This window comes from Streptodolium elevatio (genome assembly GCF_053592165.1).
Window position 1 is genome coordinate 1 of the sequence record NZ_JBSFVE010000002.1, and the last position, 49,223, is coordinate 49,223.

At 71.2% G+C, this 49,223-nt stretch carries 48 protein-coding genes; 26 read left to right on the forward strand and 22 right to left on the reverse strand.

Annotated features, from left to right (window positions below; translation table 11 throughout):
* On the forward strand, positions 1–590 hold a 590-nt coding region (locus tag ACWD12_RS04070; RefSeq protein ID WP_450098213.1), incomplete at its 5' end, for a TetR/AcrR family transcriptional regulator.
* Positions 591–655: 65 nt separating this feature from the next.
* On the opposite strand, the gene ACWD12_RS04075 is transcribed toward ACWD12_RS04070, so the two are convergent.
* The 6 genes from ACWD12_RS04075 to ACWD12_RS04100 form a co-directional block, all read right to left on the reverse strand.
* Positions 656–1,102 carry a nuclear transport factor 2 family protein gene (locus ACWD12_RS04075; RefSeq protein WP_450098214.1) on the reverse strand — a complete coding sequence of 149 codons (447 nt, stop codon included), beginning with the start codon at positions 1,100–1,102 and terminating at the stop codon, positions 656–658.
* Complete coding sequence (locus ACWD12_RS04080; protein WP_450098215.1) at positions 1,099–2,079, reverse strand: NAD-dependent epimerase/dehydratase family protein; 981 nt, start codon at positions 2,077–2,079, stop codon at positions 1,099–1,101. Before ACWD12_RS04080 ends, ACWD12_RS04075 begins: the two co-directional genes overlap by 4 nt.
* Before the next feature lie 254 nt (positions 2,080–2,333).
* The gene (locus tag ACWD12_RS04085) at positions 2,334–2,717 is read right to left on the reverse strand and encodes a YrdB family protein (RefSeq protein WP_450098216.1); all 384 of its coding nucleotides are present in this window, start codon (positions 2,715–2,717) and stop codon (positions 2,334–2,336) included.
* Between the two features lie 196 nt (positions 2,718–2,913).
* Positions 2,914–4,176 carry an NAD(P)/FAD-dependent oxidoreductase gene (locus ACWD12_RS04090; RefSeq protein ID WP_450098217.1) on the reverse strand — a complete coding sequence of 421 codons (1,263 nt, stop codon included), beginning with the start codon at positions 4,174–4,176 and terminating at the stop codon, positions 2,914–2,916.
* A gap of 87 nt (positions 4,177–4,263) precedes the next feature.
* Positions 4,264–5,208: an RNA polymerase sigma factor SigJ gene (gene sigJ / locus ACWD12_RS04095; RefSeq protein ID WP_358356595.1), complete on the reverse strand. Its 945-nt coding sequence runs from the start codon at positions 5,206–5,208 to the stop codon at positions 4,264–4,266.
* Between the two features lie 67 nt (positions 5,209–5,275).
* Entirely contained in the window at positions 5,276–5,926 is a 651-nt protein-coding gene (locus ACWD12_RS04100; protein ID WP_450098218.1) for a hypothetical protein, read from the reverse strand.
* A 146-nt stretch (positions 5,927–6,072) separates the two neighbouring features.
* Between ACWD12_RS04100 and ACWD12_RS04105 the strand changes: the two genes are divergently transcribed.
* On the forward strand, positions 6,073–6,738 hold the full coding sequence (locus tag ACWD12_RS04105; protein WP_358356592.1) for an HAD family hydrolase: 666 nt from the start codon (positions 6,073–6,075) through the stop codon (positions 6,736–6,738).
* Positions 6,739–6,827: 89 nt separating this feature from the next.
* Here ACWD12_RS04105 and ACWD12_RS04110 read toward each other — a convergent pair whose 3' ends face one another.
* Entirely contained in the window at positions 6,828–7,811 is a 984-nt protein-coding gene (locus ACWD12_RS04110) for an iron-containing redox enzyme family protein (protein ID WP_450098219.1), read from the reverse strand.
* Positions 7,808–8,950, reverse strand: coding sequence for a carboxylate-amine ligase (locus ACWD12_RS04115; RefSeq protein WP_450098220.1), 1,143 nt, complete (start codon positions 8,948–8,950; stop codon positions 7,808–7,810). The genes ACWD12_RS04110 and ACWD12_RS04115 overlap by 4 nt, the downstream gene beginning before the upstream one ends.
* Before the next feature lie 345 nt (positions 8,951–9,295).
* On the opposite strand from ACWD12_RS04115, the gene ACWD12_RS04120 reads away from it, so the two are divergent.
* Both ACWD12_RS04120 and ACWD12_RS04125 read left to right on the forward strand, forming a co-directional pair.
* Positions 9,296–9,955 carry a HemK2/MTQ2 family protein methyltransferase gene (locus ACWD12_RS04120; RefSeq protein ID WP_450098221.1) on the forward strand — a complete coding sequence of 220 codons (660 nt, stop codon included), beginning with the start codon at positions 9,296–9,298 and terminating at the stop codon, positions 9,953–9,955.
* A gap of 34 nt (positions 9,956–9,989) precedes the next feature.
* Positions 9,990–10,220: a CDGSH iron-sulfur domain-containing protein gene (locus ACWD12_RS04125; RefSeq protein WP_450098222.1), complete on the forward strand. Its 231-nt coding sequence runs from the start codon at positions 9,990–9,992 to the stop codon at positions 10,218–10,220.
* Between the two features lie 220 nt (positions 10,221–10,440).
* On the opposite strand, the gene ACWD12_RS04130 is transcribed toward ACWD12_RS04125, so the two are convergent.
* The 8 genes from ACWD12_RS04130 to ACWD12_RS04165 all read right to left on the reverse strand — a co-directional run bounded on the left by ACWD12_RS04130 (position 10,441) and on the right by ACWD12_RS04165 (position 18,200).
* Positions 10,441–10,953, reverse strand: a complete 513-nt coding sequence (locus ACWD12_RS04130) for a flavin reductase family protein (RefSeq protein ID WP_450098223.1) — start codon at positions 10,951–10,953, stop codon at positions 10,441–10,443.
* Positions 10,954–11,134: 181 nt separating this feature from the next.
* A complete protein-coding gene (locus ACWD12_RS04135; RefSeq protein WP_450098224.1) occupies positions 11,135–11,611 on the reverse strand; it encodes a DUF3618 domain-containing protein in 477 nt (158 codons plus the stop codon).
* Entirely contained in the window at positions 11,608–12,060 is a 453-nt protein-coding gene (locus tag ACWD12_RS04140; RefSeq protein ID WP_358356582.1) for a phage holin family protein, read from the reverse strand. Before ACWD12_RS04140 ends, ACWD12_RS04135 begins: the two co-directional genes overlap by 4 nt.
* Before the next feature lie 63 nt (positions 12,061–12,123).
* Complete coding sequence (locus ACWD12_RS04145) at positions 12,124–13,146, reverse strand: YihY/virulence factor BrkB family protein (protein ID WP_450098225.1); 1,023 nt, start codon at positions 13,144–13,146, stop codon at positions 12,124–12,126.
* A 168-nt stretch (positions 13,147–13,314) separates the two neighbouring features.
* Entirely contained in the window at positions 13,315–14,394 is a 1,080-nt protein-coding gene (locus ACWD12_RS04150; RefSeq protein ID WP_450098226.1) for an Ldh family oxidoreductase, read from the reverse strand.
* Positions 14,395–14,476: 82 nt separating this feature from the next.
* Positions 14,477–16,162, reverse strand: a complete 1,686-nt coding sequence (locus tag ACWD12_RS04155; RefSeq protein WP_450098227.1) for an AMP-binding protein — start codon at positions 16,160–16,162, stop codon at positions 14,477–14,479.
* Between the two features lie 9 nt (positions 16,163–16,171).
* Positions 16,172–17,686, reverse strand: a complete 1,515-nt coding sequence (locus ACWD12_RS04160; RefSeq protein ID WP_450098228.1) for an aldehyde dehydrogenase family protein — start codon at positions 17,684–17,686, stop codon at positions 16,172–16,174.
* A 310-nt stretch (positions 17,687–17,996) separates the two neighbouring features.
* A complete protein-coding gene (locus ACWD12_RS04165) occupies positions 17,997–18,200 on the reverse strand; it encodes a hypothetical protein (protein WP_450098229.1) in 204 nt (67 codons plus the stop codon).
* A 601-nt stretch (positions 18,201–18,801) separates the two neighbouring features.
* On the opposite strand from ACWD12_RS04165, the gene ACWD12_RS04170 reads away from it, so the two are divergent.
* The 5 genes from ACWD12_RS04170 to ACWD12_RS04190 all read left to right on the forward strand — a co-directional run bounded on the left by ACWD12_RS04170 (position 18,802) and on the right by ACWD12_RS04190 (position 24,031).
* Complete coding sequence (locus ACWD12_RS04170) at positions 18,802–20,535, forward strand: ABC transporter ATP-binding protein (protein ID WP_450098230.1); 1,734 nt, start codon at positions 18,802–18,804, stop codon at positions 20,533–20,535.
* Positions 20,532–22,421: an ABC transporter ATP-binding protein gene (locus ACWD12_RS04175; protein ID WP_450098231.1), complete on the forward strand. Its 1,890-nt coding sequence runs from the start codon at positions 20,532–20,534 to the stop codon at positions 22,419–22,421. The genes ACWD12_RS04170 and ACWD12_RS04175 overlap by 4 nt, the downstream gene beginning before the upstream one ends.
* Positions 22,422–22,500: 79 nt before the next feature.
* Positions 22,501–22,647 (forward strand): hypothetical protein, encoded by a 147-nt coding sequence (locus ACWD12_RS04180; protein WP_450098770.1) that lies wholly within the window; start codon positions 22,501–22,503, stop codon positions 22,645–22,647.
* Positions 22,648–22,655: 8 nt separating this feature from the next.
* A complete protein-coding gene (locus ACWD12_RS04185) occupies positions 22,656–22,835 on the forward strand; it encodes a hypothetical protein (protein WP_450098232.1) in 180 nt (59 codons plus the stop codon).
* A gap of 89 nt (positions 22,836–22,924) precedes the next feature.
* Complete coding sequence (locus ACWD12_RS04190; protein ID WP_450098739.1) at positions 22,925–24,031, forward strand: aldose epimerase family protein; 1,107 nt, start codon at positions 22,925–22,927, stop codon at positions 24,029–24,031.
* Here the strand turns inward: ACWD12_RS04190 and ACWD12_RS04195 are convergent.
* Positions 24,006–24,323, reverse strand: coding sequence for a hypothetical protein (locus ACWD12_RS04195; protein WP_450098771.1), 318 nt, complete (start codon positions 24,321–24,323; stop codon positions 24,006–24,008). The two genes, ACWD12_RS04190 and ACWD12_RS04195, sit on opposite strands and share 26 nt — an antisense overlap.
* A 271-nt stretch (positions 24,324–24,594) precedes the next feature.
* Here ACWD12_RS04195 and ACWD12_RS04200 point away from each other — a divergent pair, with 271 nt between their 5' ends.
* The gene (locus tag ACWD12_RS04200; protein WP_450098233.1) at positions 24,595–25,377 is read left to right on the forward strand and encodes an MHYT domain-containing protein; all 783 of its coding nucleotides are present in this window, start codon (positions 24,595–24,597) and stop codon (positions 25,375–25,377) included.
* A gap of 86 nt (positions 25,378–25,463) precedes the next feature.
* On the opposite strand, the gene ACWD12_RS04205 is transcribed toward ACWD12_RS04200, so the two are convergent.
* On the reverse strand, positions 25,464–26,240 hold the full coding sequence (locus ACWD12_RS04205) for an SDR family NAD(P)-dependent oxidoreductase (RefSeq protein WP_450098234.1): 777 nt from the start codon (positions 26,238–26,240) through the stop codon (positions 25,464–25,466).
* A gap of 176 nt (positions 26,241–26,416) precedes the next feature.
* Between ACWD12_RS04205 and ACWD12_RS04210 the strand changes: the two genes are divergently transcribed.
* The 3 genes from ACWD12_RS04210 (at position 26,417) to ACWD12_RS04220 (ending at position 28,970) form a co-directional block, all read left to right on the forward strand.
* The gene (locus tag ACWD12_RS04210) at positions 26,417–27,283 is read left to right on the forward strand and encodes a helix-turn-helix transcriptional regulator (protein WP_450098235.1); all 867 of its coding nucleotides are present in this window, start codon (positions 26,417–26,419) and stop codon (positions 27,281–27,283) included.
* Positions 27,284–27,456: 173 nt separating this feature from the next.
* Complete coding sequence (locus ACWD12_RS04215) at positions 27,457–27,816, forward strand: MmcQ/YjbR family DNA-binding protein (RefSeq protein ID WP_450098236.1); 360 nt, start codon at positions 27,457–27,459, stop codon at positions 27,814–27,816.
* 203 nt (positions 27,817–28,019) lie between these two features.
* Positions 28,020–28,970, forward strand: coding sequence for an FkbM family methyltransferase (locus ACWD12_RS04220; protein WP_450098237.1), 951 nt, complete (start codon positions 28,020–28,022; stop codon positions 28,968–28,970).
* A gap of 102 nt (positions 28,971–29,072) precedes the next feature.
* Here the strand turns inward: ACWD12_RS04220 and ACWD12_RS04225 are convergent, their stop codons facing one another.
* Positions 29,073–29,417 (reverse strand): DUF6355 family natural product biosynthesis protein, encoded by a 345-nt coding sequence (locus ACWD12_RS04225; RefSeq protein ID WP_358356553.1) that lies wholly within the window; start codon positions 29,415–29,417, stop codon positions 29,073–29,075.
* Between the two features lie 455 nt (positions 29,418–29,872).
* On the opposite strand from ACWD12_RS04225, the gene ACWD12_RS04230 reads away from it, so the two are divergent.
* The 10 genes from ACWD12_RS04230 (at position 29,873) to ACWD12_RS04275 (ending at position 43,581) form a co-directional block, all read left to right on the forward strand.
* On the forward strand, positions 29,873–31,252 hold the full coding sequence (locus tag ACWD12_RS04230) for a choice-of-anchor A family protein (protein ID WP_450098238.1): 1,380 nt from the start codon (positions 29,873–29,875) through the stop codon (positions 31,250–31,252).
* A 126-nt stretch (positions 31,253–31,378) separates the two neighbouring features.
* On the forward strand, positions 31,379–32,908 hold the full coding sequence (locus tag ACWD12_RS04235; RefSeq protein WP_450098239.1) for a PAS domain-containing protein: 1,530 nt from the start codon (positions 31,379–31,381) through the stop codon (positions 32,906–32,908).
* Positions 32,909–33,549: 641 nt separating this feature from the next.
* Positions 33,550–33,948 (forward strand): CAP domain-containing protein, encoded by a 399-nt coding sequence (locus ACWD12_RS04240; protein ID WP_450098240.1) that lies wholly within the window; start codon positions 33,550–33,552, stop codon positions 33,946–33,948.
* A gap of 546 nt (positions 33,949–34,494) precedes the next feature.
* Positions 34,495–35,310 (forward strand): SDR family NAD(P)-dependent oxidoreductase, encoded by an 816-nt coding sequence (locus ACWD12_RS04245; RefSeq protein WP_450098241.1) that lies wholly within the window; start codon positions 34,495–34,497, stop codon positions 35,308–35,310.
* A 103-nt stretch (positions 35,311–35,413) separates the two neighbouring features.
* A complete protein-coding gene (locus ACWD12_RS04250) occupies positions 35,414–37,288 on the forward strand; it encodes a flavin-containing monooxygenase (RefSeq protein ID WP_450098242.1) in 1,875 nt (624 codons plus the stop codon).
* 77 nt (positions 37,289–37,365) lie between these two features.
* Positions 37,366–38,982, forward strand: coding sequence for an MFS transporter (locus ACWD12_RS04255; RefSeq protein ID WP_450098243.1), 1,617 nt, complete (start codon positions 37,366–37,368; stop codon positions 38,980–38,982).
* A gap of 5 nt (positions 38,983–38,987) precedes the next feature.
* Positions 38,988–39,560, forward strand: coding sequence for a TetR/AcrR family transcriptional regulator (locus tag ACWD12_RS04260; protein ID WP_450098244.1), 573 nt, complete (start codon positions 38,988–38,990; stop codon positions 39,558–39,560).
* A 119-nt stretch (positions 39,561–39,679) separates the two neighbouring features.
* Positions 39,680–40,285, forward strand: a complete 606-nt coding sequence (locus ACWD12_RS04265; protein ID WP_450098245.1) for a (2Fe-2S)-binding protein — start codon at positions 39,680–39,682, stop codon at positions 40,283–40,285.
* A gap of 6 nt (positions 40,286–40,291) precedes the next feature.
* Entirely contained in the window at positions 40,292–41,308 is a 1,017-nt protein-coding gene (locus ACWD12_RS04270) for an FAD binding domain-containing protein (protein ID WP_450098246.1), read from the forward strand.
* A complete protein-coding gene (locus tag ACWD12_RS04275; RefSeq protein ID WP_450098247.1) occupies positions 41,305–43,581 on the forward strand; it encodes a xanthine dehydrogenase family protein molybdopterin-binding subunit in 2,277 nt (758 codons plus the stop codon). The genes ACWD12_RS04270 and ACWD12_RS04275 overlap by 4 nt, the downstream gene beginning before the upstream one ends.
* Positions 43,582–43,701: 120 nt before the next feature.
* Here the strand turns inward: ACWD12_RS04275 and ACWD12_RS04280 are convergent, their stop codons facing one another.
* Together ACWD12_RS04280 and ACWD12_RS04285 are read right to left on the reverse strand one after the other, a co-directional pair.
* Positions 43,702–44,715: an NADP-dependent oxidoreductase gene (locus ACWD12_RS04280; RefSeq protein ID WP_450098248.1), complete on the reverse strand. Its 1,014-nt coding sequence runs from the start codon at positions 44,713–44,715 to the stop codon at positions 43,702–43,704.
* Positions 44,716–44,739: 24 nt separating this feature from the next.
* Entirely contained in the window at positions 44,740–45,192 is a 453-nt protein-coding gene (locus ACWD12_RS04285) for a MaoC family dehydratase (RefSeq protein WP_358356607.1), read from the reverse strand.
* Between the two features lie 354 nt (positions 45,193–45,546).
* Here ACWD12_RS04285 and ACWD12_RS04290 point away from each other — a divergent pair, with 354 nt between their 5' ends.
* On the forward strand, positions 45,547–45,999 hold the full coding sequence (locus tag ACWD12_RS04290) for a glycosyltransferase (RefSeq protein ID WP_450098249.1): 453 nt from the start codon (positions 45,547–45,549) through the stop codon (positions 45,997–45,999).
* A 463-nt stretch (positions 46,000–46,462) separates the two neighbouring features.
* On the opposite strand, the gene ACWD12_RS04295 is transcribed toward ACWD12_RS04290, so the two are convergent.
* Complete coding sequence (locus tag ACWD12_RS04295) at positions 46,463–47,659, reverse strand: PP2C family protein-serine/threonine phosphatase (protein ID WP_450098250.1); 1,197 nt, start codon at positions 47,657–47,659, stop codon at positions 46,463–46,465.
* Between the two features lie 64 nt (positions 47,660–47,723).
* On the opposite strand from ACWD12_RS04295, the gene ACWD12_RS04300 reads away from it, so the two are divergent.
* Positions 47,724–48,290 (forward strand): MarR family winged helix-turn-helix transcriptional regulator, encoded by a 567-nt coding sequence (locus ACWD12_RS04300; protein ID WP_450098251.1) that lies wholly within the window; start codon positions 47,724–47,726, stop codon positions 48,288–48,290.
* 213 nt (positions 48,291–48,503) lie between these two features.
* A partial coding sequence (locus tag ACWD12_RS04305; protein WP_450098252.1) for a HAMP domain-containing protein occupies positions 48,504–49,223 on the forward strand: 720 nt, incomplete at its 3' end.

Consider the following 49,223-nt stretch of genomic DNA (forward strand, 5'->3'; position numbering starts at 1 on the left):
ACACCGAGTCGTTCAGCGTGCGCAAGCTCGCCGCGACCCTCGGGACCGATTCCTCCAGCCTCTACCGGCACTTCCGCAGCAAGACCGAGCTAATGCGGGCGGTCGCCGACCGCATCCTCCTGGCCGCGATGGACGGCTACCGTCCCGAGGGCGACTGGAAGCAGCGCATCACGTCCCTGGCCCTGCGGGTGCGGGAGGCCTTCGGACGGCAGCCCCAGCTCGCCGCGATCTGGGGACGGTACGCGTCGGGCGGCGCCGGTTCCCGGCTGGTCGCCGAAGAGGTGTTGCAGGCCCTGCGCGCGTCGGGGCTGCCCGACGAGAAAGTCCCGGCGTACTACCACCGGCTCGCGGTCCTGGTCGCCGCGCTGGTCGCCTCCGAAGCCGGAGTCAGCGCCATCACCCCCGAAGAGTACGAACAGGGCATGGAGCTGTTCCGTGTCACGGTACTCGGCGCCGACCCCGAACACTTCCCCGCGCTGGCCCACTTCGGACGCGAAGTCCGCCCTCTCGGGGCGGACCGCCACGCCGCGTTCGAAGAGATCCTCGCCGCCCACCTCACCCACATCGAGGCAGCAATTCCCCCGGCTTAGCGGGCCCGCGCGCACGCCCGCTCCCGCGATCAGGGCAGCGGATCAAGCGTGGCGAGGCGGCCCCGTTACGTCAGTTCGGGGTACGGGCCCTGGCGCCAGTCGCCCGAGACGGCGCGGCGCACGATGCGCCAATCGCCGTCCACGAGCGCGACCTCGTCGTGGTAGCGCACCCCGACTACCAGGTTCTGCGGGTGGTCGGCGCCGGCCGGCTCGCCCTTGAAGTGATAGGCGACGGCGTACGTTTCGACCCTCCCGGTCCGGGCTCCCGGGTCGATCTCGGCGAGCTGGTTGCCCATGAAGTGCATGGTGACCGGGAAGAACTCGACGCCGGGGCGCAGGTGTTCCAGGTACGCGTCGATCGCGAGCGCGTCGCGGGAGCCGTCGACGAACGCGTCGTCGCCGAAGCACGAGCGGACCAGGGGCCAGTCGCGCCGGTCGATGCCCCGCGCGTACAGCTTCGGCAGGCGCAGCGCGCAGCGTTCGGCCCACAGCAGGTCGGCGAGGTCGCTCATCGTCGGGTGGCCTCCAGCCAGTCGAGGGTGCGGCGCAGGGCCTCGTCCAGCCGCAGCGGGGTGTGTCCGAAGCGCGCCCGGGTCACGGTGTCGGTGTAGTAGGGCGTGGGGAACGTGCGGCTGGCGAGGGCGACGAGGCTCGGACCGGACTGACGCTGCAGTTCCGGGTCGTCGGCGAGAAGATCGGCGGTGATGTCCCGTACCCGGTGTGCGGATCCCGCGAGTTCGCCTGCGCGATTGAGGAACTCGGCCATGCTGCACACGTCTTCCGGATGCGCGAAGGCCAGGTACTTCTGTCCCGCTTGGCCGCGGTCGAGGGCGGCGACAGTGACGGCCGCGACGTCGTCGGCGTACGACCACGGGATCGGGAAGTGCACCGTGGAGTCGATCTCGCCCTTGAGGGCCATGAGGATGCGCAGGTTGTAGCTGGGGGCTTCCAGCGCGCGGCCCGGCACCGGCGACGGTCCGAACGTGCCGCCGGGGATGACCACGCATGCGTCGAGCCCTGCCGCCGCCCGGCGCATGACCTCGACGAACGCGGCACGCTTGGACACCGAGTAGGGATCCCCCGGCGGTGTGTCGAGCAGCGGCGAATCCTCGCTGAGCGGGCGGTCGGTGTAGTCGAAGTACGTGGTCGTCCCCAAGGCCACGGTACGCCGCGCGCCGATGGTCTCGGCGGCGTCCAGGACGTGCCCGAGCCCTCCGGTGTTGACGCGTGCGTGCTCGTCGGCATCCTGCGACGCGCCGCCGAGCACCGCCGCGGAGTGCACGACGAACTCGGCGCCGTCCGCGGCGGCCAGCACACTCGCGCCGTCGGTGATGTCGCCTTCCACCAAAGCGACGCCGAGTTCGCGCAACGGGACGCTCTCACTGCCCGGGCGGACCAGCGCCCGGACATCGTCGCCGCGTTCACGCAGGCGACGGCAGATGTTGGCACCGATGAGGCCGGTGGCGCCGGTGACGAAGACGGTTGGCACTGGTGCTTCCCCTTCGGGCGGCTCGAATGACCGGGTGTCGCGGGCCGTCGTCCTTCACCATGATCTCTACCCGGGTTGATCCACAGGTTCAAGAGCCATAAGCGGGTTTCGCGCCCGCGAGGTGTTCGTACGCGCGGGTCCGCGCGGCGCCGCGCAGGGCCACGCAGGCCGCGCGCAATATCGAGCGGAGTTGGTCCAGTTCGTTCGCAGCAGCGATCAGCAGGCGTATGGGGGTCGGTTCCCGACTCCTGATCTCACCGCGCGCGTGACGGACGCGCGGCCACCGCCCTCCGGGCCTCGTCGTCCTGTCGCCACGCGTGGTGCAGCGCCGTGTTGGCCGTTGCCACCACCACGTACACGGCCGCGAGCAGCCAGTGACCCGTCGCCGCGAGCCCTCCAGCCGCGGTGCCGAAGAAGGCGACCTCGACAGCCACCCGGCCGGACAGGGGCAAGTATCGCGGCGCGCGCGGCGCCACGAAGTTGCCCCAGGCCACGGCCGCGAGGGCCGGGAACGCGATGCCCAGCGCCACGCTGCCGACCCGTCCCGGCCCGACGTGCGCACCCCACCAGGCCAGAGCCGCCAGAGCACACAGTTCCAGCGCGAACCGCCCGAACGCGTTGAGACTCCGAATCGTCATGATCACCATCGTGGCAGCAGGCTCCCGGTGACCGACGGTCGCCTGCCGGAAAGCACGTCGACGACCGCGCCGTGCTGACATCCCGGATCCGGATCTCCGGTTGCCGGTTCCCCGAACCGACGCTTCCTTCGGCCGGCGGTCGCGCGGCGCCGGCAGGCTCGGCGCCGCGCGGTGCACCGCGTGGTTCGGGGCCAGGTCACGCCGTGACGCGCTCGGGCCGAACCGCGGGGGCCGGGACCGCGATCCGGTGGCGGCGGGACGGCATCATGTTGGTCGGATGCGTGAGGCTCCAGGTGGTGGCGGAGCAGATCATTTCCTTGACGCGGGCGGCGTTTCGTCCGGTCATCGCCTTGGGCTTGGCCCGGTCGTCGCGGGTGACGTGCTGGACGATCCCGTCACGGCGGCCGAGGCTGATGCACTGGAACTTGTAGCCGATCTCGGTCTCCGGGGCCTTGCGCCCGGTCAGGCGGGCGGCGAGTCCGTCGGCGGCGAGCCAGGCCATCGGGTTCGCCGCGGCGCAGGACATGCGCAGCGGCTTGCCGCCCGCGCCGATCGCGTACGCGGCGTCGCCCACCGCGTAGACGTCCGGGTGGGAGACCGAGCGCAGCGTCGCGTCGACGACGATCCGGCCGGTGTCGGAGACCTCCAAGGCGCTGGCGGCCGCGATCGGGTGTACGGCGAAACCGTTGGCCCACACCGTGACCTGGGCCGGGATCTCCCCTCCGGCGCCGGTCCGGACGCGGTCCGCCTCGACAGCGGTGACGTCGGTGTCCTCGTGGACCGTGATGCCGAACCGGGCGAACGCACCGCGCAGGTGGTGCCGGGCCTTCTCGCCGAGCCAGTCTCCGAGGCCGCCTCGGGTGGCGATGCCGACGCGCAGGTTCGGGTACGCCTCGGCGATCTCGGCGGCCGCCTCGATACCGGTCAGGCCGCCGCCCACGATCAGCACGCTCGCCCCCGGAGCCCGTTCGGCCGGATCGGCCGGATCGGCCGGATCGGCCGACGCGGCCAGTTCCGCCAGCCGCGCCCGCAGGCGCAGTGCGCCCTGCCTGCCGGCGACGTTGTGGGCGTACTCGGCCACACCGGGGACCTCGCTCGCGGCGGCGGTGCTGCCGAGGGCGTACACGAGGGTGTCGTAGCCGAGGGCCTCGGTGCCGTTCTCGTCGGTGATTTCGACGGTCTTGCGGTCCGCGTCGACGGAGCCGACCCGCGCGATGCGGACCCGCACGCCGGTGCCCGCGTAGATGTCCCGCAGCGGGCGCAGGGGGAGGTCCTGGCCGCCGGCGAGCTGATGCATGCGGATGCGTTCGACGAAGTCGGGCTCGGCGTTGACCAGAGTGATCTCCACCTCGTCGTGGTGCACGCGCTTGGCGAGACGGCCGGCGGTGACGGCGCCCGCGTACCCCGCTCCGAGGACGAGGACGCGGTGCTTGCTGTTGGTGCGGCTGGTGCGGTTCATTTTGGCGCTCCTGTCCGGCTCCGGTTGCTTGCGCTCCCTGAACCGGACAGCGGCGCGATCCCTGACAGGAATCGAATGTGACCTGGGTCACCACTCCACGGCGAGCGGCGCATGCGGCCCGGTGGCCGCCCACTGGCGGGTGATGTGCCGCAGCTTGTCGGGGTTCACCTGGACGTGGATGGCCGAGATGCCGTCCGGCGTCACATCGAGGGAGAAGACGCCGAAGACCTGGTCGCGGACCTCGATCAGGACGGACGGGGCGCCGTTGACGACGGTGGCGTAGAAGACGGGGGCGACGCCGACGAAGGCCCGCTTGTGGTCGTTCGGCCGGAACAGTCCGCGCACGTAGCGGGCGATGGCGACCGCGCCGTGGACCGGAGTCCTGCGGGCCGCGATCCGGCCGCCGCCGTCCGGCACGGTGACCGCGTCGTCGGCGAGCAGCCTGATCAACGGCTCGGTGTCGCCGCTGAGGGCCGCGGCGAGGAACTGCTCGACGATCCGCGCCGCGGCGGCCGTGTCGATCTCGGTACGGGCCCGCCCGGCGCCGACGTGCAGCCGGGCGCGCCGGTAGATCTGCTGGCAGTTCGCCTCGGTGAGGTCGAGCATCTCGGCGATCTCCCGATGCGTGTACCCGAACGCCTCGCGCAGCACGTACACCACGCGCTCGTTGGGCGACAGGCGCTCCATGAGGGTCAGGATCGCGATGGAGACGGATTCACGCTGCTCGAAGGTGTCGGCCGGACCCAGCATCGGGTCGCCGGCAAGGACCGGCTCGGGGAGCCACTGGCCGACGTAGGTCTCACGCCGGGCGCGCGCCGAGGTGAGCTGGTTGAGGCACAAGTTGGTGAGCACCTTCGTCAGCCATGCCACAGGGGTCTCGATCTGCGACCGGTCCGCGGCGTGCCAGCGCAGGAAGGTGTCCTGCACCGCGTCCTCGGCATCGCCCGCCGACCCGAGGAGCCGGTAGGCGATGGCCTCCAACCGGCCCCGGGAGCTCTCGAACAGATCGACCTCGTATGAACTGAGCGACATGTGGCAATGTTCGGCCATAGGCCCGGGCCGCTCGCGACCGGGCCGGGTGAACAGGCCGACCACACGCTCAAGCGTCGTCGGCAGGCCTGTCGGTGGAGGAGCTGACAAGCCAGTCGTAGAAGTCGGCCGCGCCGGGGAACGGCGTGGACGCTCGGTGCGGTACGAGCCAGACCGCGGCCATCTCCAACTCGCCGTACGTGCCGAACTCCTCGCCCTGGGCCAGGACGAGCGCGCGGTCTGCGACCCGCCACGCGGCGAAACTCCACCCGTCCGGCCCGGTGTCGTGCGTGAACCGCACCTCGGGCGCGCCCAGCGTCGCGGCGAGCATCGCTTCGGCGTCGGCCCATGCCGCGGCGAAGGCGGACGCGCCGCCTTCGCCCGCGGGGGTTGCCGCCCAGTCGGGCCAGGGGAACTGGGCACCGAGCAAGTCCTCGCTGTAGTCGTCGTCGGCGTCAGGGTGGTGGTAGGCGAACTCCAGCAGGAACCCGGGATGCTCGGCGGCCGCCAGGTCGGGGTCCAACGACTTCAGAGGGTGTCCGGTGTCGGTCAGCCGCGCTCCCGGGACGAGCCCGGTGCGCCGGCCGCGCTCGTCCAGGAACCGCGAGACGGTGTCCGTGTCCCAGTCGGCACGGGCCAATTCGACGAGTCGGCCGACGAGCGCGACCGACAACGGCTTGCGACGCACGGCAATGGCCTGGGGTTCGTCCAGAGAAGTCATGGCCGGACGTTAGCGCCCCCGACTGTCGCCGGAGCCGCAAGAACGGCGCACGTCCGGATCGTCGTGGGCCGTACGCCGGGCGCCGCCCGCACGTACGCCGACCGGGTTGTACGGTTGCGCGCCCGGTGCGCGGGTACCCGCCGACGATGACCGACTCCGCCATTGCCGTCCTCGACATCGACGGGACGCTCATCGACTCCAACTATCAGCATGCGCTCGCCTGGTACCGGGCGCTGCGCTCGGTGGGCGAGACCTACCCGGTGTGGCGGCTGCACCGGCTCATCGGGATGGGCGGGGACCAGCTGCTCACGGCTCTCGGCGGCGAGGAGTTGGAGCGCCGGGTGGGTGACCGGGCCCGGGAGCGGCAGGGCAAGGAGGTCGACGCGCTGCTGGAGGAGATGGCGCCGTTGCCCGGCGCCCGCGAACTCCTCCTGGCCGTCAAGGAGCGCGGCCACCGGCTGGTGCTGGCCAGCTCCGGTCAGCAGCGCCACGTGGACGCCTTTCTGGACAAGCTGGATGCGCGCGGCATCGTCGACGACTGGACCACGAGCGCCGACGTCGAGGCCTCCAAGCCGGCGCCGGACCTGCTGAAGGTGGCGCTGAAAAAGCTGGGCGAGCCGGCCGACGCGTCGAGCGTGGTGGTCGGCGACTCGGTGTGGGACGTCGAGGCGGCGAAACGGGCCGGGATGCCGGCGATCGTCGTGCGTTCCGGCGGCTTCGGGGACGACGAGCTCACGAGGGCCGGCGCGGTCGCCCTCTACGACACCCCGGGCGACCTCGCGCAGGCGCTGGACGAGACGCCGCTCGCCTGACGGCGCCGCCGCCCGGCCCGCATGCCCCACCCCGATTGCCCGGTCTTCGGCGCCGCCGACGGCGTGTGGCCGTCAGCCTGGGCGACGGATCAAGCGAAGGGCGGCAAGAGCGAGCTTCGGCCGTTGTTCCAGGCGGTCATGACGTGCTCGGCGAAGCGTTCCTCGACCAGTTCCGTCGCCTGGACGCCGAAGACGATGTCAGGTTCGAGCGCAGGCTCTTCGGCGAGCATTGTCGCGACGACCTCCCGGCGCATGAGTTGTTCGTGTACGGCGTCGGCCTCGACGTGCTCGGTGTAGAAGAGCGCGCATGCCGGGTCCGCCACGCCGAGCCGGTCCAGTGCCCGGGCCAGCCGTGCCGCGCTCGGCGGGGTGCTGATCTCCGCGGCGGCGAAGTGGCCGACCATCATGCCGCGACGGCCGCGGTGCCAGCCGAACGTCGACATCAGGTTGACCACGGCGAGCATCGCCGCGGGAACCCTGTCGAGGTAGTGGCCGTAGCCGTCGTCCAGACCAAGCCCCCGCATGAGATCCGCGAACAGAGTGGCGTGCATGCGCTCGGCGCGGCCTCCCCCGAATTCGTCGAATTCGACGGTGACCACGGCCGCTTTGGCGCGTCCGGTCAACCGGGGGATCAGCAAGGCATGCGGGTCGGCTTCCTTGAGGTGGTAGACGGAGCGGTGGATCACGTACTCGCGGAACTGGTCGAGGTCGCCGTCGCGGAGGAGGTGGTGGGAGATCCCCGACCCCTCGTCCGGCTCCGTCAACAGCGGTGCGAGGACTGCCTCCGCGTCCTCGTCCGCGCCGGTTCCGGCGCGGAGGACGTCGAGGAAGGCCTCCTCGAGAGCGGCGCGTACGCGGATCAGGCCGGGGTCCCATTCCCAGGCCGGGTCGACGTCGGCGAAGCCGCGGTAGTGCAGTTCGTAACAGGCGTATAGGGCGAGTTGGGCGTCGTCGGACCATGGGTCGAACGAAGCGGGAGGCGGGGCGACGGCGCTGCCCGCGGGCCGCCGCAGCGTGTCCAGCAGAGTCTGCGAGACGGCGCCGCGGGGGCGCGGCAAACGGGGATCGGTCACGACGCCTCCGGCAACGGGTCCGCACAGGTCGATTGGGGGAGGCCGGCCAGTTCGCAGACGGCGGCGATTCCGCCGGAAGCAGCCGCCGCGCGCTGCCGTTCCGCTCCCGTGCCGCGCTCCAGTACGTGCGACACGAGGCGGTGGACCTCGTCGCGGTCGCCGAACTCGTCGAGTGCGTCGCGGACATGGGCCAGCAGTGCGTGGACCATGACAGCGGCCGGCATCTGCCGCTCGCGAGCCGGGTCGACGGCGGGCCCCCGCAGTCCGTGGCGCGCGGCGGACCACATGGCCGCGGCGATGACCGCGTCGTCCACCGGGGCGGCCTGCCGGCCCGCGTCCAGGTCCATGCGGGCTCGCACCACCAGCGCACGCACCAAGGCGGCGTGCAGCACCGCCTCGTCCGCGGTAGGCACGGCGTCGGCGGCGCGTACCTCGACGGTGGGAGCGTGCTCGGACGGGCGTGCGGACCAGAACGTCATCTGCGGGTCCACGGTGGTCCCGAACGCGGCCTGCCGGCCCATCGCCTGGTCGTAGGCGGCTGCGTCCGCGCACCAGGGCGGTGCGCCGAACCCGGGGAAGCGGCTCTGGACGACAGTTCGCCAGCTTGCGAACCCGGTGTCCCGGCCGCGGCAGAAGGCGGAATTGCCGGTCAGCACCTGCAACGTCGCCAGCCATGGCCGCAAGTGATTGACCACCGCGACCGCCGTCTCGCGGTCGGCCACGCCGACGTGGACGTGGAGTCCGCACGCGGCGTAGTCGTCGACGACACCGCGGTAGAGGCGCTCGATCGCCAGGTAGCGTTCGCCGGGCGTGAGGGGCAGCGGCCCGTCGGCCATGACGGGCGCGAACCCGACGGACATCACGGCGACGCCCTGCGCGTGCGCGGACGCCGCCAACGCCGCACGGGCCTGCGTCACCTGACCGCGGACGTCGCACAGCGTGCGGCACACGCCGGTGGCCGCCTCGACCTGGCAGGCGAGCAACTCGGGCTTCAACTCCGCGGCCGCCGCGCCGGCCGGAACCCCGCCGAGGACCGCCGCCGCAGCGGGCACCGGCATCCCGGTGTTGGGGTCGGCGGTGAGGAATTCCTCCTCGACCCCGAGCGTGGCGCCCCACGGCACCACGGCGGACCCGCTCACGGCCGCCCCTCCCGGACTCGACCGACGCCGCAGGGCAACCCCCGGTACGGGGATCGGCAGCGGGACCGGCACAGAGACCTGCTTCGGGACCGAGGCAAACGGCCCGGCGGCCGACGGCCACCGCGGAACGGCACAACACGCACACGATGCATGAGCGGCAGCTACCCGCGATCTTGCCGAACACGCGCAACCCGGCGGTCCGCGCCCCGGGCCCGTCGAGCCGCCGCCCTCCCGGCGTGGGGCGGGCGAGGCGCGGGCAGAGCAGGCGAGGCGCAGCGGGCGGCGCGGAACCGCGCGAGGGAATCGGTCCCGTTTGCGTTGATCGCCGTCGGGCAGCCGCCGATCATGAATCTGCTGCGCATGCCGGGGACGTACCGGCCCCAGGCCGACACGTGGCTCCTGCTGGACGCATACCGCGACCAACACGACCTCCACCAGGCCACCGACGTCCTGGACGTGGGGACCGGGACCGGCGCGGTCGCCCTGGCGGTCGCGGAGGCCACAAATCGCCGTTGCAGGGTCACCGCGCTCGACATAGCCCGTTCCGCGGTCTGGGCGGCTCGTGCCAACAGCCTCCGGTTCCGCAGGCGCCTCCGGGTCCGCCGCAGCGACCTGTTCACCGCCGTGGCCGGGCAGCAATTCGACGTGGTGCTCGCCAACCCGCCGTACGTCCCCTCCCCCCACGCCCAGGTCCCCCGGCACGGCCGAGCACGGTCCTGGGACGCGGGCACCGACGGAAGGGCCGTGCTGGACCGTCTCTGCACGGAACTCCCGCACATCCTGCGCCCGGGCGCCACCGCGCTGGTGGTGCACTCGGCGCTGTGCGGAGTGGACACGACCGTGCGGATGTTCACCGCGGCAGGGCTGCGGGCCCGGGTCGTGGCGCGCAGCATGGAGCCGTTCGGACCGGTACTCACCGAACGCGCCCCCTACCTGGAAGCGGTCGGGCTCATCGAACCGGGCTGCCGCGAAGAGGAACTGGTGGTCATCCGTGCCGACAAATGACGCCGACCCCCCTGTCGGGACACCTTCGGGTTCCGTGCCCGCGCTCTCCGCGCCCCCGGGTCCCGGCGCCGCGGCCGCCCGGCGGGTGGAGGTGGTCCCCGGCGGGCCCCTGCTGGTGGAGGGCCCGATAGAGGTCCCCCTTCCGGACGGTGGCGTGGCCCGGTCGGACCGTGTGGTCGTCGCCGTCTGCGCCTGTCGCCGCAGCCGTCGCTGGCCCTGGTGCGACACCAGCCACCGCACACGCCGAACTCCGCCAAGTGCCTAGTGCTGTGACCGGAAAGGTTCACCGGTTCTCGCCGCCCAGCACGGCGCCTCGCGGCGTTGCGGACCCTCGCGAGTACGACCGAGTACGAGCTTCGGGCCCGCGCCTTGCGATGCACCGCACTGAACGACGAGAACCGGCAAACCTTCCCGGCCACAGCACTAGTTCGAGCGCGACGTACCGGTCCGCAGGAGGCACAGGCGTCAGCAGTCGGGAGGCAGGCTCAGGCGGGGTGGCCCGGGTGCAGGTTCCGGACGTCCGAGAACATCAGCGGCGAGCGGTCGCGTGACGCGCTTCCGTCGTCCGTGTCAGGGGCGGGATCGGCGTCGGTCGGGGCGAGAACGAACCCGGTGTGGTCGCCCAGGTTGTCCAGTCTTTCCACGACGGTCCCGGCGAAGCGCACCCGGCAGTCCGTCAGCAGCGGCACGTCCGCCGGGCCGGGTTCCCAGCGGCAGCGGTCGAACTTGTCGATGTGGTCACCGGTCTGTTCCCCGAACAGCGCCGCAAGATCGCTCTGCCCGGCCTCCAGGGCGTGGACGGCCAGCACAGGCGAGGCGACCGCGATCCGGTGCGTGTGGTTGACGACCGACAGGCAGACCAGGAACCGGGCCGGGTCGAGGCTGCACTGCGACGCGAAACCCACCAGGCACCCGGACCGCTCACCGGTGCCGGGATGCACCGCGGTCACCACCAGCATGGGGTAGTCCAGCACATCCGCGAATTGCTCAAAGGGCACCGGTCTTCCTCCGCACTGCTCGTTCTCCGCACTGCGTTTACACACTGCGTTTACGCGATCCTGCAACCGCCACCGGGTACCCGCACCGACCCGCACCGATGCGCGGTGCGGGCGCGGCGGCGCCGTCCGGTGGAGCGGCCCGCCTTCCGACGCGGCCCGGCGTCCGGCCTCCCGCGGGTGCTCAGCGCCGTGCGCGCGCCGTCCGGTACACCACCGCCGCGACGATCACTGCTGTGACCACGGCGGCTTGCACGCGACGGTCGCGTGCGGCGCCCGCGGCCTGGCGGGCTTTGTCGGCGACCGGCGGCGGGGTGCTTTCCTTGACCGAGTCGGCGACCGTCGAGGCGGTGTCGGTCACTTGGTGACCGAGGCGCGTAGCCGCGTCGAGAACCGGGTCGGGTGTCTTGTCCCGGATGGCGTGCATCGCATGGTCGGCGGTGTCCTTGACGGCGGCCGCGGCGTCGGAGGACTTCTCGCGCACCTGCCGCTTGGCGGCCGCGGTTGTGTCCTTGGCTCGCGCCTTGACGTCTGCCTTGGCGGCAAGTGCCTCCACCGTGGCGCCGAGTTGTTCGCGGGTTCCCTCGATGCGCTCGCGCAGTTCCTCGGGGGAGGGTGCGTCCTGGTGGCGCGGGTCCTGGGAGCTGGGGTCCTGGGTCATCGGTGTGCGTGCTCCTTGATCTGGGCCACATCGGTCTTTACGCCCTCGATGGCCTGTTCGGGTACCGGCGGCACGGCGCGGGCGATGCTGCGCTTGCCCGCAAGCGCGAGCACAGCGGTGACGCCGAGCAGGACGACCGTGGTGACGAGCGCCGCGGCCCACACCGGCAACGCGGTCGCCAGCGCGGCGATCACGGTCACGACAAGCGCCTGAGCCGTGATGAAGCCAAGGGTCCCGGCGCCGCCGAGCAGACCGCCGCCGATTCCGAACCGCTTGCCCTTCTCGGTCATCTCGGCCTGGGCCAGCCGCATTTCGTCGCGCACCAACTGCGACAGCTGCGCCGACGCATCGCTGACCAACTGGCCCACGGAAGCGTCGGCGGGCGACGTCTCGGCCGGGCTGCGGGGCTCCGCGTCAGGCGCGGAACCGGGTGGGGTGGGGCGGTTCATGGAGGGAACTCCCGTCGAGTGGTCGGGTCGGAGACGGCGGACGGCGCGGACGGGGGCCGGGTCTCACCCGGGGGGATCCTGGGCGTGCCGGCGTTCTTCGGCGGACCAGGTACGGGTGTCGCGCGGCTCGACGTACGGTTCGTCGCCGGGCGGGTGACCTCCTGCGATGGCCCGCTGCCGGGACAACTCGGCGTCGAACTCCAGGCCGAGGAGGATCGCCAGGTTGGTCACCCACAACCACACCAAGAAGACGATTACCCCGGCGAACGTGCCGTACGTCTTGTTGTAGGTGGCGAAGTTCGCGACGTACAACGCGAAGCCACCGGACGCCAGCAGCCAGATGACCAGGGCGAGGAAGCTTCCCGGGGTCACCCAGCGGAATCCCCGGCCCTTCGCGTTCGGTGCCGCCCAGTACAGGATCGCGATCATCACGACCACGAGCACCACGAGGACGGGCCACTTGGCGATGTCCCACACCGTGACGGCCGTCCCGCCCACACCAAGGGCCTCACCGGCCTGGCGCGCGATGCCGCCGGTGAACACGACCATCAACGCGCTGACACAGGCCAGCACCATCAACACGACGGTGACCGCGATGCGCAACGGGGTCAGCTTCCACACCGGACGCCCCTCGGCGACGTCGTAGACGACATTGGAAGCCCGGATGAAAGCCGCCACGTACCCGGACGCGGACCACAACGCCATCACCAGGCCGACGACCGCCAGCACCGAGCCGACCCCGGCACCCGCCTGCAGTTCGCGCACGGCATTGGTGATCACGTCGCGCGCCGCGCCGGGGGCGAGCTGATCAACGTTGTCCAGGATCTCCCGGGTCGCCGACTCCCCCGCGATGCCCAGCAACGACACGAGCACCAGCAGTGCGGGGAACAGCGACAACACTCCGTAGTACGTCAACGCGGCGGCGCGGTCCGACAGTTCGTCTTCCTTGAACTCGGCCACGGTGCGCTTGAGCACGCGCCACCACGACCGCTTCGGAAGTTCCGAAGGCTCGTCCGGGGCCTCGCGCTCCACTTCCGGGTCCGGGCCGGGGCGCGGCTCCTCGCCTCTCCTTGGTACGTCTGGCATGACCCGCCGCTATCCGAAATCCCGCCGCCCATGCCCGGCAATCCCGCCAAAAGCCTCTCCGTCGATACCGGCCCGCGCCCGGTTGCGCCACGCGGGGGGCCTGCCCGGTCGTGGCGGCGCGCCAGAGCCGACATCCGCCGGTCACCGAGGGGTCGGCGTCCCGGGGCCTCAGTCGAGACCGGGGACGCCGAGCTCGGCGGCGTGGGCGTTGGTCTCCGCGCGCAGCGCGGCCGGCAGGGGGATGCCGGACTCCTCCCGTACGCGGCGGCGCTCGTGCTCCAACTGGCCCGGTACCAGGATGCGGTCGACACCCTCGGCGGTCTCGCCGGAGCGGAGGTCGCGGACGAGAGTGTCCACCCGGGCGGTGAACTCGGGCAGCGGCATGAAGCGCGCCGGGTCGACGGCGATGAAGACGAACCCCTTGGCGACCCGGTCTCGGCCGTGCGCGGGGGACGCCGTGTGCTCGGTCCGCCCGAAGCTGCTTCCGGCCAGCACCCCGCCGAGCAACTCGACCAGCAATGCCAGGCCGTAGCCCTTGTGTCCGCCGAACCACTGGAGGTGGTGGACCGACGCGGCCTCGGGGTCGGTGGTGGGGACGCCCCGCACGTCATTGGCCCATCCGTCGGGAATCCGCGTGTCACCCCGCTTCTTCGCCAGCAGCAGCTTGTTGCCCGCGACCGCGGTGGTCGCCACGTCGTACACGACCGGCGGTTCCTCCCCGGCGGGCACGGCGTACGAGAGCGGGTTGGTCGAGAACATCTGGGTGATCCCGCCGTACGGCGGGACTATGGTCGGACCGTTCTGGAAGCAGAGGCAGATCCGGCCAGCGCGGGCGACGCGTTCCGTGTACGCGGCCAGGGCGCCCAGGTGGGTGCTCTCGCGGACGGCGACGACGGCGACACCGTGTTCCGCAGAGCGCTCGATCAGCAGGCGCGCGGCCTCGAGTCCGGCGATCTGCCCGAATCCCAGACCGCCGTCCAGGAGCAGCGTCGACCCTTGGTCGTCGAGGATCCGGGGGCGCGCGGTGGGGTTGATGTGTCCGGCGCGGAGGCGGGAGACGTACAGGCCCATCAGGTGCGTGCCGTGCGAGTCCACGCCACGCAGGTCGGCCTCGACGAGCAGTTCGGCCACGGTTGCGGCGTCGGCGGTGCCGGTGCCGAGTGCCTCGAGGATTCCGGCGAGCACCTTGCGCAGTTGGCCGGCGTCCACCGGTATCGGTCCGTCCGCTTCGACCAGGGGATCCGGCATGCGGTGCTCCTTTGGCTCACGAGTGCTCAGGTGCTCGGGTGCTCGGGTGCTCGGGGACCGGCCCGCGACGGTCGGCGAGACGTCACATGTGTCTCGCCGCCTCGCGGTCCCAGGTGGCCGCACCGACCCCCCGGTCACGTAGTACGTGCTTTTGCAGCCGCAGCGACGTGGTGTTGCGCGGCAATTCGGCGACGACGTCGACGTACCGCGGCACCATGTAGCCAGGCATGCGGTCGGTCAGGAACTCCACCAGCGCCGCCGGGTCCACGGCGCCCTCGTCATCGGGTACGACGGCGACCATCACCTCGTCGCCGCCCAGGGCGGCCGGGACGGCGAACGCGGCGCATTCGGCGACCGACGGGTGCTCCAGGACGAAGTTCTCCACCTCGAACGACGAGATGTTCTCGCCGCGGCGCCGGATGGCGTCCTTCATGCGGTCCACGAAGTAGAAGCGGCCCTCCTCGTCCTGCCGGAAGGCGTCCCCGGTGTGGAACCACCCGTTGCGCCACGCCGCGGCCGTGGCCTCGGGGTTGTTGTGGTACCCGGCGTTGAGGGTCCACGGCGCCGCCGTGCGCACCACCAGTTCCCCTGTCTCGCCGCAGGGCAGGGGCAGATCGTTCGCGTCGACGACGCGCGCCTCGGCTCCCAGCGGCCCGGGGCGGACCTTCCCACTGGTCTGCCAAGGGCCGTGGTCCCAGCCGGTGGCGATCACCGCAGGCACCTCGCTCATCCCGTAGCAGGTGGCCACCCGTACTCCGAAGCGCTTCTCGAAGGCCTCCATCTCCGGGATCATCGGCCCGAGGATCAGGCTCTGCAGCGGGTTCTCGGCGTCGTCCGGGGACGGTGGCCGCGCGGCCAGGATCGCCGTCATCGGCCCGGCGATCCCGGCGGCGACGGAGCCGGTGGCCCGGACGTCCGCCCAGAAGTCGGTGCCGCTGAAGCGGTCCCGGGTGACGAAGCGGGCGCCGCGCGCGGTGGCGTACTGCAATGCGCCGAGCCCCGAGACGTGGAAGAGCGGCACGGGGGCGAACAACCCTTCACCGCACACCACGGTGTCCTCGGGCACCCAGCCCCAGTGCCCCGCCATCGCGGCCCATGGCGTCAGGACTCCCTTGGACGGTCCGGTGGTCCCCGACGTGTAGATGACGGACGCGAGTTCGTACGGTTCCGGGCCGTGGAAGTCGGGGATTTCGTCGACGTCCGCGAACAGGGAGGCGGCGGTGCGCACGTACGCCGCGTACCCCTCGAGAGCCGGTGCCTCCCCGTCGGTCACCACCACCAGGCGCATCTTGGGCAGTTCCGGGAGGAGGGCCAGAACCCGGTCGGCGAGGTCCCCGGACACGACGACGGCGACGCTGTCGGAATCGCCGAGGATGTGCGCGAGCATGCGCCCGAAGTAGGCGGTGTTGACGGGTACGCACACATGGCCGCCGATCCCGCAGGCGAGCCACACGCGTGCCGCGTCGAGCGGGTCGGAGAGCAGGTACGCGATGTGCTCCCCGGGTGTGACCCCGGCCCGGTGCAGGGCGGCCGCCCACGACAGTACGTCCGCCTCGGCGTCGCGATAGGTGATCCGGCGGCCGTCGCGGTGTTCGAGGAAGACCGACTCCGGCGTGTCCCGCGCCCAACGGCGCAGCGCGTTGGGGGCCAGCTCGACGCGGTCGACGAGCCCGACCGGATCGGCCTTCCGCTCCGCGGTCGATGGGTCCTGGTCGGGACGGAGCACGGGCACCTCCAAGCTGATGGCGGCGGTGGTCGCCGTCCGCACGTCGACGACTCAGCCGATCGGGACGTACACGTTCTTCGAGCGCAGGAACTCGGCGATGCCCTCCCGGCCGCCTTCCTTGCCGTAGCCGCTGTCGCGGAATCCCCCGAAGGGGGCGGCGGCGGGCAGTGCGGCGAAGCCGTTCACCGACACGTACCCGGCATCGAGAGCGGCGGCCACGCGATGGGCCCGTTGCAGGTCACGGGTGTGGACATACCCCGCGAGGCCGTAGGGGGTGTCGTTGGCGAGGGCGACGGCCTCCGCCTCGTCGCGGAATGCGGTGACCGTCAGGACGGGCCCGAAGACCTCGGTCCGCGCGATGGCCGACCGCGGGTCGACGCCGTCGAACACCGTCGGCTCCACGAAGTGCCCGCCGCGCAGGCCCTTATCGCCTACGCGCCCTCCCCCGAGGATTCGGCGGCCGGCCTCCTCCTCGTCGGCCTCCCGGATGAGGCGGAGGATGCGTTCGGCGTGCGGGCGGCTGACCACCGGGCCGATCTGGGTGCGGGGGTCGAGCGGATCGCCCAGCGGCATCGCGCCGATCGCGCGTACGGCCCGCTCCAGGACCTCGTCGTGGACATCCTCGTGGACCAGGAGCCGCGTCGGCATGACGCAGCCCTGCCCGCTGTTGCGCATGCAGACCCCGCCCGCGAAGAGGCCCGCCGCGTCGAGGTCGGCATCCGGGAAGACCAAGTTCCCCGACTTGCCGCCGAGTTCCAGCACGACCGGGGTGATGTTGCGGGCGGCGCCGACCAGGATCGCGCGGGCCGCGTCGATGCCGCCGGTGAAGCTCAGCTTGTCCACCCCGGGATGCGCGACCAGGGCCTCCCCGGCCGCGACTGCGCCCGGGACGACGTTGACGACGCCTTCGGGGAACCCTGCTTCCAGCGCGAGCCTGCCGAAGATCAGCGAGCTGAACGGGGCGAGTTCCATCGGCTTGACCACGACGGTGTTGCCGGCCGCGAGGGCGGCACCGGCCTTGCGGGCGACCGACGAAATGCCGCCGTTCCACGTGGAGATCACTCCGATGACACCGTACGGCTCCGGCAGTGTGTAGTCGAACGCCTTCTCGGGGAAGATCGGCACGACCCGCCCCTCCAACTTGTCGGCCAGCCCCGCGTAGTACTCCAGGTAGTCGGCGGCCCGGCCGGGCATGGCCCGTGACCCGGTGATCGGCGAGCCGCACTCCAGGGTCAACACCTGTGCGATGGACTCCGTCTGACGGCGAATCAGCCCGGCCAGGCGCAGCAGCACGTTGCGCCGTTCGTCCGGCCGCCATCCGCGCCACACCGCGGACGCGGCGCGCGCGGCCTCCACCGCACGGTCGACCTCGCCGGCACCGGCGAGAGGCACGCGTGCCTGGACGCGCCCGGTGGCGGCGTTGACGTGCTCGAACTCCCCGCCCGAGCCGTGCTCGTGCTCCTCCGCCCCGATGAGGACGGTCATGCGCGGCAGGAACTCGGCTGCCGCGGCCCGGTGTCGCTCCTCGTCCACCGGGACGAGGACGTCCGCAGCCGTCGTGGTCATCGTGGTGCTCCTTGGTCTCCGTCCGGCCGCCGGGGAACCTCCGGTGACACTCAGAGCCGCTCGACCTTCTGGTTCACCGTCACCGACACATGTCCTCCCGACCGTTGCCCCGCGTCCGCCACCCTCGCACCAGCCTGCATATTGTATATTCCACACCTCCCCACGGCACTACCCACAAACCGCAAACCCCGGCGACGATGACCGCTCACCTGACGCGCGCCTCCGCGAAACCCGAGACAGGTCCCACATCGGCAAACCGGACATTCACCGCCGCACGGCAGCGTTCAGCAGACATTCGCGGTCGCCACGGCTAATCAGCCCGTCCGGGCGCCTGATCGAACACTCCTTGGAACAGGGCCGGAATGTCGGCAGTACACCCGGGAATCTGCGACCACGCGACGACGGCGCAGCCCAGCAGTGCGGGATGGTCGTGGAAGGCTTGCCCCGCCTTCGGATACTTGCGACGGAACCGAGCGACAGCGGCCTCTTTGGCCGCCGCGTCCAGCACGCACATCTGCCCGCCCCTCTCCCGTGACATCGCCCCCGGTGGACGTCGCCGGAAACGAACTCTCCTCAGTGCGCGACGTCGAACGCAAGCACATTCGTCCATCCGGACCGGCCCTCGTTGCGCCGGTCAGCGGCGGCCGCGGAACTCGGCTTCTACGGTGGCCTCTTCGAGGGCTTCGCCGCCCTCACGGCTGCGGCATCAGCCGAGTTCGGGTTACCAGGTCCAGCGTGGACCACCTCCACTGAGCCGGGTTGCCGCATCGCGGCGAGGCGCCAGGCCCTGACTTCCCCCAGGCCCTGACGCCAGTCGGCAACCGCCGGCCATTTCGCGTACGCGATCCACTATTTTTCCGGGCCTAGCGCGCCCCGCCACCGAGACGAGGCAGGCGACACAAGGCTCCGAGCTCCCCACCTTCCCTGGCGACGCCGCCCTGATGGTTGCGCAGACTGACGGGCGTGGGTAATCTGCGCTCAGGTAGCGCGCGCTACCACGCATCGGGTCGCTCGGGCCGATCACTGCCAGGTGGGGGGCCACGGGGCACAACTCCGCGGCCCGTCCACTCCAACTCCCTGCCGCGGGCAGGTCCGAACTGCCATGAGAGGGCTGCGTGCTGATCCGCCTCGTCCGGGCCCACCTCGCGCCCTACCGCCGCTCCGTGGCGGTGATTGCCGTGCTCCAGTTGGCGCAGACCGCGGCGACGCTCTACCTGCCCAACCTCAACGCCGACATCATCGACACCGGCATCGCCCACGGGGACCACGGCTACATCGTCCGCGTCGGCACGGTCATGGTCGCCGTGGCGCTTGTGCAGTTGGTCTGCTCCTACCTTGCCGTCCGGATCGGGGCGCGCGTCGCGATGGCACTCGGTCGCGACCTGCGGCGTTCGGTGTTCGCCAGGGTCCAGGCGTTCTCGGTACGCGAGATGGCACGGTTCGGGGCGCCGTCGCTGATCACCCGCACCACGAACGACGTCCAGCAGGTCCAGATGCTGGTGCTCCTCACCCTGACCCTGATGGTGTCGGCACCCATCATGTGTGTCGGCGGGATCGTCCTGGCCGTCGAGCAGGACGCGCCGCTGTCCCTCGCGCTCGTCGTCCTCGCACCGGTGCTCGGCATCGCCATCGGGGCGATCCTGCGCGGCCTCGCTCCGCTTTCGAACGCCATGCAGCGCAGCATCGACTCCGTCAACCGCGTCATGCGCGAGCAGATCACCGGACTTCGTGTCATCCGCGCGTTCGTCAAGGAGGACCACGAGAGCCGCCGCTTCGCCGCCGCCAACACCGAACTCACCGACGTCTCGGTACGCGTCGGCCGGCTGATGGCCCTGATGTTCCCGGCCGTCATGACCATCGTGAACGTCGCGAGCGCGGCCGTCCTGTGGTTCGGCGCCAAGCGCGTCGACTCCGGCGACATGACCATCGGCGCGCTGACCGCCTTCATCAGCTACCTGCTGCAACTGCTCATGGCCGCGGTCATGGCGACGTACATGCTGCTGTGGATCCCCCGCGCCGAGGTGTGCGCGGGCCGCATCGTCGAAGTCCTCGACACCGAAAGCTCGGTGGCTCCCCCGGCCCGCCCCGTGCGCGGCCTCGCCCGGCGCGGCCACGTGGAGATGCGCGGCGTGGGCTTCCACTACCCGGGCGCGGAAACCGGTGTCCTGGACGGCATCACCCTGTCCGCCGGCCCGGGCCAGACCACCGCGGTCATCGGCGGCACCGGCAGCGGGAAGAGCACGCTGCTCAGCCTGATCCCCCGGCTGTCCGACGCCACCGCGGGCACGGTCCTCGTCGGCGGAGTCGACGTACGCGACCTCGACCCGGGACTGCTGAGCCGAACCGTCGGGTACGTCCCGCAGCGCCCGTACCTCTTCTCCGGCACCATCGCCTCGAACCTGCGCTACGGCGCCCCCGACGCCACCGACGAGGACCTGTGGCGGGCCCTGGAGACCGCCCAGGCCCGCGACTTCGTCGAAGCGCTGGCCGACGGCCTGGACGCACGCATCGACCAAGGCGGCACGAACGTCTCCGGCGGACAACGGCAACGCCTGGCAGTCGCGCGGGCCTTGGTCGGCCGACCGGACGTGTACCTGTTCGACGACTCCTTCTCCGCCCTGGACTACGCGACAGACGCGCGGCTCCGCGCGGCGTTGGCCGCGGAGACCGCCGAAGCAGCCGTCATCGTCGTGGCTCAGCGGGTGGGGACGATCCGCGACGCGGACCGCATCGTCGTCCTCGACGCGGGCCGGATCGTCGGCGCCGGCACCCACCCCGAACTCCTGCGGGGCAACGACACGTACCGGGAGATCGTGCTGTCGCAACTGACCGAGGCCGAGGCGGCATGAGGAACCCCGACGGAAAGGCGCCGTCGCCGGGGCCCGAGGATCCCGCGGCGAACCGGGCCCGGGGCGGGGCGGCGCCACGGCCCCCGGACCGGTCGTCCGACTTCGGCGCGACGGCGCGGCGTACCACGGCCCTCGTCACGCGCAGGCGCGGTCTCTTCGCCGGGGTCCTGGCCACCGGCGCGCTCGGCGTCGGCCTCACCGTGGCCGGCCCGGTGCTCCTGGGCCGTGCGACCGACCTCGTGGTGTCCGGTTCCTTCGACGACGCGGGCAACGGCATCGACTTCGGCGCGGTGGCACGGATGGTGGCGTACGCCGCCGCCGTCTATCTCGCGGCCGGACTCTGCGGCGTTCTCCAGGCGCGCATGGCGACCGTGGCCGTGCAGGGCGCCGCCGAGCGGCTGCGCCGGGACGTCGAGGCGAAACTCGCCCGCATCCCCCTCGGCTACCTCGACCGCAGGCACCGCGGCGAGATCATCAGCCGGGTCACGAACGACATCGACAACCTCGCCCAGTGCGTGCAGCAGGTGCTGAGTCAGCTCGTCGTCTCGGTGCTGACCATCGTCGGCGTCGTCGCGGTGATGTTCTGGGTCTCGTGGCTCCTGGGGCTGATCGCGCTGCTCACGGTTCCGCTGTCGGTTCTCGCCGTCGCGTCGATCGGCCGGCGGTCGCAACCGGAGTTCACCCGCCAGTGGCAGCACACCGGACGCCTGAACGCGCACGTCGAGGAGATGTACACCGGGCATTCGCTCGTCAAGGCGTTCGGCCGCGAGGAGCAGTCCCAGGCGGTGTTCGACGCGGAGAACGAGCGGCTCTACGAGGCGAGCCGCCGGGCCCAGGAGGTCTCCGGACTGGTCCAGCCGCTGATGATGTTCCTCGGCAATCTCAACTACGTGCTCGTCGCCGCGGTCGGCGGCCTGCGGGTGGCCTCGGGGGCGCTGACGGTCGGCGACGTCCAGGCGTTCATCCAGTATTCGCGCCAGTTCAGCCAGCCGCTCGGCATGCTCGCCGGGATGCTCGGCATGGTGCAGTCCGGAATCGCCTCGGCCGAGCGCGTGTTCGAGCTGCTCGACGCCCCCGATCAGGCACCCGACCCGGCCGAACCGGCAAGGGCGCCCGCGGGCCTCGGCCGTGTCGCGTTCGAGGACGTGTCGTTCCGCTACGTCCTCGACACCCCGCTCATCGAGGGGCTTTCGCTGGTCGCCGAACCGGGGCACACCGTCGCGATCGTCGGCCCGACGGGCGCGGGCAAGACGACCCTGGTCAACCTCCTCATGCGCTTCTACGAGGTCACCGGCGGACGGATCACCCTGGACGAGGTCGACATCGCGGCGATGTCCCGCGCGGATCTGCGCTCGCGTATCGGCATGGTCCTCCAGGACACCTGGTTGTTCGGCGGCACCATCGCCGAGAACATCGCGTACGGCGCCGCGCACGCGACGCGCGACCAGGTCGTGGAAGCGGCGAAGGCCGCGCACGCGGACCGGTTCATCCGCACGCTGCCCGACGGCTACGACACGGTGATCGACGACGAGGCCGGCTCCGGAATCAGCGCGGGCGAGAAGCAACTGCTCACGATCGCCCGGGCGTTCATGACCGATCCGACGATCCTCGTACTCGACGAGGCCACCAGCTCCGTCGACACCCGCACCGAGGTGCTGATCCAGCAGGCGATGACCCGTCTGCGCCAAGACCGGACGGCCTTCGTGATCGCCCACCGCCTGTCCACGATTCGGGACGCCGACACCATCGTCGTGATGGCGGGCGGAGCCATCGTCGAACAGGGCTCCCACGAACAACTGGTGGGCGCGGGCGGCGTCTACAGCCGGCTCTATGCCGCCCAGTTCGCCGACGCCGCGGCCGAGGTGGACCGGCGGACCGTGAACTGACGGAGGAGACGCAGGCGGGGTAGGACAGCCATGGCGGCGAGCCGCACACCGTGGCTCAGTGAAGACACAGGACAGCGACATGGAACGCATCGAAGCCCGTCCGGCCGGGGCCCCGGGAAGACTCAAGTACCTCGCGGGATCGGAGTCCGGCATGGACGTCTTCGTCAACGACATAGCCCCGGAGCGGGCCGCCGCGATGCTCCGCGAGGCGGTGTCCGACACATGAGGCCGCCGGTGACCGACGTCGATCGGCGCCACGCCGTGGCCCGTGCGGTCACATCGGCCGCCGAGCGGAACCGCCTTGCGGAACCCGCGGTCTTCACCGTCACGCCGGCCCAAGGAGCGCGCCGCCTGCCGCTCGGCGAACGGGAGTCCGGAGCCGCGGGTTCGACCGGTGCGGCGGTGTCGGCATGAGGGCACCCGGAGAAGACGAGGTACCCGTCGACGCGGCACAGGCCGCCGGGCCCGAGGAACCGGGTGGCTTCGACGCCTTCCCTCTGCCCGTGGCCGCGCCGACGGTGCGTCGGGAACGTTTCGGTACCGCCCCGGACGGCACTCCCGTGCACCGCTGGACGCTCGCCTCTCCGTCGGGCGTCGAAGCCGCGGTGTTGTCCTTCGGGGCGGTCCTCCAGTCGTGCCGCGTCCCCGACCGCGCGGGGCGGCCCGGGAACGTCGTGCTCGGGCTGCCGAGCGTGCCCGACTACGCGGCGGACGACGCGTACCTCGGCGCGGTCGTCGGCCGCTACGCGAACCGCATCGCGCACGGCGGGTTCGAGCTCGACGGGGTTCGGTACGTGCTGCCGACCAACGATCGCGGGCACACACTGCACGGGGGGCCGGACGGGTTCCACCGGCGGGTGTGGACAGGCGCGGGCTTCGCCGACGGACGGCGCGCCGGCGTACGGCTGCGGCTGCGAAGTCCGCACCTGGACATGGGCTTTCCGGGCGTGCTCGACGTCGAGGCGACCTACACCCTCGACGCCGACGGGACGCTGGCGGTCGACTACCGCGCGACGACCGACCGCCCAACTGTCGTCAACCTCACGCAACATGCGTACTGGAACCTCGATGGGCGGTCGGCCGAAGGCGACGTGCTCGGACACTGGCTGCGTGTGGACGCCGACGCCTATCTGCCGATCGACGCGGGCGGAATCCCCTACGACGAACCGGCGAGCGTGCGAGGCACACCGTTCGACTTCGCGCCCACCCTCCAGTCCACGCCCATGTCTCTCCCCTCAGGGAACGGTCCGCCGACAGGCGTCGCACTCGGCGGCCGGACACAGTCCGCTCACCCCCAGGTCACGGCGGTGAACGGCATCGACCACTGCTTCGTCCTCCGCGACGGAATCGGCCTGCGGCGCGCCGCGTACCTCCAAGGACCGCGGTCCGGGCGGGCGTTCGAGGTCTGGACGACCGAACCGGGGCTCCAGGTCTACACGTCCAACGCGCTCGGCGCCCCTTTCGGGCGGCACGCGGCCGTGTGCCTGGAGACCCAGAATTTCCCCGACGCACCCAACCGGCCGACGTACCCGTCGCCCGTCCTGCGACCCGGCCGGGTCCACCGCTCGACCACGCAGTACCGCTTCACCCACCTGCCCGCCCGGACATAGGCACGAGCCCTCGCCTCGGCTCAGCCGGCGTTCGCCAGGGCGACCTGCCCGAGCCGCCGCGTACGTCGATGCCACTCCGCACGGCGTCGTACAGGACGGCCGGCGCGGCCGACGTGTACGCGATGCGCCGCCCGTCGTCGACGGTCGCGATGCCGTTCTCGCTGACGACGATCGGGACGTCTCCCACGACGTCATGCGTGTGCCGCAGCGCGATGTCGAGCGCGTCGCCGCTGAGCTGCACGCCGTGGTCGGCCGCGGCGTGTTCGAGCTGCCATCGGGCGCCGTCGGGCAACGGCGCTTCGCTGCCTGTCCGCAGGCGCTTCCCGGGCCGCGGGACTGCCTCGTGAGGTGTGTCGTACGACACGTGTCGGCTGTCCGGCGGCCTCTGACGTTGGTCGTCCCCTGTGGTGAAAGGCCGTTACCTGAACAGAAACGGAAAGTTTCATTCCGCACCTCCACTGTCGGCCCTACCATCGGCATGCCGTCCGACTTGATCTTCGTTGTCCGAGTTTCGAGTCCTCTTCGTCGCGGGCGCTCGCCCGCGCTCTTCAGAAAGGCCCGCGATGGGCCAGATAGACCACTTCTCGCACGGGGCCCTCACGCCCGGAATCGCGTTCGCTCTCTCCTGCGTGGGATCGGCGCTGTGCCTGACCTGTGCGTCACGCGCCCAGGCGGTGCGCGGCGCGGCACGTACCCGCTGGTTCGTCCTCGCGTCCGTCGCCCTCGGCGGCACGGCCATCTGGGGGATGCACTTCGTCGGCATGCTCGGCTTCGCCGTCAAGGGGACCGAGATCCGCTACGACGTCCTCCTCACCGTCGCGAGCCTGTTCCTGGCCATCGTGGTCGTCGGTGTCGGCATGGCCATCGCCGGACGTCCGCGCGCCGGTACGGCGGGGCTCCTGCTCGGCGGCGTGCTCACCGGCGCCGGTGTGGCCGGCATGCACTACGTCGGCATGGCCGGCATCAACATGTCGGCGGACATCGAGTACTCCGCGCCCGTCGTCGCGGCCTCGATCGTCATCGCGGTCGTCGCGGCGACCGCCGCGCTCTGGGCGGCGCTCAACGTACGCGGCCCCGCGGCGGTCGCGGGCGCCTCGGTGATCATGGGTGTCGCGGTGAGCGGGATGCACTACACAGGCATGGCCGCGATCAGCGTCGAAGGGGGCGGTTCGTCGCAGTCCGTGCACGGCGTCGCGGCGTCCCAGTTCCTCGCCCCGGTCGTGACCGGCGTGTCCTTGTTCACCGTCGTCACGCTGCTGATCGTCGCGCTGTCCGCGTCGGTCGACGAGATCCGCGAGGAGACCGAACTCGACGCCAGGCTCAACCGGTTGAGCGAACAGCGCTGAGCCACCGCGCCCAGCCGCCGGCGGCGGGGCCGATCCTTCGCGCGAACCGCCGCACGAAGCGGCGGTGGCCGACGCTTCCGCCGCCGTCAGACGGCGGGCGGGGGCGAGGGCGGACCCAGGAGCAGTCCACCATTGACGTCCAGGTTTTGGCCGGTGATCCACCGAGCGTCGTCGGAGGCGAAGAACGCGACGGCGTCGCCGATCTCGTCGGGGAGGCCCGCGCGGCCCAGGGCGGTCATGGCGGCGACGCCGTCGGCGCCGCCGGCTTCCCGGAGCCATGGGTTCATGTCGGTATCGGTGATCCCGGGTGAGACGGTGTTGACGGTGATGCCCCGAGCACCTTGGGTCCGGGCGAGCGATCGGGTGAAGACGTTGAGCGCGCCCTTCGTCATCGCGTACACGATCTCGGGCACCGCGAACCACGTGGCGCCGGACGACACGTTGACGATGCGGCCGCCGTTCCGCATCAGGCCGAGCGCGCGCTGTGTGACCAGCAGGGGAGCGCGCACGTTGACCGCGAAGAGCCGGTCGAACTGGGCGGGAGTGGTCTTCTCGACGGTGGCGTCGTAGTCGATGACCGCGGCATTGTTCACGAGAATGTCCAGCGGCCGGCCGCCGAGTCCCGCCGCAAGGCCCGCGAACAGCGCGTCGACATCCCCGTCCACACCCAACTCCGCACCTACCGCGAAGGCTTCGCCGCCCGCGGTACGGATGCCATCGACGACCGCGTCCGCCGCGGCCCTGTTGCGGCCGTAGTGCACCGCCACCGCCGCCCCTTCGCTCGCCAGCCGTTCGGCGATCGCCCTGCCGATCCCCCGCGACGCACCCGTCACCAGCGCCGTCCTGCCCGTCAATGCAGCCATGTCCGCTCCCGAGCTCGCCATGGGCGCCCGCATCCCGGGCAGCCCGCCTGCCACGATCCGCGACCAGCCTGCACAGCACCCACGGCGGCCGACCACGCCCGCGCGTGCGTGGGCAGCCGCTGCCTAGCCCTCTCAGGGGCAGCCGCAATCCGCGCCGGCGTTGCACCATGGCAGGCATGGGTACGAGCAGCACCACTCTCGGCGACTTCCTGCGAACCCGACGGGGCCGACTGACGCCGTCCGACGTGGGGATCAGGTCGTACGGAGAACGGCGGGTCCCCGGGCTGCGCCGCGAGGAGTTGGCGCAACTCGCGGGGGTGAGCGCCACGTACTACACGCGGCTCGAGCAGGGCCAGAGCCACCAGGCGTCCCGCTCGGTCCTCGACTCGCTCGCCGACGCGCTGCGACTGACCGATGCAGAGCGCGCTCACCTGCACCGGATCGCCGCCGCGGCACCGCCCGCGGCCCGCAGCCGACCGCTTTCGACAACCGTACGGCCGGGGACCCGGCAGCTGCTGGCGGCGCTCGACGACGTTCCGACGCTCCTCCTCGGCATCCGCACCGAAATCCTGGCCTGGAACACGTTGGGACACCAGCTCCTCGCCGGCCACCTCGACCCGACGGCGCCGGATCGCGAGGCGGACCGGCCGCATCTCGTCTCGATGCTGTTCCTCGACGAGCATCACCGCGCGCTGCACCGGGACCTCGACGGGATCGCCTCATGCGCGGTCGCGACGCTGCGCATCGCGACCGGCGAACACCCCGGCGACCCGGGCCTGTCGGCCCTCGTCGGCGACCTCGCGGTACGCAGCGACCGGTTCGCCGAACTGTGGGCGGGCCATCCGGTCGCGTCTCACGGCTACGGCACGCGCCGCCTCCGGCACCCTGAAGTCGGCGACCTCGAACTGGAACAGGAGAACGTCGCCCTTGCCGACGGCTCCGGCCACGTCCTGATGATGCACAGCGCCGCCCCGGACAGCCCGTCCCACCACGCCCTCCAACTACTCCGCATGCGTGCCGCGGACGACAACGCCCGCCACTGACGCGCTCGTGGGGACCGATGAGTCCGTGCGGCCGCCGCAGTCCACCTTGTGCACGTGTTTGCGGAGAGGATGGCTGTGTACAGGACCGAGCAGGCGATGCGGGTACTGGACGGCCCACCGATGACGTACGGACAAGCCGACCCGTCCCGCCCGTGACCCAAGGGGTGCCGAGCATGGCGGTGACCGAGGACGTCCAGGCGCTGGGCACCGAGTTGGAGCGCTCGTACCCGGTGTACGTACGCGGCAGGCTGAAGTTCCGCGTCGGGCAGATCGTCTACGTGGCCTTCTCCCTCGACGAGACGGTGATGGGCTTCGCGTTCCCCAAGGAGGAGCGGGCCGACCTCGTCGCGGGCGCCCCGCACAAGTTCCAGTTGCCGTCGGCGTCCGACATGCGCTTCAACTGGGTGCACGCGGCACTGGCGGCGCTGGAGCCGACCGAGGCCCGCGAACTGGTCGTCGAGGCTTGGCGCATGGTCGTCCCCGCCAAGCTCTCCCGCGCCTACGACCTCGCCCACCCCGACGGCCCGGGCTGAGCGCGCACGGACCAGGGCCCGACACCCTCACGCTCACACACTGCCGCGGTCGGCGCCGCCCGGCCGCGGCCGCCGGTCTGGGTGGGGCGAGTGGGTGGGGCGAGTGGGTGAAGCCGGGGAACGCCCGGTGTGTCCCCGCATCCTCCCGTTGGCAACTCGATAGTTTGTTGTACCGGTCGGTTCGCTGCGAGGGGTTGGTGCCGATGCCGCTTGCCTATCTCCGTTCAGATGCCGACCGCGCCTTCGCCGTCGGCTGGCCACGCGTGCTGACGCGCGAAGCCGTCGGGGCGCTGCGGGACATGGGTACCGCCGCCCGGCTCGGGACCGGCACCAGCCGGGTGCGGGCGCCGTACTGGATGGCCCGCCGCCTGCTCGGCGCGGCCGGACGTCCGCTGGACGACGACGGACTGGTCCGGTTCACGTTGGCCACACCGCGCGACCGCGTGCGCGTATGCGTACGCAAGAACCAGAGCGACCTGCTGATCCTGTGGCAGATCTTCCTGCGCCGCTTCTACGAACTGCACGCCGCGTACGCGCTGCCCCGCGACATCGGCACCCTGGACACGATCGTCGACCTCGGGGGCAACACCGGGCTTGCGGCCGCCTACCTGACCGCCCGCTACCGCCCGTGCCGCCTGCTCACCGTCGAACCCATCGCGGAGAGCCGCGCGGTGCTGCGCCGCAACGCCGAACTGTCCGGCACGACCTGGGACATCGACGAGCGCGCGGTCAGCGGCCGGGAAGGCGACCTGGAGTTCGCGGTCAGCGCGTTCTGGGACACCTGCACCGCGGTGCCCGCGGTGCACGAACTGCGCCGCACCCGCCCCCACCGGCTCGAGAACCTCCTCGCCCGACCGGACCGGACGGTGGCCGCGACCACCGTCGAGAAGCTGTTGGACGACCACGGCATCGACCACGTCGACCTGCTCAAGGTCGACGTCGAGGGCAGCGAGGCCGACGTCTTCGCCGAACCCCAGCCGTGGATGCGGCGCGTGGACCGCATCGTCCTGGAAATCCACGACAAGTACATCGACGGCGGCCCGGTCAGGGCCACCATGCGCGCCGCCGGGCTGCACCGCGTCCCCCCGCGCACCCCGGACCCGGCGGGATTCAACCCGGTGGAACTGTACGTCCGGGAGAGCACGCCCGGATGACCGTGGCCGGCCGGCCGACCGGCCGACCACGGTCACGCCAGTCGGCGACGGCACCCGCAGTTCGCGGGAGCGGTGCGCGCTGTGCAGGTGACCATCAGGTCGTCAGCACAGACTGCCGTTGTAGTAGGCGTAGATCACACCGAACGGTCCGTAGGGCCCGAGGACGAGGTCGACGTTGGGATTGACGCAGGTGCCGCCGTTGGTTCCGTTGCCGTAGAGGATGGTGATCCGCACCGAGTACGGCTCGTTCGTGCAGTGCCGGTAGTGGGCCTCTTCGTAGACGCCAAACCGTTCCGTGTGCCATCCGCAATCCGAACCGGACGGGACGAAGGCAGCGGAAGCGGCGGGGGCGTCTGCCTGGGCGGACGGCGCGATCCACGTCAGGGACAGGGCCGCCAGGAGCGCAGCGGCGGCGGTCCCGGTCCGGAACTTCGGTCGAATCGTCACGGGCGTCATATCTCCGGTCTGTCGAATCGGTCGTGGCGGCAAGGTTGTTCGGCACGGTCGGCCGACGTGTCAGGTGGTCGGCCCAGCCGTGCGAAGCCAAGCGCCCGGTCGCGCGAACTACCTGCCTGTGCCCCGCCGTTCGGTGGAACCGGCTTGGCCCCGTCGGCGGAACTCAGCGCTCCACAACGTATTGAGGAGCCTCCAGAAAGGCTTGGAGAAAAGCGGCGACGGTGAGCGCAGGCACGGCCCGACTGAGCCTCGTCCGGGCGGCCTGGGGCCGTGCCCTCGGTCGCCGGGGGGATCGGGTTTGGGGTGTCGGAGTCTGCTTGCGGGACGATTCCCGCACGGAGCGCGGATTCCTTGAGTGTCCCTTAAGTTGCCGCTAGGCCAATATTAATCATGCGTCCGGGATTCGATAAGTCGTCCCGCCGGACGCGCTGCTAATCTTCCGCACTGTGGGAATCAACGGAATAATAATGACGCGACCGGGCGTCGTGCTCGCCACCGCCGCCGCTCTCGGCCTGGTCGGCGCAGGACCTGGTTATGCGGAGAAGGCGGACGGCCGTTCGGCGTCCTGTCCGACCATCGAGAATATGCCGGGGATCGGGCATTCTCCGCGTTTCACGGACAACAATGTGGCGCTTTACGCGGGCGGCGACTACACGGTGGACGGCGGGGCCGCGGAGGCCGAGGGACTCCTGGTGGTGAACGGGCGGGCCACCTTCGCAAAGAGTCCCGCCGGGGTTTTCAACGTCGGCCGGGTGGGCGCCGGTTCGGGTATTTTGCCGACCTCCGGCAGCGTGATGCTCGCCGTCGGTGGCGACCTGTCGATCGCCGAGGGAACGAGACTCGACGTCGGTTCGGGTCTGACGGCGGGCCCTGGGTACGGGGGTTCCGTGCAGGTGGGCGGTTCCTTGGACGCAGCCGGCGAGCTGGTGACCAATGGCGGCGCCAGTCCCTCGCGCATGGGGGCCGCCAAGGCGATCGATCCGCATGGCGGCTTCGACGGGACGCTGCGCACCGAGTCCGCGTCCCTCGGCGCGCTCGAACCGACCGGGACCGCGGTACGCACCGGCACGACGGTGACGTTCAAGAGCACCGCTGCGAGCATCGGAAACATCCAGGTGTTCTCGACATCCGCGGCAGAGCTGGACGGTACGTCGACGTTCGCTTTCGAGGATGTTCCGGAAAATTCCTCGGTCCTGATAAATGTGACCGGCAGCCGGGCCGTCTCCATTTCGCCGCTCTCCGTGGAATTCAACGGCAACCGCGTCGACACTTATTCTTCCCCAGAATACGGTCCGGCCGCGTCGCGGATCCTGTACAACTTCCGCGAGAGCACGTCGCTGACCCTGTCGGGCGGCGGCAACTTCATCGGGTCGATCCTCGCCCCGCACGCTTCGGTGGACCTGACGGCGAGTACCAACGGGCGTCTGTACGTCGGCGGGAACGTGAAAATGCACGGGACCGGCAACGAGAGCCACAACTACCCCTGGAACGGCAGGCCCGCGTTCGCCTGCCGGCCGAAGCCCGGCCCCCTCCCTCCGACCACGCCGCTCCCGCAACCCAGCCAGCCGGGTACGCCTGCCCGACCGGGTACGCCCCCACATCCCGCCCACCCGAACCCGCCCAGTTCTCCCGGACACCCGACACCGTCCACGCAGCCCCCCGGCGCCGTACCGCCGGCGTCGGGCGCACCAGGCACACCGGGAGACGGCTCGTCGCTGGCCGAGACCGGCGGGTCGGACACGACCATGCTCGCCGTCGCCGCGGCAGCCGTACTCGTAGGCGGCGCGGCTGTCCTCGCAATCGCCCGGCGGCGCCGCCGGGCGTGACAGCCCGTCGATGCCGACGACGAGCAACCGGGCGGGGCGGCCGAGGCCGCCCCGCCCGTCCCGTCCCGCTCACGGCACCACGCATCCGGCACCGACCTCGCCTCCGACTCCGAGATTGGCGTCACCGTGAACTACACAGAACTTGCCCTCAGGCAGCCGTACGTCCCGCCCGGGGCGGTGCCGTCGCCTACCACCGAGCCCGTCCCAGCCGTGGCGGGCGATGCGCCCGCCCGTCGCGCCGTACAGCTGCCGCGCATTGTCGACGCGATTCCTCAGCCGGTCCTGCTTGTGGACGTCAACGGCACCATCGTCGGCACCAACACAGCCGCCGTCGAAGTTCTCCAGGCGCCGACAACTCACTTGCTGGGACGCGGAGTTCTCGACGTCCTCCCGCAGTTCGACCTCGCCCGCACTCCCGGTGGCACAGCCGGCGACGACCGGCAGAACAACAGGCAGAACGACGGTCAGGACGACCAGCCGATACCCATGGCCGTCCGGTGCACGGACGGCTTCGAGTTCACGGCCGAAGTCGCAATCCGGGTGGTGCGCCGGGCCGATGTGGACCACGAGCCGGCGTCCTCCGCGGTTCCGGCAGCAACGTACGCCGCACACGGCCCGGTCCACGAAGACCGCGGCTTCCTGATGGTCACCATCACCGATCTGACGTTGCGGCTCGCCGCGGAGCGCGCATGCCAACGCGTCCAGCGGCAGACCGAGTTGATCTTGTACGCCGTCTCCGAAGGCATCGTCGCCGTGGACGCGTTCGGCCGGATCATGCTCGCCAACCCGGCGGCAGCGCGCTTGCTCGGACGGTCGGCGGGCGAGCTGTACGGTCGCGAACTCCTGTCTCTGGCAATGCACTCCGCCGCGGACGGCAAGTCCCTCCCGCCAGACGAGTCGACGCTGTCCGACACCCTGCGGTCAGGACGCAGCCACCACAACACAGGGGCCGTTCTCTGGGGCAGAGACGACACGTGGCACCCGGTCGAGCTCAGCACCGTGCCGGTGACGGACGAAGGCCGTGTCGTCGGCGCGATCGTGGCCTTCACCGACCAGTCCGCGGCGTACGCCGCCGCGGCGCGACGCGACCGGCTCGCCGCCGTCCTCGATCACGAACTACGCGCCCCGCTCAGCCAGATGGCGCAGGTCCTGACGCGTCTCGCCGAAGACCCGGCGGGGGTGCTGTGGCCCGAGGCCAACCGCATCCTGCGGCAACTCGCCGAGGAGTGCGGGCGCGCCACGACGCTGGCCGACCGGCTGCTGCTCCGACCGGCCGACGACTTGACGCATCCGGCAGCCGACTCCGCCCCTCGGCGACCACCCGCGTCTCGCGCCGCGAACAGCGCAACCGCCCAGGCCCGGCCCGTCTCGTGGTCGTCCCGGCGAGGAGAGGACGCCAACGATTGCGACGGCAGCCTTCGCGGCGTCCGCGACTCGCGCGACGCCCTGGACAGCCGGAATAGCCAGGACACCCGCAACACCCGCGACTCGCAGCGAAGCAGCCCTTGGAACCCGCCCACGATCACCGTGCCGGGCACCGTCGTGGACACCGGGCCGCCACACCGTCGGCACCGAAAGCCGGCCGCGGTTCCGCGCGTCGCCTGCCTCCTGGAAGCCGGTACGCCCTCACCCGGGGCACCTGTCAACGGCGGGTAGGCGGCGGCCGTCAACCGGCCGCGAACCTGACACGTGTCGAAGACGCGTGTGGCGAACGGCACTTGAGACCTCAGGAAGGACCGAACATGGGAGAGCACGGCCGTCGGGGCAGAGCCGGACGTCATCGGCGTCCGGCGTGGCCGCAAACCGGAGCGGCACCGCTCGGCGCGCGCCGGAGTGTGGCATGCGTCGCGAGCGTGAGCGTGCTGGCCATGGGTGTCAGTGTCGCGGCCGTCGAGCAGGTGACCGCACCACAGCGTGCCGAACCGGCACCTGCCAGGGGTGGGTTCACTCCGGCGTCCGTTTCGCGCAGCGCGTCCCAGCCGACTGCCTCCGTGGCATCGGACGCGCCCGCGTCCCATGAGCCGACCGTCCGAGCCGGTTCGCCCGCGCCCACGGCCCCGCCGCAGCAACCGCAACCCCAGCCGCAGCCGCAGCCGCAGCCGCAAGGAGAAGCGCCGCCCACCGCTCAAGCATCCCCGCCCGCCGACAGTCCCACTGACAGCCCCACCGGCCGCCCCGAACCGACGAAGGTCTCCGTCGCACAACCCGCCAAGACCCCGAGTCCGGGCAACTCGCAAATCCGGGACGCCCCGGCGCCGCTACCGGCAGAGTCGGCGTACGAGAGCGCCCTGCTGCGCATGGTCGACGAGCAGCGCGCTGCCGCCGGAGTCCCAGTCCTCAGGACGGATGCCGAACTGGTGCGGCTTGCGGGCGCGGTGAGTCGGGGCAGGGCCGTGCCACCGCCGAGATGCACAGAGGACTCCCGTCCTGATCCCCGCAACCGATGGGACTGGGATCGGGACCGGGACCACAGGCCGCGAGGTTCCGGCGACCAGCCGCGGTTCGCCGGGATCGGCGGTGCCAACCTGGCCATCGGTCAGGACACCCCCGCGGCTGTACTGCAGCTGTGGATGCGCAGCCCGCAACACCGGGCGAACATCCTGGACCCGCACTGGACGCGCGTCGGCGTCGCGGTGTACATCGACGCCGCCGGTGTCCCCCACTGGACGCTGCTCCTCGGGTACCCGGTGTACTGACCTCCCCCCTGGTCGATCACCATCGGCTCGCATGACCCGGTCTGCCGCCGCGGCCTGTACGACGACGCCACCGTCCCGGAAGATGCCCGCAACTACGTCAGCCTCCAGAACCGGGCGATCGCGATCCGACCTACGAACTGACGCCGAACGTACGCTCCCCGACCGCGGAGCGCCCGGTTTCGGCCGGATGAAGAGCACGCGGGCGGCCCGCGCCGACGGCGCCGAGGGCCGGCGCCGGCCGTTCGCGCCCAGGTCAGGGCGCCACCCCTTGCAACTGCCGTGCCGACCTGCGCAGAATTCTGAGTGTTCGGATTTCAAAAGATTATTTGAAATATCAAAATACCAATATCGACGGCTCTTCGTCTCGCCCAGGCTCGACCTGCCGAGGCGGCGATGCCGCACGTCACCCACCCAGACCTCGCGCCTCGTCCCCCGCCGGAACGCCGGCGGAACTCCGTCGGAGTTCCGCCGAGGGACGGGCTCGCGTGGCAGCCGAAGCCGAAGCCGTTCCGCTGCCGCCCGCCGACCATCGCTCCGAGGAGATCCATGTCCCGCACCGATGACACCGAAGTCCCGGACTATCCGGGCCGTTTGCGCCTCGACGGCCAAGGGGTCCTCGTGCTGGGCGCAGGGCAGGGCATCGGGCGCCAGGCCTGCCACTCGCTGGCCCAAGCCGGGGCCCGCGTGCTCGCCGTCGACCTGGACGCGGACCTGGCCCACGACGTCGCCGCCGAGGTGGGTGGGACCGCCTGGGCAGGCGACGCCAGTTCGAGGACCGACATGACGGCCCTGTGGGACGAGGCACAGTCGCGCCTGGGACGCGTGCACGCCGTGGTCGACATCATCGGTATGAGCAAGTACCAGCAGTTGCTGGACTGCACCGACGAGGACTGGGAGTGGCACCAGAACATCGTGCTGCGCCACGCCGTTCTGGCCCTCCAACTCGGCGGGGCGCACATGGCGCGGCACGGCGGCGGCACCTTCACCTTCGTGGCCTCTGTCTCCGGCCTCACCGGGGCGCCGATGCATGCGGCGTACGGGGCCGCGAAGGCGGCGTTGATCTCCCTGGTCCGCTCCTCGGCCGTCGAGCTCGGCCCGTCCGGCATCCGGGTGAACGCCGTCGCGCCGGGCGTCGTGTGGACGCCGCGGGTCTCCGCGTACCTCGGCGAACCCGGCCGCGCCGCGAATGCCGAAAACGCGCCGATACGGGACGTGGCCCTGCCTGCGGACATCGCCGGACCACTGCTCTTCCTCGCCTCCGACCTGGCCCGCTACGTCTCCGGCCAGGTGCTCACCGTCGACGGCGGCGTCTCGGTGAAGTTCCCGTATCCGCTGCCGGACATGGAACTGGCCCCGCGCTGACCGTGCGGAAGCACCCGAGGAACCCCAAGGCAACCACGGCAACCCCGCATCCGTGGCCGTCGCACGAACCGCATGAACCGCACGAACCACAGGAAGAGGCGCAATGGAGACGACCGTCGACCGCGCGTTCATCCGCCGAGCCGTCGAGCTCGGCGACCTCAACGCCGTACGCGTCGCGCTGTACCAGCAGACCCACGACCCCGAGTTGGCGGCGCTGCCGGTGGCCGCGAAGCTGACCGAGCGGGACCGCGAAGTCCTCGTCACCAAGGCGGTCGACTGGCTCGAGGTGAACGCGGGTCCGGGTATGCCCGAGGAGCCGTCGCCGACGGAACTGCGTGCGCTGATGGACATGGCGACAGGCGAGGAGATGAGCGACCTCGAATTCGAGGCGCGCCGCGACATACCGGCCTTCCGGCCCTTTCCGTGGTACGCCCAGTGGTCGAAAACGCGGCCCGAACTGCCCGAGGGCTTCAAGGCCGTCGTCATAGGCAGCGGGTTCAGCGGGTTGGCGATGGGCATCCAGTTCGAGCTCCTGGGGATCCCGTACCTCGTGCTGGACCGGCAGCCGGAGCCGGGCGGCACGTGGAGCATCAACCGCTACCCGGGCATCCGCGTCGACACCGCGTCCATCACCTACGAGTTCAGCTTCGAGAAGAACCACCCGTGGACCGAGTACTACGCGCAGGGGCCGGAAGTGCGCGCGTACCTCGAACACATAGCGAAGAAGTACGGCGTCCTCGCGAACACCCGCTTCGGGCACACGCTGCAAAGCGCGACGTTCGACGAGTCCCGCAATCTGTGGCAGCTCGACGTGACCTCGCCCGACGGCGCCGAGACGGTGGAAGCGAACATCCTGGTCAACGCGCTCGGCACCTTCACCAACCCGCGATTGCCGCGGTTCGAGGGCCAGGACGGCTTCGGCGGGCAGGTGGTCCACCCGTCGCAGTGGCCCCACGACCTCGACGCGACCGGGAAGCGCGTCGCGGTGATCGGCAACGGGTCGACCGGCGTGCAGATGGTGTCGCCGATCGCCGAGAAGGCCGAGCACGTCTACGTCTTCCAGCGCACGCCGCAGTGGATCAGCCCGCGCGAGAAGTACGGCGCCGAGGTCGAGACCGAGGTTCGCTGGCTGCTCGACAGCTTCCCCGGCTACTGGCACTGGTGGCGCTACATGTCCGTCGCGGGACTGTTCGGCACCCACGGGTTCCTCGTCCCGGACGAGGAATGGCAGGCCGGCGGCGGCACGTTCAATCCGATGAGCGACAAGCTCCGCGACGACCTCACCGCGTACATCAAGGCACAGACCGAGGGCCGGCAGGACCTCGTCGACCGGCTGGTACCCGACTACGCGCCGTTCTCCCGCCGCCCCGTCGTGGACAACGGTTGGTACCGGGCGCTGACGAGCGACAACGTCGACCTCGTCACCGAGCCGATCACGCGCCTCACCGAATCCGGTGTCGAGACCGCCGACGGGGTCGTCCACGACGTGGACCTCATCGTCACCGCGACCGGCTTCGACGTCGTCAAGTACCTGTGGCCGGCCCGGTACACGGGCAGGGAAGGCCTCGACGTCCAGGAGTTCTGGGCATCGGACGGGCCGCGGGCCTACCTCGGGATGATGGTCCCGAACTTCCCGAACATGTTCGTCCTGTACGGCCCCAACTCCCAGCCACTGTCCGGTGGCACAAGCCTGCCGATGTGGTACGTCATCTGGGCGTCGTACGTGGGCCGGCTCGTGGTGCGGCTGCTCGAGGACGAGGCGTCGAGCGTGGAAGTGACCCTCGATGCGTACGAGCGGTACAACAAGGCACTTGATGCCGAGTCGAGCAAACTTCTGCTCCTCCAGGACTACGGGGCGCCGGAAAAGAACTACTACGTCAACGAGTTCGGGCGGCTCCAGGTGAACGCGCCCTGGTACGGCCCGGACTTCCACCGCATGTGCACCCAGGTCGCCTGGGACGACCTGGAAATCTCCTGACCCCGATTCGGCGGGTTCGCACATCAACTTGAACGATGGTACAACTTGTACATTCGTTCAAGTACTTGGGGTGTGCGATGCACGACGAACCGCCGGCGCGTGCCGGACGACGGGAGTGGGCCGGCTTCGCGGTGCTGGCGTTGCCGACCGCGTTGCTGGGGCTCGACGTGACGGCGCTGTACCTCGTGGTGCCGAGCCTGGCCGCCGACCTGCGGCCCACCACGGCGGAAACGCTGTGGATCATGGATATCTACGGATTCCTCATCGCGGGTTTCCTGATCACCATGGGGACGCTCGGCGACCGGTTCGGGCGCCGCCGCCTGCTGATGATCGGCACGGCCGCCTTCGGGGCTGCCTCGGTCCTGGCCGCGTTCGCCCCCGGCGCGCTCTGGCTGATCGTGGCGCGGGCCCTGCTGGGAGTGGCCGGAGCCACGCTGATGCCGTCCACCCTGGCGCTGATCGGCGACATGTTCGCCGACGCCCGGCAGCGGGCGTTGGCGATCGGCGCATGGGCCACCATGTTCGCGCTGGGGATGGCGGCCGGGCCTGTCGTCGGCGGTGTCCTGACCGGCGGCTTCTGGTGGGGCGCGGCCTTCCTGATCGCGGTTCCCGTCAGCGCGGTGGTGCTGATCGCGGCGCCGAGGCTGCTGCCGGAGTTCCGTACCGACGCCGGTAGGCCCGACCTGGTCAGCGTCGCGCTGTCCCTGGCGGCGGTGCTTCCGACGGTGTACGCGGTCAAGCACGCCGCCGCGCACGGCATCGACGCCCGGGCGCTGACCGCCGTCCTGCTCGGCGGCGGCTCGGCGGTCGCGTTCGTCCGCCGCCAACTGCGCCTGGAGGAACCACTGCTGGACATGCGGCTCTTCGCCGACCGGGCCTTCTCCGCCGCGCTGTCGGTCCTGCTGGTCGGCCTGGTCGGGTTCGGCGGCATGATGCTCCTGGTCACGCAGCACCTGCAGCTCGTCGAAGGACTTTCGCCCACCGCAGCGGGCCTGTGGATGGGGCCGCCGGCGCTGGCCATGCTGATAGGGGGCATCGGGGCACCCCTGATCGCCACTCGTGTCCCGCCCGGCGCCGTCATGGGCTCCGCCCTCGCGCTGTCCCTCGTCGGGTACGCCTCCCTCGCCCTCGTCGGGCCCGACGGCAAAATGACCGTGGTCTCGGCCTTCGCGTTCCTGTACCTCGGCCTCGGGGTCATGGCCGCGCTGGGTACCGACATCGTCGTCGGAGCGGCCCCGGCGGAGAGGTCGGGATCGGCCGCCGCACTGTCGGAGACCGTGCAGGAGTTCGGCGTCGCGGCCGGGGTCGCACTGCTGGGGAGCCTCGCCACGGCGGTCTACCGGACATCGGTCGAGGCGCCGCCCGGGATGCCCCGCCAAGTGGCCGAGCCCTATCGCGACAGCCTCTTCGGCGCGACATCCGTGGCGGACGAACTGCCGCCCTCGGCCCTGCGGCACGCGCAGGATGCGTCCACGAGCGGACTCAACACCGCCGCGATCGCGGCGGGTGCCGTGATCGCCGCAGCAACCGTCGTCAGCTTCCGGGCGCTGCGCCGCATCCCGCCGATCGGCACAGCGGCAGCCGAGGCGAAGCCGACGACGGCTTCGGTGCCGGTACGCGCGGAACCGGGCGGCGGTGAACGCGTCCGGACGGAGCCGATAGCCTCGGCATGCGTACGCGATGATGATCGGTGAGGGCGATGGCGGAAGAACGGGTCACAACGGTCGATGGGCGCATCCTGCGCGGACAGCGCCGCCGGGCCCAGATCATCGAGGCGACGCTCACGGTCGTCCGCCGCGACGGAGCCGCCGGCGTGACCCATCGGTCGGTCGCCAAAGAGGCCGGCATCACCACCAGCCTCACGCTCTACTACTTCGCCACCCTCGACGACCTGCTGGTCGCCGCCCTGACCAGCATCACCGACACGTACACCCGCCGCATTCGCCGACTGATCGACACCGAGGACGACCCTTTCGACGGGCTCGCCCGGCTCATCGCCGAATCCGCCGGGCCGGAACGCGAACGAGCACTCGCCGAACGCGAACTGTCGACACTGGCGGCCCGCCGTCCCGCCCTGCGCCCGGCGGCGCGGGGCTGGCGCGAGAACGTGGCGGAACTCGCCCGGACACTGAACGACGACCCCGATGCCGTGCAGGCCTTCGTCGCACTGTGCGACGGCCTGTGCACGGCGATCCTCCTCGACGACCATCAAGCCGACCCGGACCACATCCGGGTGCTCCTCAGCAAGGCGCTGCTCGGAACCGCGCAATAGCTTCCCGGCCTGGAGCCTCCCCGGGGGTACGCCCGGGAGTATTTCGTGCCGTACGGGGGTAGCAGCGACGACTTCGGGCCGGTAGCGCCCGGAAAGTCGTCGAGCGCGAGGGACCTGTCATGCCGGAGGCCACGGACGAGCTCGGGAAAGAACCCTGGGCCCAGCCCCGACACGGGGGTGAGGGAACGGCCGACGTCGATGGTGACGTCGAGGTCGAGGTCGAGGTCGAAATGCGGGTCAACGGCGAGACGCACACGATGCGCGTCGACCCCCGCGTCACCCTTCTGGACGCACTTCGCGAGCACGTCGGGCTCACCGGCCCCAAGAAGGGCTGCGACCTCGGCCAGTGCGGCGCCTGCACGGTGCTGCTCGGCCGGCGACGCGTCACTTCGTGCCTGACCTTCGCGGTGATGCACCGCGGCCGTGAGGTGACCACGATCGAAGGGCTGGTCGGCCCGGACGGCGCCCTGCATCCGATGCAGCAGGCATTCGTGGACCACGACGCATTCCAATGCGGCTTCTGCACGCCGGGTCAGATCATGTCGGCGGTCGCGCTGACGGACGAGGGACATGCCGGCGGACCGGACGAGATCCGCGAATGGATGAGCGGCAACCTGTGCCGGTGCGCGGCGTACCCGAACATCCTGGACGCGGTGATCGCGGCCACGGCGGGCACGGCCGGCTCCGCGGCCGCCCCGACCACTACCACGACGCGGGAACGGTAGGCCGCCGTGCGATCCTTCACGTACGCCCGGCCGCACGACCTGACGCAGCTGTGGCGCGAACACGGCCCCGACGCCGCGTACATCGCCGGCGGCACGAACCTCGTCGACCTGATGAAGTGCGGCGTGGCGACCCCGCAACGCGTCGTCGACATCGGAGCACTGCCGCTGGGGGGCATCGAACTCGACGGCGACAAGCTGCACGTGGGCGCCCTCGCCACCAACAGCGACCTGGCCGCGCACCCGCTCGTCGTACGGCATCTGCCCATGCTGGCCCAGGCGTTGCTGTCGGGCGCGTCGCCTCAGCTACGCAACCTGGCGACACTGGGCGGAAATCTGATGCAGCGGACCCGGTGCGGCTACTTCAGGGACATCGCGATGCCGTGCAACAAGCGGGAACCCGGGGCTGGTTGCGCGGCGATGGACGGATCGCACCACGGCCACGCGGTGCTGGGCACCAGCGAACACTGCATCGCCACCCATCCGTCCGATCTCGCCGTCGCACTGGTCGCGCTCGACGCGCAGGTCTCCGTCGCCGGGCCGAACGGCGCTCGCGTCGTCCCCGCCGATGCGTTCCATCTGCCGCCGGGCGACCGTCCCGACCGCGAAACACAGTTGGCGGCAGGCGAGTTGATTCTCGGAGCCGCGATTCCGCTGGAGGCGGCAGGCGCACACTCGTGCTACGTCAAGGTGCGGGAGCGGGCGTCGTACGCCTTCGCCCTCGCCTCGGCCGCGGTGGGACTCGACGTACGCGACGGCACCATCCGGGACGCACGCGTCGCCCTGGGCGGCGTCGCGACGACCCCGTGGCGCGCCCGAGCCGCGGAGCGCGTGCTCGTCGGGTCCGCACCCGGCCCGGCCGTGTTCGGCCGGGCGGCGGACGCGGCGGCCGAGGGCGCTCGGCCCCTGCGCGACAACGCGTACAAGGTCGAGCTGATCCGGCGCGTTGTGACGCGCGCCCTCACCACGCTGCCCGATGCCCCGCCCCCGGCGGCGCCGGGTCCGCTGTCCGGGGAGCCCACATGAACGCGACCTCCAACCCCAACCCCAACGGCAACCCCAGCCCGACCCCGAACCCGGTGCCGTCCCCGGGCCTGACCCCGATTCAGAGCCCGAACGGTGCCGCAGGCACCGCACTTGCCATCGGCGCCGCCGTCCTGCGCACGGACGGCCCGACCAAGGTCACCGGCACCGCCCGCTATACCGCCGACATCGGGCTGCCGGACCTGGCACACGCGGTGCTCGTGCAGAGCACCATCGCCAAGGGACGCATCACCGCCATGGACACCGTCGCGGCGGAGTCCGCGCCGGGCGTGCTCGCGGTGTTCGTTCCCGGCGGCCCGCTGCGCATGGCACCGGTCGCCTCCTTCTATTCGGCCGACAATGGCCCGATGGGCGACGCCCGCACCCCTCTGTCCGACGAACTGGTCCACCACTACGGCCAGCACGTGGCCGTAGTGGTCGCCCGGACGCTCGTCCAGGCAACAGCCGCAGCCGAGTTGCTCCGCATCGACTATGCCGAGGAAGCGCCGCGCACCAGCGTCGACGACGCGTCGGCGCTCACGCCTCCCGGGCGCGACGACATCGTGCGCGGCGATTTCGCGGCTGGCCTCGCCGCCGCGGACGTCCGCATCGACGCGCAATACAGCACCCCCGGGCAGCACATGAATGCCATGGAGCCGTGCGCCACGCTCGCGTACTGGTCCCACGACGGCGACCTCACGGTGCACGACTCCACGCAGGACGTCGGCGCGGTGCGTACCGCCCTCGCCACCGCCTTCCGTCTGCCTCCCGAACGCGTACGCGTGATCTCGGAGTTCGTCGGCGGAGGGTTCGGCAGCAAGGGCACCGTCTGGCCGCACGTACTGCTGACCGCCGCCGCGGCCAAGCACCTCGGACGCCCGGTACGCCTGTCCCTGACACGCCCTCAGATGTTCACCTCGTGCGGCAACCGCCCGGCGACGCGCCAGAAGTTCGTGCTCGCGGCCCGCCGCGACGGGGCCCTGACGGCCATCGGACACGACTCGGTCACACCCACCTCGGTGGGCGAGGACGTCGTCGAGTCCACCGGCGGCGTGACCACCATGCTGTACGCCTGCCCGAACATCACGGTACGCCAGCGCATCGCCCGCCTCGACATGCCGCCGCCGACCTTCCAACGGGCACCGGGACGCGCCCCCGGCTCGTTCGCCCTGGAATCCGCACTCGACGAACTCGCCCACGAACTCGGCCTGGATCCCGTCGAATTGCGCATCCGCAACCATGCCGACACGGATCCGACCTCGGGCCACCCCTGGTCCGGCAAGCATCTGCTCGATTGCTACCGGATCGGCGCGGAACGCTTCGGCTGGGATGCGTACGACGCCGCGCCGGGCAGCCGCCGCGAAGGCGACCTCCTCATCGGCAGAGGCATGGCGACGGCGACCCACCAGATGGACCAGAACCAGTCCGCCGCACGGGCGGAACTGCGCTCCGACGGCACCGCCGTGGTCAGCGTCGCCTCGCACGACATCGGCACGGGCACGTACACGGTCCTCGGACAGATCGCGGCGGACGCGCTGGGACTGCCCTTCGACCGCGTCACGGTGCGGCTCGGCGACACCGGCTACCCGCAGGCACCCGCGTCGATCGGCTCGCAGACGGTGGCCTACGTCGGCCCGGCCGTCCGCCGCGCCTGCGAGACGGTCCGCGACGACCTCCTGGCCCGCGCGGTGGCCGACCCCGACTCGCCGCTGCACCGACGCCCGCTGGCGGACATCGTCCTGGGCCCCGAACTCGTCGCCGACGAACTCGACCGCATCGGCGCTCCCTCGATCTCCGCCATCGGCCACCACCGACCCGAGTCGGAACTTCCCTACGCAGTGCACTCGTTCGGTGCCCACTTCGCGGAGGTGGCCGTCGACTCCGGCACCGGCACCGTACGCGTGCGCCGCATGGTCGGGGTGTTCGACATCGGCCGCGTCGTTAACCCCCGCACCGCACGCAGTCAGCTCATCGGCGGCATGACGTTCGGGATCTCCCAGGCGCTCATGGAGCACACCGTTGTCGATCCGCTCCGCGGCCACGTCGTGGAACCGCACTTCGCGGGCTACCACATCCCGACCAACGCCGACATCGGGGAGCTGGCCGTGCACTTCGTGGACACACCCGACCCGCACATCAGCGACCTCGGTGCGCGCGGGGCCGGCGAGATCGGCGTCGTCGGGTCCGCCGCGGCGGTCGCGAACGCCGTCTTCCACGCCACGGGCAAACGCCTGCGCGACCTCCCGCTCACCCCCGACAAGCTCCTCGCCGACTGAGCCCGCCGGCCGGCTGAGCGGTCTGAGCACGGTGGACCGGCAGAGCCAGAGCACCACAACCGGTCGTCCGATCGGCCGCGCGGAAAAGGCGGTTCGCGTCTTCCGCGCGGCCGGCGAACGTCAGGCGATCTTCAGGACGAGCTTGCCGATGTTGTCCCCGGAGAACAGCCGCAGCAGTGTCTCGGGGAACGCCTCGATGCCGCCCTCGACGACGTCCTCGCGAGAGCGCAGCGAACCGTCGGCGAGCCAGCCGGCCATCTCGGCGGTGGCCTGGTCGTAGCGGTGCGCGTAGTCGAAGACGACCATGCCGGTCATCGAGGCCCTGTTGACGAGCAGCGAGAGGTAGTTCGACGGCCCGCGTACCGCCTCGGTGCTGTTGTACTGGGAGATCGCGCCGCAGACCACGACCCGCGCGCCCCGGGTCAGCCGGGCGAGCGCCGCGTCCAGGATGTCGCCGCCGACGTTGTCGAAGAACACGTCGACACCGTCGGGGGTCTGCTTGCGCAACTCGGCGACCAGTCCCTCGGCCTTGTAGTCCACGGCCGCGTCGTAGCCGAACTCCTCGACGAGCAGGCGGCACTTCTCCGGGCCGCCGGCGATCCCGACGGTACGGCAGCCCTTGATCCTCGCGATCTGACCCACCACGCTGCCGACCGCGCCGGCCGCGCCGGAGACCAGGACGGTCTGGCCGGGTTGCGGCAGACCGATGTCGAGGAGCCCGAAGTACGCGGTCATGCCCGTCATGCCGAGCGTGCCGAGGTGAGTCGGCAGCGGCGCGACGGCCGGATCGACGCGGCGCACTCCTGCGCCGTCGGAATCCGCGTACTCCTGCGCCCCGAACACGCCGGTCACATAGGTGTCGACCGGGAAGTCGGCGTGCCGCGAGGCGACGACCCGCCCGGCGGCACCTGCGCGCATAACGTCGCCGATGCGTACCGGCGGGATGTACGAGCGGACGTCGTTCATCCACCCCCGCATCGCCGGGTCGAGCGAGATGTGCGAGACGCGGACCAGGAAACGGCCCTCGTCCGGTTGCCGGACGGGTTCGTCGGTGAGCTCCCAGTCGTCCGGCTTGGGCAGGCCGACGGGCCGTGCGGCGAGCCGGAGCTGACGGTTGATCAGTTCGGTGGACACGGTCGGCTCCAATGGGGTGCGAGGTCAGGGGACGATCAGGGACAGCGTGTCGGCGACGCAGGCCGGCTTCGCCGCGCCCTCGATCTCGATGGTGTGCCGCACCGTCAGCCGGACGCCCTGCGGCACCTCTTCGACGTCGAGGAGCACAGCGGTGTCGCGGACCCGCGAGCCGACGGGCACCGGGGCGGGGAAACGTACTTTGGCCGTCCCGTAGTTCACGCCCATCCGCACCCCCTGCACGGTGAACATCTGCTGGGTGAGGGCCGGGATGAGGGACAACGTCAGGTAGCCGTGCGCGATGGTGGTGCCGAACGGGCCCGCCGCGGCGCGCTCGGCGTCCACGTGGATCCACTGGTGGTCGCCGGTCGCGTCGGCGAACCGGTCGATCCGGTCCTGGTCGACGGTCAACCATTCGCTGACACCGAGCTGTTCGCCCTTGGCGGCGGCCACCGCGGCGACGTTCTCGAAGACGCGCATCATGTCCCTTTCGCTTGGTCCGGGCGGATCCGAAGGCCGCACACTCCGTCGAGCCGGCGGGCGGCGCCGCGACGCGGCGCACCCACGTGCGGGTGGCCACAGCGCTGCACGACGAACACGACGCTCCCCCAGCACGCCTCGCACTACTCGGACCCGACCGACCCGGCGGACACCAGAACCTATCGAGCGATAGGTAGATCCGTCACGCCTTCCCACGCCACCGCAACCACCACGGCGGGCGACACCGCCGCCGGCCACGCAACTCCAGCGGTTACGCCCCCCGACGCACCCGACCCGACAGCACGCCCTACGCCCCTACCGACCGTACGCAGGTACCCGGCATGGGCCGGGGGCTTGACGCTCGCGGACGGCCCCGCCGTCGACCCCGCGACGGTACGCGCTCCCGCCAGCGTCCGGGTGACCGCATCCGCACCGCACAGCCTCGCGCTCCGCCACGCCGCCGTGACCGTCACGCACGCCGGCCACGGCACGACCGTGAAGTCGCTGGCCGCCGGGGTCCCGATGGTCTGCGTGCCGCTCGGCCGCGACCAGGTCGAGGTGGCGTCGCACGTCCGACTCGCGGGCGCCGGCGTCACCGTGGGCAAGGGCAGTCCGGCACGCAAGATCGCCCGCGCCGTCGAACAGGTCCTGAACGACCGCTCCTACCGCGCCGCGGCCGAACGCATGGCCGAGGCGATCGCCGCCGAGAACGCCACCGACCAGGCCGTCAACGAACTCGAGGTCCTGGCCTCCCGGCACGACAAGCCAACCGAACCGGCAGCCCACACAGAGGAGTTCGCAAGCTGACGCCCCCACCGCCAAGCCGCGGCGCACCGTCGAGGCCCGGGTGTCTGGGAAACGGGACCGCCGTGACGGTCGCAGCGTCGTTACGTCGCGCGTCCAAGGCCACCCGTGCGCACTGGTCCGGAAGGGAGCGTGCTTCTGCGGTCAGGACACTGCCGTGCTTCAGGCCGCGGCAACGTTTAGTCGTTGTCCAGCGCTTCTCCGCCCTGGCAGGCGCATCGGGTCGCACACGTGTGCGGCGATCGACGTGGCCCGACCCCGGCGACCCCGGCAGACAGGCACCGAAGCGTCTGTGTCATCGAGATGCGTTGTCCAGGGGCGCGCTCCAGGAGGGGCGATCCAGGTCGGTCGCCAAGCCGTGGGTGACCAACGTGCTTAGCGTGGCGTAGTTCGCGCGGAACTGGGCGTACGTGAGGCGTAGCCGGGTGAGGGGGTCGGTCGATGCGGCGGGGCCCGGCGTCGGTTGTCAGGCGGTGGCGGTTGCCGCCTCGTCCGGGCGGCCGCGCCAGTCGAGGCAGAGGCTCACGGCGTCGTCGTCGAGTTCGGTGTCGCCGCGGAAGGCCGCGAGATCGCGGAGTACCGCGCGGGCGGCTTCCGGGGCGGGGAGGAGCCGGTTGTTGCGGATCCCCGAGGCCAACAGCCGTTCGCCGAACTGCTCCCCCGCCCGGGACTGGAAGCCGTGCACGCTGTCGCTGACCACCACGACGCGGTCGCCGGGCTGCAGGGTGAAGCGTTCCGGCCTGTACCTGGTGTCCTCCAGCGCGCCCAGCGCGAACTGCGCCTCCAGCGTGACCCGTTCGACCTGCCCGTCGCGCAGCAGCAGCACGATCGGGGAGCCCGCGTCGACGGCGTCGACGTCGCCGGTCGCGAGGTCGATCTCCAACAGGACGCTGGCGAGGTAGGCGCTGCCGGTGTGCGCCGACCAGACGGCCTGGCTGGCGAGTTCGGCCTGGAGCGCCACGTCGGCGCCGGAGCGGCGGGCGTTGCGCAGGGCTCCGACCGCCAGGGCGGACAGGGTCGCCGCCGGGACGCCGTGGCCCATGCCGTTGGTGACGCTGACCGCGAGGGTACGCGCGTCGACGGACCAGTCGAAGTTGTCGCCGCGTACCGAGTACGCCGGTTCGAGGTGGGCGCCGAGGGCGAACTCGGGACGCTCGCAGGAACGCCCCGGCAGCAGCTCCCACTGCATCTCGGCGGCCAGGGTGAGGCGGCGCAGGCGGCGGCCCTGGAGGTACACGTCGGTGCTCGGGTCGGCGGCGAACAGTTCGTGGGCGAGCATCTCGGCGGCCTCCGACAGGTCGGCGACCGACAGCCCTCCTCCGTTCCCGGGCTGGACGACCTCCAGGACGCCGAGGCGGTCACCGCGGACCGAGACCGGCAGGTACACGGTCTCCTCGTCGTCCGCCGCGCCGCCGGCCACCACCGGCTCCTGGGAGACGAAGGCCCGGCCGGCGTCCGTACCCGCGACGGGCACCGCGGTCTCGACGCCCGGCTCCAGGCCGAACGGCTGGAGGGCGCTGACGGAGTAGTCGGCGAGCAGGAGGGTGCAGGACTTGACTTCGGCCTGGTCCTCCAGGACCTGGGCAAGGACATGTGCGACGTAGTGCGGAGGGGCCGTACGCAGGGCACGGTGGAGTGCGAGGAGCCAGTCGGCGGCTGTCACCGGGGTTCTTCCTTCCGGCGCGCGGTACCTGCCCGCGACGCGGCATGAGAGAGTGAAGGGAATCATGGACAACGCGTACGGGCAGCACAGTCGGCAGTCGCCACGTGAGCCTTCGTCCGGTTATGGACCGGTCGTGGGCGTCGACGATGCCGCAGCGCTGCTGGCGGAGGCGTTGGAGTCACTGATCACGGTCTGGGGCAGGGCTCAGGAGGCGTTCGGCACCACGGTCTCCCCCACCCAGTTGCGCGCTCTGACGATCATCTCCCGAACGCCCGGCGTTTCGCTGCACGGGCTCGCCCAGGAGATGGGCACGGTCTCGTCCGTCGCGAGCCGCCTGTGCGATCGGATGGACTCCGCGGGCCTGATGCGCCGCGAGCTGGACTCCGACAACCGCCGGAAGGTCACCCTCGCGCTGACCTCGGAGGGCGAGGCGCTGATGACCGCCATCCGCGAGCGCCGCGCGCGCGACCTGGTCACGGCACTGTCCGCCATGAGCGCGACGGACCGCGCTGCACTGGTCACCGGCATACTCGCCTTCCGGCAGGCCACCGGGCACGCGCAGACCGACAACGGCGGGGCGCACCGGGCGTCCGGCAGCCCGCAGTCCCCGACGTCGCGTCGTCTCGCCTGAATCCCACGCCCAGACTCTACCGTTGCCAAAGGGCAACAGCGAAGCAGTCCCGGTTCCGCGCGGACTCCGACCACGCGTCGGACCGCCGCCCGGCTGCGTGATACCTTCCGAACTCTCTTGCCATCGGGCAATGATGTGGCGTCGGGCCTAGGCCGGAGCACCCGTTGCCACCGGGATCGAAGCCCGCCCCATCACCGGCGGAACGAGGTTCTCATGGCGACGACGGGCGAACCGGGTGCCGAGTCCGGCGGCGGGGCGCGCGGGCGGTCGCCGCGCGCGGTCGGCAAGATCGGCGAGCCGGAGTTGCGGCAGCTGCTGACCGGGCTGACGGCCGTACGCGACGGCGACTTCGGGACCCGCCTGCCGGACGACGCGGGCGGCCTGCTGGGCGAGATCGCCACCGTCTTCAACGGCATGGTCGACCAGCTCGCGCTGTTCACCTCCGAGGTGACCCGCGTCGCCCGCGAGGTCGGCACCGAGGGGACGCTCGGCGGCCAGGCCGACGTGCCGGGCGTGTCGGGAACCTGGGCGGACCTGACCGACTCGGTCAACGCGATGGCCGGCAACCTCACCATGCAGGTCCGCGACATCGCCCAGGTGGCGACCGCGGTGGCGAAGGGCGACCTGTCGCAGAAGATCGACGTTCCCGCCCGCGGCGAGATCCTGGAGCTCAAGGACACCGTCAACACGATGGTCGACCAGCTCTCCGCGTTCGCCGACGAGGTCACCCGGGTCGCCCGCGAGGTCGGCAGCGAGGGCCGGCTGGGCGGGCAGGCGCAGGTCCCGGGGGTGGGCGGGGTGTGGCGCGAACTCACGGACTCGGTGAACTTCATGGCCGGGAACCTCACCGACCAGGTCCGCAACATCGCCCAGGTGACCACCGCGGTCGCCAAGGGCGACCTGTCGCAGAAGATCACCGTCGACGCCCGCGGC

What these genes read in the sequence shown, in the direction of transcription:
- ACWD12_RS04260 (WP_450098244.1), top strand. Translation starts at nt 38,988, where the DNA reads ATGGCGGAAGAACGGGTCACAACGGTCGATGGGCGCATCCTGCGCGGA.
- ACWD12_RS04175 (WP_450098231.1), top strand. Translation starts at nt 20,532, where the DNA reads ATGAGGAACCCCGACGGAAAGGCGCCGTCGCCGGGGCCCGAGGATCCC.
- ACWD12_RS04075 (WP_450098214.1), bottom strand. Translation starts at nt 1,102, where the DNA reads ATGAGCGACCTCGCCGACCTGCTGTGGGCCGAACGCTGCGCGCTGCGC.
- ACWD12_RS04120 (WP_450098221.1), top strand. Translation starts at nt 9,296, where the DNA reads ATGAATCTGCTGCGCATGCCGGGGACGTACCGGCCCCAGGCCGACACG.
- ACWD12_RS04085 (WP_450098216.1), bottom strand. Translation starts at nt 2,717, where the DNA reads ATGACGATTCGGAGTCTCAACGCGTTCGGGCGGTTCGCGCTGGAACTG.
- ACWD12_RS04140 (WP_358356582.1), bottom strand. Translation starts at nt 12,060, where the DNA reads ATGAACCGCCCCACCCCACCCGGTTCCGCGCCTGACGCGGAGCCCCGC.
- ACWD12_RS04145 (WP_450098225.1), bottom strand. Translation starts at nt 13,146, where the DNA reads ATGCCAGACGTACCAAGGAGAGGCGAGGAGCCGCGCCCCGGCCCGGAC.
- ACWD12_RS04265 (WP_450098245.1), top strand. Translation starts at nt 39,680, where the DNA reads ATGCCGGAGGCCACGGACGAGCTCGGGAAAGAACCCTGGGCCCAGCCC.
- ACWD12_RS04215 (WP_450098236.1), top strand. Translation starts at nt 27,457, where the DNA reads ATGGCGGTGACCGAGGACGTCCAGGCGCTGGGCACCGAGTTGGAGCGC.
- ACWD12_RS04165 (WP_450098229.1), bottom strand. Translation starts at nt 18,200, where the DNA reads ATGTGCGTGCTGGACGCGGCGGCCAAAGAGGCCGCTGTCGCTCGGTTC.
- ACWD12_RS04210 (WP_450098235.1), top strand. Translation starts at nt 26,417, where the DNA reads ATGGGTACGAGCAGCACCACTCTCGGCGACTTCCTGCGAACCCGACGG.
- ACWD12_RS04240 (WP_450098240.1), top strand. Translation starts at nt 33,550, where the DNA reads ATGGTCGACGAGCAGCGCGCTGCCGCCGGAGTCCCAGTCCTCAGGACG.
- ACWD12_RS04250 (WP_450098242.1), top strand. Translation starts at nt 35,414, where the DNA reads ATGGAGACGACCGTCGACCGCGCGTTCATCCGCCGAGCCGTCGAGCTC.
- ACWD12_RS04090 (WP_450098217.1), bottom strand. Translation starts at nt 4,176, where the DNA reads ATGAACCGCACCAGCCGCACCAACAGCAAGCACCGCGTCCTCGTCCTC.
- ACWD12_RS04255 (WP_450098243.1), top strand. Translation starts at nt 37,366, where the DNA reads ATGCACGACGAACCGCCGGCGCGTGCCGGACGACGGGAGTGGGCCGGC.
- ACWD12_RS04150 (WP_450098226.1), bottom strand. Translation starts at nt 14,394, where the DNA reads ATGCCGGATCCCCTGGTCGAAGCGGACGGACCGATACCGGTGGACGCC.
- ACWD12_RS04160 (WP_450098228.1), bottom strand. Translation starts at nt 17,686, where the DNA reads ATGACCACGACGGCTGCGGACGTCCTCGTCCCGGTGGACGAGGAGCGA.
- ACWD12_RS04300 (WP_450098251.1), top strand. Translation starts at nt 47,724, where the DNA reads ATGGACAACGCGTACGGGCAGCACAGTCGGCAGTCGCCACGTGAGCCT.
- ACWD12_RS04135 (WP_450098224.1), bottom strand. Translation starts at nt 11,611, where the DNA reads ATGACCCAGGACCCCAGCTCCCAGGACCCGCGCCACCAGGACGCACCC.
- ACWD12_RS04220 (WP_450098237.1), top strand. Translation starts at nt 28,020, where the DNA reads ATGCCGCTTGCCTATCTCCGTTCAGATGCCGACCGCGCCTTCGCCGTC.
- ACWD12_RS04245 (WP_450098241.1), top strand. Translation starts at nt 34,495, where the DNA reads ATGTCCCGCACCGATGACACCGAAGTCCCGGACTATCCGGGCCGTTTG.
- ACWD12_RS04275 (WP_450098247.1), top strand. Translation starts at nt 41,305, where the DNA reads ATGAACGCGACCTCCAACCCCAACCCCAACGGCAACCCCAGCCCGACC.
- ACWD12_RS04285 (WP_358356607.1), bottom strand. Translation starts at nt 45,192, where the DNA reads ATGCGCGTCTTCGAGAACGTCGCCGCGGTGGCCGCCGCCAAGGGCGAA.
- ACWD12_RS04180 (WP_450098770.1), top strand. Translation starts at nt 22,501, where the DNA reads ATGGAACGCATCGAAGCCCGTCCGGCCGGGGCCCCGGGAAGACTCAAG.
- ACWD12_RS04100 (WP_450098218.1), bottom strand. Translation starts at nt 5,926, where the DNA reads ATGACTTCTCTGGACGAACCCCAGGCCATTGCCGTGCGTCGCAAGCCG.
- ACWD12_RS04105 (WP_358356592.1), top strand. Translation starts at nt 6,073, where the DNA reads ATGACCGACTCCGCCATTGCCGTCCTCGACATCGACGGGACGCTCATC.
- sigJ (WP_358356595.1), bottom strand. Translation starts at nt 5,208, where the DNA reads ATGTCGCTCAGTTCATACGAGGTCGATCTGTTCGAGAGCTCCCGGGGC.
- ACWD12_RS04200 (WP_450098233.1), top strand. Translation starts at nt 24,595, where the DNA reads ATGGGCCAGATAGACCACTTCTCGCACGGGGCCCTCACGCCCGGAATC.
- ACWD12_RS04205 (WP_450098234.1), bottom strand. Translation starts at nt 26,240, where the DNA reads ATGGCTGCATTGACGGGCAGGACGGCGCTGGTGACGGGTGCGTCGCGG.